The sequence below is a fragment of the Nocardia abscessus NBRC 100374 genome (genome assembly GCF_000308455.1).
GTDB lineage: Bacteria > Actinomycetota > Actinomycetes > Mycobacteriales > Mycobacteriaceae > Nocardia > Nocardia abscessus.
This window is the reverse complement of sequence record NZ_BAFP01000077.1, coordinates 1-57,069: the sequence shown is the minus strand read 5'-3', so window position 1 is coordinate 57,069 and position 57,069 is coordinate 1. Positions and strand designations below refer to the sequence as shown.

Here is a 57,069-nt window from a genome sequence, read left to right as displayed (position 1 = left end):
GGGCTCCTATACGAACGCAGATTGACATGGTCGACGTAGCGATCCACATCGGCCAGCGGCATACGGCATTTGGCCGGCAGTCGCCTCGCGGTGCCCATCACCGCCGCCGGCGGGAATGCCGGCCCGCCTATGGCCCCGTTGACCGACTGCCGGAATGAATATCGGTTGATTGACGAATGGAGTCCTCTCCGTCGCGTCGGGACTCTATTGGTGTGGTGAGGGCAGGAGTCGCAGGCGACACGCTGATCCCCTGCCCCCTCCATCCGTCGACAGGCTCTCAGCGGCTGCCGTCGTCATAGTCGCCGAGCCGACGGCGCATGATCTTCCCGGACGAGGTGACAGGCAACTGAGATACGAACTGCATCGCGCGCGGGACCTTGTATGCGGCCAGTTGGGCGCGGCAGTGCGCGATGAGTGCCTCCCGGCTAACCTCCGCGCCGGGTTTCACTACGACATAGGCCTTTGCCAATTCGCCCTTCATCGCGTCGGGTACGGCCGCCACGGCCGCGAGAGCGACCGCGGGATGCATGCACAGTACGCGTTCGATCTCCGCGGGATAGACGTTGAAACCAGCAGTCAGGATCATGTCCTTCTTGCGGTCGACGATGGTGAAGTACCCGTCCTCGTCCATCGTCGCGATATCGCCGGTGTGGAGCCAGCCGTCCGGTTCGATGGTGTCCGTCGTCGCAGCCGGGTTGCCGTAGTAGCCCTGCATCACGAGCGGCCCCTGGAACATCAGCTCGCCGCGCTCCCCCACGGGCATCTCTCTGCTCGCATCGTTTGGGTCGACGATCCGCATTGCGTTGCCGGGGAAAGGGATGCCGATGGTCCCGGGCTTGTTGGGGCCGACCACGGGATTGGCGCTGCTGACACCCGCCAGTTCGGTCATACCCCAGACCTCATGCACGGGGCAGCCCGTTCGCTCTGTGAACTCGACCGACTTGGCCGCCGGTAGGGTCTGGCCACCGACCCAGCAGCGCTTCAGGCTCGACAGGTTGTACTTGTCGAAGTCGGGGTGCGCCAGCAGATAGTAGTAGGCGGTCGGAACACCATCCATCAGTGTGGCGGCCTGCTCGCTGATAGCGCTCAGAACCGCCACCTCATTGAAGCGGGGAATCATGATCAAGCACGAGCCGGCCATCACCGAGGCGTTCAACACGCATGATCCATAGACGTGCGGCAGCGGCAGAGCGCTCACGATCCGGTCATGCGGACCCCTCGCTCCCATCGTCGCCGTCCCAGTCGCGGCGCCGATCACCGAACGATGACTCTGCATCGCTCCCTTGGGGCGACCCGTCGTCCCCGACGTGTAGCAGATCGCGGCGAGATCGCTGGGCTCCCGCGCCGCAGGAGCGAAATCGGGGCGGCCGCACGTGAGCCAGTCCGAGAACGCTACCGTGCCGGTGCTCGAGTCGCCCCACACGACGACCTGCGCAGTCTGGTCTGCTCGTGCCTCGAGCAGCGCCCGGCCTCGATCGGCCGACGCAACGACAACTCGCGCGCCGGCATCCTCGGTGATGAAGTTGACCTCCTCGGGGGTCAGCATGACGTTCGCGGGTATCACGGTGGCACCGGTCTTCGCGATCCCGTAGTAGGCGAAGATCCATTCGACACAGTTGTGTCCGTACAGCACAACTCGATCGCCCGCTGCGACGCCGGTGCTCGTGAGTCCGTTCGCCACACGATTCGACTCCCGCTCCAGGTCGACGAACGACACGGTCCGACCCTCGATAACGAACGCGGCGCGGGCTCCGAATCGCCGCGCGGCTATCGGAGCAATATCACCGATCGTGCGCGTCATTTGACTTCACCCTCCCGTACACCAACCATTTCATTCCTGCCGTTCCTCACTTGCGTCGCGACTGTCACCCTGATCGCGGCGCCACCAGCCAAGCCAGCGGCGCCGCGAGTAACTGGTGCCAGGGTTCGCCGGTTCGGTCGCACTTGACGGGCCGGCGACGTTTCCTACGCGGAAATGGCGACGTCCGCACGCAACCGGCCCATGAGGGTCTCCGCGTCGATAATCTCGGCGTATCCCTGCTTCAGTGTCTCGACCGTGACCCGATGCATCGTCTCGGCGGGCGTGCCGTCGATACCGTCGAAGGTGCAGTTCAGATCATCGACAAAGATGACCTTGTAGTCCCGATTGAAAGCATCAATCGTGGTAGTGAGGCAACAGAAGTTCGTGGCCATTCCTGTGACGATGATCGTGTCTCGACCCCGGAACGGCGGATTACTGAGAACCACGTCGAGCTTCGAGCCATAGAAGGAGCTGTACTTCCACTTCTGGATGTACACCTCGTATTCGCTGAAGGCCGCCGGGCGAAGCGCATCTACAACCTCGACTCCCGAGGTTCCCGGGATGCAACTGTTGCGCGTCTGATGCCAGTAGTCGTCGAGGCGGTCGTCCCCACCGCCGTGATCTCCACCCGAGAAATGCGACGCACTATGGGCGATCGGCACCTTATTCGCTCGGGCGAACTCGAGGAGCTCCTTCGTCTTGGGATACATATCGCGCCCGGCGTCGATCACCCATTCCTTGCCAGGCTCGAGGAAATCTTTGATCATGTCGACCACGATGATGATCGCGTCATCGACAAGTTTCTTGCTCATAGCGCCGCTGCTCCATTCCTCGGTGTTGATTTGGCCGTTCTCAGGATCGTTCCGTGACAACCGCATTGCCATACGTCAACTGACGGATTTGCTCTCCGCTGCCCGCGCGGTGACCGCCGCCAGATCCCAGCACGTTGTGCTGCCCGGCCAGGACATCGCCGCTGGGATCACCGAGCTGGCCGTGCCGTGCTGGCCCTTGATGAGCGGATCATCGCCCTGGATACCCAGATCACCAAGCTGTTCCGCGGCCATCGTGATGCCGCAAGCATCGAGTCGATGCCCGGTTTCGGGCCGATCCTCGGGTCGATGCTGCTGGCCGCTACCGGTGACCTGCGCGCATTCCCCAGCGCCGGCCATCTTGCAGCCGCTGCCGGACTGGTCCCGGTGCCGAATGATTCCAGCCGCCGAACCGGTACCCTGCACCGTCCTCGCCGCTACAGCCGACCGCTGCGGCACGCGTCTATCCGGCAGCGCAAACCACCAGCATGCGCGCCGGACGCAACCGTGACTACTTCCTGCACAAATGTGCACACGGACGAACACACACCCAAGCACTCATCACCTCACCCTGGCCCGCCGCCGAGTCGACGTGCTCTGGGGCATTCGGGCTTGTGACGCCTGGTTCGCGCTGACGGTCACCGGTTTCAAAGATCGGTCACATGACCTATGCCGCTCCAGGCAGGTCCGCTCCTACGGTGGACCTGGCCTGAACGAAGGAGAAACCAGATGTCAGATAGCGCGTAAAACATCAAATTGCGCCAAGTGACTATTGACGTCCAATTTCTTTCGGTTGTGTGGTTCTGGCCGCCTCACTGATCGGCGGGCATCGGATGATGGTGCCCGTCTGTGCGGCCTCGGTATCTGGCCGACGGGTTTCCAGAAAATTGAATATCGCTGTCACATCTACATAAAGCGGCAAATTTTGAGGACCGATCCAGCGCCTGTTAGGTCGGGTTTATTCCACTGTCAAGGTTTGTTCCGCTTTCCTGTGCGGAAGGAAATGCAAATGAACTATCGAAAACTTGCAGTGGCGGCAACGTCTGTTGTCGTGATGGCCTTGATGTGTGGAACTGCGGTCGCGCAGCCGGCTGTGGCTTCTGCGGCTGCGCCGGAAATCCATTACAACGCGGCGGTTCGTGACAAGTCGGTGGTGTTTTCCATCGATGCCGGGTCGCTGACGGTTCGCGACAAGCACCTCGAGATCCTCGATGATCAGGGAAACGAGGTTGCGGTCGTGCCATTGACCTATCGATTGGATAATTTCGATCACCCGATCGCGGCCGCGATCACTGATCGGACTGTGGTGTTGACTCCTGACGCGGATCCGGCCGTGGCTACTCCTGCTGCTGATGTCGCACGTGATGGCGTGGTGTCGGTTGACGGGGCGCTCGCGCAGGTCGCGGCGACGTACCCGAGCGCGGATGCGCGTTCGGCGGATGCGCTGGGCACTCTTGTGCAGCAGCTCACTGTCGGATCGATGTTGAGCGCGATGGTGGGAACAGTCGTGGGTGCCGGTATCGGCTGTGTGGCCGGGCTTGTGGTCGGTGCTGCCGCGACGACTCCTGTGGCGTGGTTGCTCGGGGTCGGGCCGATCGCCGGCTGCGTGGGGGGCGCGATACTGTTCGGCTCGATCGCCGCTATCGGGGGGACGTTGCTGATCGGTGGTCCGATTGCGGTCGGTGCGCTGTTCCAGTACTTCCAGACCCTGAACGCGCCGATCGTGCCGTCAGCCAAGCCCACTTCGTAGGCCGGATACCGCGGCATCCCGCAGGCTGTCGAACCGGGCCGAAAACAAGTCGTCCGTTCGGCAGCCTGATGGACGAGGGGCTCCTGATTTGTTCTGATACCCCCTCCGCGTTGCCTTGCGTCAGTGTCTATGCCGAATAAGCAGCATCGTCACGCCGGGGTCACCTACGGCGAGAACATCCTCGATGTCCGCCTCCGCGCCCATCTCGACGTCGGCCAGCGCCACCATGCAGACCTGCTCAGCACCGCCAGCTGATCAGCGCGCAACACCACCACCGGCCAATCCTGGAGGTTCTTCGCCATGACCAGCACCCTGACCGCGGACCCCCCGCTGGCACCGTCTCGTCGGCACCCCAAGTCAGTCGCCACCCCGGTGTGGTCGACTTCGATGAACTGCTCGCCTTCGACACGCCCCGCCTCAAGTCGATGCCCCAACAACCCTGAGACCACCGAAGAGGCCATCGAGCCTGTCGGTTGGCTGCGCACTGGACGGCGCGGAGGGTTACCTGCAAGATCGACCGCCAGGACTTTCCGGTCTCGCGATTCGATGATGCGACGGACGTGTGGGGGCACCGCAGGATGGTGGTCAGTGCCCGGCTCGGGCGGCGGGGATCGGAGTGTTCGTGGAGGGGAGGACACCGATGATGCGAGCTGTGGCAGTGACCCGGTTGGACGGACCGGGTGATCTTGTCCCGGTTTTCCGGCATTAGCGGAGAGGAGGAACTGGCCGACGGTAGTAGGACTGTTCGAATTCTAGAGGGGCGCGCCAGAGAACCGTCTCCACCGGAACCACGTCGCACCTGCGCGGACGCAACGACACCACAACCTCCATCGACATCGTGCCCGAAAGACCGATGTCAATCATGGCGGACACCCACCACCCCAACCGAAATCGCCAACAGTGTCCATTTGGGTCCAACGTCTCGAAACCATACGTGTTGAAGTCGTGGATTACCTGTCGCACATAGGATTTCGCCACCTGCATCAGCTTCGCGATCAAACCGACTGGCGGATGCTGCGCCAAGGCCCTCACCGCAACCGGCAGTATCACCGTTCACCCGTCGGTGATCAACCCACCACCTCGGCTACGGTTACAGCATCAACTCACCTGGACGCGGCACTAGAGCCGCGCGTCACTTCTGGGCGACGTCGTGGCGCGGTGTCGCCTGCCAGGGTGATGGGACCACTGGTTTGCCATGAGTATGGGACCGGGTTGCGTCCGGTCGCGGGGCCGTGTTGATGGTGGCCGACGACCGGGCTGCCGGTCAATCCGAGGGGCTGGGATCGGCCGGTTTGCCGCGGCGCGGCTTCTGCCGCTGCCGGTAGGACTCGCCCTCGACGACGAGTTCGTAGGCAGCTGATTGCAGCCGGTCCATCGCCGATTGGGCGAGCAATGGGTCGGCCATCATGGTCAGGATCTCCGGGGGTTCCCGGTTGCTGGTGATCACGGTCGAGGCTTTGCGGTGGCGTTCGACGATCAGCTCGTAGAAATCGTTGGTCTCGACCGCTTCGAGCCGATGCAGGGCCAGGTCGTCGAGGATGAGCAGGTCGACGCGGTGCAGTTTGCGCATTTCGTCTTCGTAGCTGCCGTCCAGGCGGGCTCCGCGTAGGCGTTTGAACAGTTTGTCGGCGCGTTCGGTGTGAACGGTGTAGTTGCGACGGACCGCGATGTGTCCTAATGCATTGGCCAGGAACGTCTTTCCGACCCCGACCGGTCCCATCACGAGGACGTTGTAGGCGTCGGCGAGAAACCGCAGCGAGGTCAGTTCGGCCCAGAGTTCCCGGTCGAAGCTGACCGCGGTGGACTCGTCCCAAGCCTGCAACTGCATCTGCGGGTCCAGATGGGCAGCCTTGGCGCGGCGCTGGGCAGAGTCGCGGTCGCGGCGGGTGACCTCGTCGGCGAACAGCATCTCCAGGAAGTCGTGGTGCGGCAGCCGGTTCGACCTGGCCAGGGCGAGTCGGTCGGGCAGGGCGTCCAAGAGTTGCCCGAGCTTGAGCCGACGCATCAGAGCTTTCAGTTCCGGGGAGATCTCGATCGGTTTGACCGCAGGTGTCGCGGCGGGGCGGCGGGTGCTCATGAGGGCCTCCGGACGGCGAAATCGGTTGCCGCGCGGACGAACCGGGATGGTGCCGGTGGCGGCAGCAGCGTCAGCTGCTGGCCGGGCGCAGCGCGGGTGAGCATGCGGTCGATGACACCGACGTCGACGACCTCGGCATCGAGGGCGCGGCGGCAGGCGTCCTCGACCGCGGCTGGGCCGTGGCGGCGCACCAGCCCGAGCAGTCGATAGACCTGCCGCATCTTGGTCCAGGGCAGCGGATGCTCCAACACGGCCGCGGCATAGACACCGATGTGTTCGCCGTGTCCGGATACCTTGCGCTGCAATGCATTCAAATCCCGCATCGCATAGACCGACACATCCGATGGCATGTCGGCAGGATCGGTGTGCCGGCGCCCGGGCGCGACGACAGGGTGAACCTTGATCAACTCCCCGCGCCAATACAGTTTCACCGTGGACGCATCGACGCGAGCGTCGAGCCGCCGACCGACGAGATCACCGGGAACGCTGTAAAGCGCCTTGGAAATTTGAACGTGCCGATCAGGTGCCACTTTGGGATGGGCCCAGGTCGGGATGTCGAACGGTTCATCGGACAGCGGCTTCAACTCCGGGGCTTCGTCGGCGGCGAACACCTCGGCCGGGCGCAACCGCGTGGTGCCGTGCACCCGCGTTCCCGCGACCTGCGTGCACCACCGCGCCGCGCGCTCACGGCAATCGGCCAGGTCTCGGAACTGTTCTCCAGCAAAGAAATTCGATCTGACATATGGGACGCAGCGTTCGACTCTGGGTTTGTCTCTCGGACTGCGGACCCTCGTCGGGTCGACGGCGAACCCGCGCGTTTGGGCGTATTCACGGAATGCGTCGTTGAGTTTCGGGTCGGTGGCATCGGCCTTGTCGACGATGGCCTTCATGTTGTCCGGAATAGCGACGGCGAACACCCCGCCGAAGAACACCCACGCGGCTTCGAATCCTGCGATCACGTCGTTCAACGTCTGCCGGTAGGTCGGCCAGACGAACATGTGCCGCGAATACACCGCGGTGAAGATCAAACCGTGGACCACCCGGCGTCGGCCGTCGCCGGCGTCGGTGAGCAAGCCCAGCCGACCGAAGTCGACCTGCACCTCCGCGCCAGGGTCGCAGTCGGCCACCCGCACCGTGGCCTTGCGCTGCCCGAACCCCAATTCCTTTGTCGCATAACGGTTCAACGTCCGATACGACACCACCACACCGCGCCGCCCCAGCAGGATATGAATCTTCGTCAGGGTCAGGCCCTCGTCCAGCCATGCCCGGATCTGCTCGGACTGCGCGGCCACCGTCGCCCACGCTTCGCTCTTGCCGTTCGGGCGGCCGCGGCGCACCCCGGCGATCACAGCCGCCAGCAACTCATCGCTCAGCTGCCCGGCATCACCCTCACGATCCAGGCCGCACGACCTCGCCATCTCCACATAGCGACGCACCGTCTTGCGGTCGGTGCCCGACAAGCGGGCCACCTCCCGCAACCCTCGACCCAGCAGCCATAGCCGCAGGATCTCCCTGATCTCGATCACCGATACCTCCCGGTAGCTCATTGGCCAATGCAACGACCGAGCGACCGGAAGCCCCCGAAGCCACGCCGGGTGGTCCCATAACTGGCAAAACCGCTAGTCAGGTGGTCCCATCAGTGGCAAACGGGGTGGTCCCATGCTCATGGCAAAACCGGTTTCGAAGTGGTCCCTTGCCCCTGGCAGCCGACACGCGGGAAGCGCCAGCAGATTCTGCGCCGCGGAACCTGGCGACCCAGGACTTCTGGCCGTAGCCGGACGCGAGTGCAGTGATCGGCGTGAACTCCACCGACAGGCACCCTATCTCCGCCTCACGGTTGAACAGGAGACTGCCGGAGGCCCATCCCCGACGGCACGGGCAGCATCTCGCGTGGACAGATCGCCACGTGGACGCCGACACAGTAAGCGGTCCGCCACAGCGCCTCGCCGTCGTCGGCGCAGGCCTGGGCCGAAACACCCGAGGGACATCTCTTCGACAAAAACCGCCGGTTGGGATCGCGCCGCGATGCTTACACCGCTCGGGCATGCCTGGCTCCGCGTCCGAGCGGGAACACGGTCGAGAGCAGGAGCGCGTCCCTGCCAAACGCGTCGCTACCCCTCGACGTGATTGTCGGGGTAGGCAGTGACGGCGAGAAAGCGGATGGGGAGGCGGACGAGTTGATTCGGACCGTGCGCGCCTTCCCCGTCCAAGAGCAGCGAATCACCTGGCCGCAGCGTATATTCCGAATCACCATGGCCATATACCATGACGCCCTCAAGCATGTACAGCAGCTCGGTGCCGGGGTGCTGGAACAACGGAAACGTCTCGCTGACCTCGGTCAATGTGACCAACACCGGCTCCAGGCGCTTGTGCTGTCCACGCAGCGCACCGAGCAGTTCGTAATGGTGGCCCACCCGCGTACCCCGGCCGACAATCATTGCGCCATGCCCGGCCTGCACGTACACCGCCTCACGAGCAGCGTCCGCGCCGCGGAACAACGACGTCACCGGCACGTCGAGTCCCGCCGCCAGACGCGCCAGCGTGGAAAGACTGCAGGAGGTCTGGGCATTCTCGATTTTCGACAGCATGGCCTTCGAGATGCCCACCTTGGCCGCCATGTCACCGATCGACAGCCCACTCGACAGCCGCAGGCTGTGCACTTGACGTCCGATGACCCGTTCCAAATCAAGGCCGGTCGGCGTATCGGGCGGTATCTCCCGCTGCCCAGGCCCGGGGTCACCCTTGTCACGGTGCTCGTGATCGCGGCCCACTCGTGTCATACCGCCAGCATAGGGAATGCTGTCTACCGTGAGGAAACAAGGGGCGTGGACGACGCCGGGTCAGTGCGCTACGCCCAGGTCCCTGACGTTGCCCGACCCGATATCGGCAGTGGTTACAGCTTCACGATCATGGTCTTGGTTGCGGTGAACGAGTCCAGTGCTTTGTGGTCCTTCACTCGGCCGTATCGCCGAGCCGGGGGGACAGTACGCCGACTCCGGCACCGAGGAACGCTCGCAACCGACTCGCCCGGTTGAACCTCGATAGTGCAGCTCGACTGGGAGGGCTTGCTGCGGGTAGGCGCGCCATGCCGCTGGGGGCGAAACGCTCGGTACGCAATCGACCTAGCGGATAGTCGGCCCGGTGATGTTCCACTGCGGTCAGCAGTCGCTCGGGGCCGAATCCGAGCCGGCAAATCGAAGAACTCGCACCTCTTTGCTGCACTGGCTCAGCTCGCCGAGGAACGGCATAGTCCTCCTCGACCTGCCGAGGCAGCCGACTCTCGGAGCGTCGCGGAGCGCAACTCAGCGTCCCACTGGCTCATGTATTTCGGCCCACATACGGGCGACGCCGTCCCAGCCGACATGATCGATTTCCGGGTATAACTCGAGCAGATTACCGCCTAGATCCAGGCCGTAGAATCGCGGCAGATTACCCGGCCCGCCAATGCCAGAATCGACTATCGGAACGTCGAGGTCCTCCGCCGATCCAGGTCTCGTGCGGCGATACCCACATCACCCGGTCGGGCCACACGTACCACCAGCTCTTGCTCCGTCCCGGCACCGCCGAACCGATCGCCGTTTCCTCGCGATTGTTCCGAAGTTTGGCATGACCGCGTAGCCTGCGCAGCCCGATCATAGTACTCACTAAAGGCTGGTACTGAGTCGATTACCGGTCAACGGTGTCCCATAATAGGACGCACGGGGGGCTTAGCTGATGCGGTCAGCCCCCGCGTAAACATTCATCGTGGAGTTGCGCAGGAATCCGATCAGTGTGAGTCCGGTGTCGGAAGCCAGCTCGATCGCGAGCGACGACGGTGCGGACACCGCGGCGAGGATGGGTATGCCGGCCATCACGGCCTTTTGAACCAGTTCGAACGAGGCCCGCCCACTGACCATCAGGGTCGCGCCGCGCAACGGAATCCGATCACGTTCGACGGCCCAACCGATGAGCTTGTCCACCGCGTTGTGCCGTCCGACATCTTCCCGCACGACCAGCACACCCTCATCGGCCGTGAACAGCCCCGCCGCATGGAGTCCCCCGGTGGTCTCGAAGACCTTCTGCGCCGCCCGCAACGCATCGGGCAGGCCGACGACCGTATTCGCGGGCACCACTATCGGATCGGATTCCGGTAGGTGCCGAGTGCGGAGCCGAATGGCATCGAGCGACGCCTTGCCGCATACCCCACAGGAGGATGTCGTGTAGAAGTTGCGCTCTATTCCGGCAGCGGGCAGCTCGACGCCTGGCGCGAGTTCGACGTCGAGGACGTTGTAGGTGTTGCGACCTTCATCGTCGAGATTGCCGCAGTACCGAATGGATACGATGGTGGACCTGTCGGCGATCGCCCCCTCGGTCAACAAGAACCCCTGTGCGAGTTCGAAATCCGCGCCGGGTGTCCGCATCGTGACCGCGAGCGGTTTCCCGTTGATCCGTATCTCCAGCGGCTCCTCGACGACCACGTTGTCCCATCGCGTCGAACGCCGGCCCTCCAAGAACCTGGTGATCGACTTGCGGGCGGTGACGCGTCCCATCAGGGACGTCGTTCCAGGCGTATCGGAATCGCCTTGGATACAGGGGTATTCGATTGGTCCGCCACGTGGTCGAGTGGGATCAGCGGGTTCGTCTCAGGATAGTAGGCCGCTACGTTTCCGGCGGGCGTCGAGTACGGCACCAACCGGAAGTTCTCGGCCCGACGTTCGCGCGACCCGCCGTCGGCCTCGGTCCAGTGCGACACGAGGTCCACCCGGTCCCCCGCCGCGAAGCCGAGTGCCGCGATGTCCTCAAGAGCGATGAAAAGTACCCGCCGGCCGCCTTTCACACCGCGGTAGCGGTCGTCGAGGCCATAGATGGTCGTGTTGTATTGGTCGTGTGATCGCATCGTCTGCAGAATGAGCCGACCAGGCGGCACCGGCACCCAACGCAGTTCGTTGACCACGAAGTTGGCCTTGCCGGTCGCGGTGTCGAATCGCCGTTCATCCCGCGGCGGATGCGGGAGTTCGAAACCGTCGGGTTGCCGGACGCGAGAGTTGAAGTTCGCGAATCCCGGAACGACCCGGGAAATACTATCGCGAATCCGGTCGTAATCCTTCATGAACTCACCCCACGGCACCGGATGTCCAGCGCCCAACAGCACCTGCGCGAGCCCGCACACGATGGCGACCTCGCTGCGCAGCTGCGGTCCGGCGGGCGGCAGACTACCCCGGGACAGATGCACCATCGACATCGAATCCTCCACCGACACTCTCTGCTTGCCGGTCTCCTGGATATCGGTGTCGGTACGCCCGAGCGAGGGCAGAATCAGCGCGGTGCGACCGTGTACGAGGTGGCTGCGACTGAGTTTGGTCGAGACCTGCACGGTCAGAGCACACGATCGCAACGCCGCCTCGGTCACCTCGGTATCGGACATTGCGGCGGCGAAGTTGCCGCCCATCCCCACAAAGACCGAGACCTTCCCGTCGCGCATCGCCCGGATCGAATCCACCGCGTCCAGGCCGTGCGCACGCGGGCTCTCGATACCGAACTCGGCGTCCAGCGCGGCCAGGAACCGCTCCGGCATCTTCTCCCAGACGCCCATCGTCCGATCTCCCTGGACGTTGGAATGCCCGCGCACCGGACAGACTCCAGCCCCACGCTTCCCGATCATCCCGCGCATCAGCAGCAGACTCACCGCGTCCTGAATGGTGGCAACGCCGTGCACATGCTGGGTGAGTCCCATCGCCCAGCAGATGATCGTGCGCTTCGAGTCGATCAACGCGCGCGCGGTGCCTTCGAGCTGCGCCGAGGTCAGACCGGTCGCCTCGACCACCTTCCGCAGGTCGAGCCCCCGGATGTGCGCGCGGTATTCCTCGAATCCCGCGCACGAACTATCAATGAAGGCGCGATCGAGGACCGTGCCGGGATTTCGGTCCTCCGCCTCCAGCAGCAATTTCGCCAAGCCTTGGAACAGCGCTTGGTCACCGCCGATCCGAATTTGCAGGAACTCGTCGGCGATCACCACCCCGTCACCGAGCACACCGTGCAGCCGCTGCGGATCCTTGAATCGGAGCAACCCCGCCTCGGGGAGCGGATTCACCGCGATGACTCTCGCGCCGTTCGCCTTCGACTTCTCCAACACCGACAGCATTCGCGGATGGTTCGTACCGGGGTTCTGGCCGACGACGAGGATCAAGTCAGCACTCTCGAGGTCGGTCACCGACACCGATCCCTTGCCGATCCCGATGGTCTGGGTCAGTGCGGTGCCCGAGGACTCGTGGCACATGTTCGAACAGTCCGGCAGGTTGTTGGTGCCGTATGAGCGCACGAGCAACTGATAGAGGAATGCCGCCTCATTCGAGGTGCGCCCGGAGGTGTAGAAGACCGCCTGATCCGGCGAGGGCAACGTCCGCAGTTTTCCCGCGATGAGTTCGAACGCGCCCTGCCAGTCGATCGGCTCGTAGTGGTTCGAGCCGGGCCAGCGCACCATCGGGTGAGTCAAGCGCCCCTGCTGACCGAGCCAGTAGTCGGTCTGCCGCAGCAGTTCGGATATCGGATGGGCGGCGAAGAACTCCGGTCCGACCCTGCGGGTGGTGGCTTCCTCCGCCACCGCCTTGGCTCCGTTCTCACAGAATTCGGCTTGTTTGCGGTGTCCCGGTGTTTCGGGCCATGCGCAGCCCGGGCAATCGAAACCGTCGGGCTGGTTCAGCTTCAGCAGTGTACGCGCGGTCCGAGTGGCCCCCATCTGCTCCATGCCACGACGTAACGACACCAGCACCGCGGGCACGCCCGCCGCGTAGGACTTCGCGGGGGTGACAACCAGGTGCCGCTCGTCGAACCTGTACCTATCGCCGTCGCGCTCGAATTCTTCCAAGTCCTCCATTGGCCTTCCTCAGGGTGACCGTTGGCTAGTCCAACGGCCTGGTGGATCGTTTTCCGCCGATAGCGCTCACCTAATGGGTGGATATTTTCGGAACCTTTGTATCGAATGTCGAACACCGATTAAGGCGATCGGAAGCAACCGACTATCACTCGACGCGGCTGTGGAGTAGGCCCACTCCCCCGGTGAGGGTCGCCGATACCGGCTCCAGCCACTTGCGCTGCCACGCCGCGCGACGAGCGGTTCGTAACGGCTGCCGCTCGTGGGTGCCACGTCGCATGTCCACAGCGCAATGCCCCGCCAGCACGATCCTCCGATCCGCGGATGCGGAGCCAGTCATCGGGACCCTCCTGTTCTCGGATCGATTGCAACCTACCGTTGGTGCGAGACTTGAGTTTCCTCAGATGAAACATAGCATCACCTTGGCGCAACCCGATAGGCGCAACCCGACATCGGGCATACCCCCACCAGGAAGCCTCCCGGTGTGGTGCCCCGAATCTCCAGAAGGAGCGCTCATGCTCGAAACCATCCGAACAGTGGCACGCCGGGATCGCCATTCCGCGCCTTGGCCCAACCGGCGCGGAATGACCAGCGAGATCGTGCGCGGAACACCCACACAAAGCGGAACGCCGAGTTGGCGCCTCAGCGTCGCTTCACTGCGTGAGGACGCGGATTTCTCTCCGCTGCGCGACGTCGACCGAGTCTTCACCGTTGTCGGAACCATCGGCGCCACACTTCATTTCGCGGATCACGATCATTGGGCCGCACCACTCGTGCCATGCGCGTTCGCGGGTGAGGACAGCCCATTCTGCGAGATCACCGCGCCGACGGAAGCCTTCAACGTGATGGTGGAGCGAACCGTCGCGACCGCATCCGTGACCTCCCTACGGGTGATCACGCGAGCCGACATCCACAGTCCTGTCGACTCGATAACGGCCGTCTTCGTGGCGGACGGTTCCGGGCGTCTCGACCGGACGAGACTCACCAGCGGCGATTGCATGATCTACCACGGCGGATCCGGCGCCTTCCGAGGATCGGCCCATTTGCTCATCGTCGAGATCGTCTCCACCGCAGGGCAATCGAGCATCGAACCCCTCGGAATCGCGACAGTGCCGCATTGACAGCCCGCGGGGCACGCGCGGCGATTGCCGAACGTACGAGAATGTGGCCGTCTTGTTTCTTGACATTCAACTTCGATTCATGTCAGCATACAGCAATTCTTGGGTCGAATGCTCAGCAGAGGATGGAAATGACCGAAACCACCAAGTTCCTGATCGTCGGCGGGGGTCTCGAAGGGCTGTCCATAGCGTGGTCGCTTGCCGACCGAGGCGAAACCCAGGTGCTGGTGGTCGAACGCGACACGCTCTGTTCGGGGATGACGGGCAAGTCCAGCGGCGTGGTGCGCTGCCATTACGGCACGCCTTCGCTGGCCGCGATGTCGTGGTACGGCGTGGCCGTCTTCGAGCAGGCGACCGAGATCTTCGGTGACGATATGGCCTTCCGCCAATGCGGTTACGTGGTCGGCGTCGGCGAGAACAACATCGATCCGCTGAAGGCGAATGTCGCCATGCAGCAGGAGCTGGGTGTCGAGGTCGAAATGATCGGACACGACAAGATGGCCGAATTGTGGCCTGGTCTGCGCCTAGACGACTTCGCCGCCTTCGCCTACGAAATGCGCGGCGGTCGCGGCGAGGCCTACATGACCGGAATGGCGTTCGCTGCGGCGGCACGAAAGGCGGGAGTGCAGATCCGCCAGAGCACACCGGTCACCGGCTTGCGACAGGGCCCGAGCGGCCAGGTCTACGGTGTGATTCTGGCCGACGGTACGCAAATCCACGCGGAGCACGTGATCCTCGCAGCGGGTCCGTGGACACCGAGCCTCGGTTCGACCGTCGGCCTCGATATCCCGGTACGCGCCCAGCGCGCCCAGCTGGTCCTGGTCGATCAGGGTGAACCGACTCCCGAAGTCCCGGTTCTCTCGGATCTCGCTGGGCTGCAATATATCTGCCGGGAACCGAACGGCGAACTGCTGGTCGGCAACAGCGACCACGCAGAGCCCGAATACATCGATCCGGACCGCTACATCAACCGGGCCGACGAAGCCACGATCGAGAAAGTCATCGACAAGCTGGACAACCGACTTCCCCACATGCCCGATCCTCGAGTCACCAGCAGCTACGTCGGCGCGTACGACGTGACGCCCGACTACAACCCGATTATCGGCCCCGCTCCGGTTCCTGGACTATTCCTGGCCACGGGATTCTCCGGACACGGCTTCAAGATCTCGCCCGCGGTCGGACGCATGGTGTCGGATCTGTTGCTCGACGGCCAAACCCAGCTGCCCAATGTCGACCCGGCCGATTTCCGATACGAACGCTTCGCGGAGGGCAAGCCCCTGCTCAGCCGGCACCGCTACGAGGGTGCCGGGGAAATGCGCTGATCCCGATACCAACCAGACCGCACCAGCAGGAGACCAGATGTCGATCGATACCACCACAGCACCGATACCCGCCACGCGATCCCTGACCGATCTGGCCCTGGCCAGCGATACGAAGTTCATCCTCGCCCTATTCGTCACATTGTCCGGAAAACCCTGTGCGAAACTCGTTCCGGTCGAGGCGGTCGGGCAACTGGAGCGTGATGGAGTCGGGTTTGCCGGGTACGCGGCCGGAATGATCGGCCAGGAGCCTCGCGATCCTGATCTGGTCGCGGTGCCGGATCCGCGCTCGTTCACCCCGATTCCCTTTGTCCGGCCAGGCCTGGCGATCGTGCACTGCTCGCCGCATGTCGAAGGTAAGCCGTGGCCATTCGCACCCCGAGTCATCCTCGAACGCACCCTCGCGCGGGCGGCCGAGCGTGGATACACCGTCAATGTCGGCGCCGAAGTCGAATACTTCCTGGTCAACCGCACTTCTTCCGGCGGTCTGACTACCGCCGACGCCGCGGATATCAGTGATCAGCCCTGTTACGACGCCCGCGACGTCACCCGGATGTACGACCACCTCACCGAGATCTCGCAGGCGATGAACAGTCTCGGCTGGGGCAATTACGCGAGCGACCACGAAGACGGCAACGGTCAGTTCGAGCAGAACTTCGACTACGCCGACGCCTTGACGACTGCCGACCGGGTGATCACGGCTCGCTATCTGCTGTCGATGATCGCTGAAAAGCGCGGCATGACGGCAACATTCATGCCGAAGCCGTTCACTGATCGCACCGGCTCGGGCATGCATATGCACCTGTCACTATGGGACGGCGACCGGGCCCTGTTTCCCGATCCGAACGACCCCAACGAACTCGGACTTTCACCGACCGCGTACTCGTTCATCGCGGGCATCCTCGAGCATGCCTGCGCACTGCAAGGCGTCATAGCCCCAACCGTAAACTCCTACAAGCGAATCGGCGCGACGGCGACCACCAGCGGCGCGACCTGGTCGCCCCGGTACGCCACCTACGGCGGCAACGACCGCACCCATTATCTGCGCGTGCCCGATAGCAACCGCGTCGAGTTGCGCGGGGCGGACGGCGCGGCCAACCCGTATCTCGCCGTGGCGGCCACACTTTCGGCCGGGCTCGCCGGAATCGACAGCGGCCTCGAACCGGGCCGCCCCGGCGATCGGCGCGAGGACACTCTCCCGATGACACTGGCACACGCGATGGACGCGTTCGAAGCCGACCCGGTGCTGACCGGCGCCCTCGACATCGCAGGACCAGGGGTCAGCGCCTACTTCGCCCAGCACAAGCGCGAAGAGTTCTTCGCCTGGCACAACACCGTCTCCGCGTGGGAGATCGACCACTACCTCACCGCGTTCTGACCCGATCGAAAGGAGTGCATCGTGTGCGGAATCGTCGGGCTTCACCTGCGTGACCCTGCCCTCTACCCGTCACTGGGCGTCTTACTCAGCGGCATGCTGGACCAAATGTGTGACCGAGGACCCGATTCGGCGGGTATCGCCGTCTACGGCGATCCGACCTGGTCGCCTGCCGGCCACGCGACCGTGTCGGTACTCGGCGCGTCGATGGCCGCCGAGGTTTGGGCTGGACTCCTCTCCACCACAGTGGGTGTGCCGATCACGGTGCATGATCTGACACCGACCACGGTGCTGCACGGCCCACTCGGCACCGATGAGCTCGTCGCGGCTATCCGGGCAAGTGACCCCACAGCGCGCGTTATCGGTTTCGGCTCCGATCTGACGGTCCTCAAGGGCATCGGGAATCCCACCGAGCTCGCGACCAGCTTCGGCTTGCCGCAGGCGCAGGGCTGGCAAGGTGTGGGCCACACCCGGATGGCCACCGAATCGGCGGTCACCGCGGCGGGCTCACACCCCTTCTCCGTGGGAACCGACCAGTGCCTGGTGCACAACGGGTCGTTCTCCAACCATATGAGCATCAAGCACCAGCTCGAACGCCACGGCACGGTCTTCGACAGTGAGAACGACACCGAGGTCGGTGCGCGTTTCGTGGCGCGACAGCTGGCCGGTGGCGCCGATCTCGAGAAGGCGCTGCTGCTACTGAACGAAACCTTCGACGGCTTCTACACGCTGCTGGTCTCGACCAGCGATTCGTTCGCCGTCGTCCGTGACTCCATCTCCTGCAAACCGGCCATCATCGCCGAGACCGAGCAGTGGGTCGCCATGGCATCGGAATACCGCGCGCTGGCCGAACTGCCCGGCATCGACCGGGCCCGCATCTTCGAACCCGAACCGGAAGAGGTGTACGTATGGCACCGACAGTGACCACCGATCAGGAGCCCGCCGTCACCTCGACCGTGCTCGACCTCGCGCAATCTGATGTGCGCGCGGCGAATACGCTACTCGCGTCCGCAGATGCGCCGGATGAACTGACGATTACCAATCCTCGCGGGGCACATGCACTCGCGTGCGGGCTCACCCGCGATGTCGAAGTGACGATCGACGGGCACGTCGGCTATTACTGCGCGGGCATGAACCAGATGGCCACGGTGACCATCAACGGTAGCGCGGGCGTCGGCGTCGCCGAGAATATGATGTCCGGCACCGTGCGGGTGCGTGGCGATGCCTCACAGTCGGCCGGAGCCACCGCGCACGGCGGGCTGCTCGTCATCGAGGGCAATGCCGGCGCGCGGTGCGGAATATCGATGAAGGGTGTCGATATCGTCGTCGGCGGCAACATCGGCCATATGAGCGCCTTCATGGGCCAGGCCGGACGGCTGGTGGTATGCGGCGATGCCGGCGAGGCGCTAGGGGACTCGCTGTACGAGGCTCGCATCTACGTACGCGGCACAGTTGCATCGCTCGGCGCCGACTGTGTCCGCAAACCCATGCGCGAGGAACATCTCATCGAACTCCGCGAGCTACTGCTCTCGGCCGGATTCGACGCGGACCCCACCGACTTCACCCGTTACGGCTCGGCACGCCAGCTGTACAACTTCCACGTCGACAACGCGACCGCGTACTAGGAGGCCACAGATGAGCACGCCGAATCCCGCACTACGCGAGTCCGCGACCTTCGACCGCCGGGTTATCGCCGAAATCCAGCGCGCCGCCGAAACCGGTATCTACGATATCCGTGGCTGGGGCGCCAAACGTCCACTACCGCACTTCGACGACCTGCTGTTCCTCGGCGCGTCCATGTCGCGCTACCCGCTCGAGGGTTACCGCGAACGCTGCGACACCGATATCGTGCTGGGTGATCGGCACGCAAAACACCCGCTGCACCTCGATATACCGATCACCATCGCGGGAATGAGTTTCGGTGCGCTGTCGGGCCGGGCGAAGGAAGCGCTCGGTCGCGGTGCCAGTGCGGTGGGCACTTCGACAACCACCGGTGACGGCGGTATGACGCCGGAGGAGCGCGGTCAGTCGAAGCACCTGGTCTACCAATACCTTCCGTCACGTTACGGAATGAACCCGGACGATCTCCGCAAGGCCGATGCCATCGAAATCGTCCTCGGTCAGGGCGCGAAGCCGGGCGGTGGCGGCATGCTACTGGGACAGAAGATCACCGACCGCGTCGCCGGAATGCGCACCCTGCCGCAGGGCGTCGACCAGCGATCGGCCTGCCGGCACCCGGACTGGACCGGGCCGGACGACCTCGCGATCAAGATCATCGAACTGCGTGAGATCACGCAGTGGGAGAAGCCGATCTACATCAAGGTCGGCGCCACCCGCACTTACTACGACGTCAAACTCGCGGTCAAGGCGGGCGCGGACGTAGTCGTCGTCGACGGTATGCAGGGCGGAACCGCGGCCACCCAGGACGTTTTCATCGAACACGTCGGCATCCCCACTCTCGCCGCCATCCCCCAGGCCGTACAGGCGCTGCAAGAAATGGATGTGCACCGCAAGGTGCAACTGATCGTTTCCGGCGGCATCCGCACTGGAGCGGACGTCGCGAAGGCGATGGCACTCGGTGCGGACGCCGTGGCCATCGGCACCGCTGCCCTGATCGCCCTGGGCGACAACAGCCCCCGTTACGCCGAGCAGTACGCCGAGCTCGGTTCGGCCGCAGGCTTCTACGACGATTTCCAAGAAGGCCGTGATCCTGCCGGAATCACGACGCAGGACTCGGAACTAGCGCAGCGCCTCGACCCTGTTGAAGGCGGGCGCAGGCTTGCCAACTATCTGCGAGTGCTCACCATGGAGGCGCAGACTCTGGCGCGGGCCTGCGGAAAATCGCATCTGCGCAATCTGGAGCCGGAAGACCTGGTCGCTCTGACATTGGAAGCCTCGGCCATGGCGCGAGTTCCGCTTGCAGGCACCAATTGGATTCCGGGATCACTCGCATGAGCGAAACACGCGATATCGCAGAGGTTTTCGATTCACTCTGGACGCCGATCCTGCATGTCGGCAGGCATGGAGGCACTAGCGGCTACCGACGTTACGCGTGGACCGATGCCGACCTCACCCTGAGGGAATGGTTCACCGGCTGCGCCGCAGACCGATCCATGGATGTCGAGGAAGACCGCAACGGCAATCTGTGGGCTTGGTGGCTGCCGCGCGGCTGGATCGGTGAACCGTTGGGCGCCTTCGTCACCGGATCGCATATGGATTCGGTGCCCGACGGCGGCGCCTACGACGGGCCCCTCGGGGTGGTGTCGGCGTTCGCCGCGGTGGATCTGCTGCGGGCACGAGGTATCGAACCTTCGATCCCCATCGCGGTGGTGGCATTCTCCGATGAGGAGGGAGCTCGATTCGGGGTCGCCTGTATCGGCTCGCAACTGACAACCGGCGCACTCGCACCGGATCGGGCGCTCAGCCTGCGCGACAGCGACGGCATCTCCCTGGCGGAAGCGCTCACCCGGGCGGGACGCAACCCCGAGCACCTCGGCGCCGACCCGGCCCTCGCCGATCGTGTAGGCGTTTTCGTCGAACTCCATATCGAACAGGGCCGTGCCCTCGATCTCATCGACCGGCCCCTGGCGATCGCGTCATCGATATGGCCGCACGGCCGTTGGGAATTCGAGTTCACCGGCGAAGCCAATCACGCCGGGGCGACCCGCCTGGTCGATCGGCACGACCCGATGCTGGCGTTCGCGTCGTCGGTCCAGGCTGCCCGCGAGGAAGCCACGAAACTCAATTCGGTGGCCACCTTCGGGAAGGTTCTGGTCGCACCGAACGGCACCAATGCGATCCCCTCGCAGGTGCGAGCCTGGCTCGACGCCCGCGCGGCGGACGAGGCCACCTTGCGCACCCTGGTCACCCGCATCGCCAACCAAGCCCGCAACTACGCGGAGGACGATGGGATCGGACTGGCGGTTCGTACCGAATCGACCAGTCCCATCGTAGATTTCCCGCTTGAACAGCGGACCAGGATCGTACGTGCCCTCGCACATCTCCGCGATATCCCGGTCCTGCCCACCGCGGCAGGTCACGATGCCGGGATCCTTTCCGAACACGTACCCACCGCAATGCTGTTCGTCCGCAATCCGACCGGCATCTCCCACTCCCCCGTCGAGTTCGCCGAATCCAACGACTGCCATGCCGGCGTCGCGGCACTCGCCGATGTCATGACGGAATGGGTGCGCCCACCAGCCTCGTCCAGAGCAACCACCCATTGAGCAGCACCATGTCCACGCCCATCCATATCACCGTCAGGCCTCGACTACGCCCGCGAGCTGCACGGCGCCGTGGGTTCCGTCCCAAAAGCGCGGCGCGGTTGATCCGCCGACGGATCGGCCGCGCCCGCCTTCGGCGGACCAGAGGTCACTGGCGGAGCTCCGACCGTATCCAGATCCATAATGATCGGCGGGACCTGTGCAATGTTGTGGTCGATCAAGTCGACGATCTTGCCGAGGTCGTCGTAGATGGCGCCCCAGATGCTTATCCGTTGTTCCTCACCGACCGCAAGGCCCGGCCCTCGGTGGCCACCAACGACCCCGACCCGGATACGGGACGGTCGCGGCTGTCCTACCGGCGTGCGGCCGAGTTGTTCGAGGCCCACACCAAGTCCTTCGACTGCGGCCCGTACACGCTGCACCAGCTACGGCATTCACGGCTCGCGCACGCCGCGGAGGAGGGGCATCGACGCCGGTGTTGATGAAGTTGTCCGGTCACAGCTCGGTGCGCAGCCTCGCGAAGTACGCCCGGGTGTCCGATGAGGGGCTGCGCCGTTATCAAGCCGACAGCGACCCGGCCGCGCGGCGGCGTCCGGGTCGCTGAGAGGCGTTCGATATCAGCAGCCATTCGGATAAGTCCGGGGTGCGTCTCGCTAGCTCGGGAGCACCTGCACACCGAGGGTGGTGGCGAGCACGATCGCTTGGTTCGGGTCGACGATCGCGCGGGTGACCGTGGTGTTCAAGGGGTCGAGGGCGGAGATGTCGCTGCCGCGTAGGTCGGCGCTGGTGAAGTCGGCTTTGCTGAGCCACGCACCGGAGAGATCGACATTACGGAAGGTGGCCTTTTGACAACGGGCGAACGTCAGGTCAGCTTCGCGCAAGCGGACGTCGTCGAAGGTGGTGTTGCGTAGGTCAGCGCCGGGTAGACCGATGAAGGACCAGTCGCCGCCGGTCACGGTGAGCAGGGTGAATGTGCATCGATCGAACATGCTGCCGGTGAGCTTGCAGGCGGTGAACTCGGTTTCGAAGAGCGTGCAGGCGGTGAAGGTGCAGTTCAGGAAGGCCGTGTTCGTGTGTGTGGATTGATTGAAACTTACATTGCGGAAGGCGCATTCGGTGAAAACCGTATTCCGCGTGACGGTTTCGCTCATATCGACATCGAGGAACTCGACGCGGGTGTGGTTGTCGCCGACTAGCTCACGCCTGTACCAGTCCGCGCCTCGGACGATGCTCTCGGTCGGTGCCGCGTGCTCACCCTCGCGGCGATCAGCCATGGAAGGTTCCCGCCCGGGTCATCGTGGGCGTCGAGGAAGCCGAGCCCATCGACAGACCGAACTGTCGGGATTCGCGCCTCACATCAGCGGCTCTCGATCGACCCGGACCACTGACAGCTCGCACGCGGCCGGACCGGCGAGCATGCGCAGCGCCGCATCCGAATTGCTGTCCGGCGCAGCGTGATAAACCACCAGCCGTTGGCCCGGCGCACTGTTCAGGGTGCATTGCGCCCAGGGAAACCACGCCCTGGCTGCGACGACGTGCGCCGAACAAGCTGGAAACCATATCGAAGAATTCTGACGGCCGAGAACCACTCATGTGTTCGTACCCCCGTGCATCGAATCTGCTCCGGCGACGGTGACAGCAGCGGAGTCGGCGCCGCACCCGAGACGCCCCAGCAGTGCGTCTTCCACCGTGCACAACGGGAATGAAGGGTCCTCCGCGGCAAGGGAGAGCCCGCCACGGATGGCGGCGATCAGCAAGATCTGGTCCCCTTCGGGGTCGGGAGAACCGATGTCGTGCAGCGCCTGCGCCACGGCCGCCAGGAGGTCGGCGGACTCGTCGTCAGCACCGGCCGCACGCAGCACCCGGCGCACCTGGGGATCGGCGAGCAGGGCCGCGGTCGCGCGGCCCTGCTCGACTTCCGCCGCGGTGGTGCCCAGCCCTCGGAGCGCGGAGCGGACCAGCAGTCGCAATCGAGCCTCCGGCCCGTCGTTTCGCTGTTCGGTCAGCGCTGCGCGGGTACGGTCGCGCCAGTGATCGGCGATGTCGATGAGCAGGCCGTTCTTGCTACCGAAGTAGTGCGAGGGGAGCCCGTCGGCTACGCCGGCCCTGGCGGCGATTTGGCGCAGGGTGGTGGCGTTGAAGCCTTGCTCGGCCATGAGCAGGATCGCGGCGGTGCGAATCCGGGTACGGGTGGCGGCCCGCGCTGTCGCCGCCGCCTCTGGCGTTCTGGGCATACGACCCTTCCTGCGCTTGAACGATGGTTCAACCCTATCCGATGCCTGAGCACTACCGACGTGTAGCTTGAACGACGGTTCAATTATGAGAGGTGAGGACATACATGAACGAGATCAACCGGTTCCGTATCGCGATCCCGCAGCACGACCTCGACGACTTGGCGACCCGACTCGCCACCACGCGTTGGCCCGAGGAATTGCCCGGCGTAGGCTGGGACTACGGGGTTCCGACGGCATACTTGCGCGAGTTGGCCGACTACTGGCGCACCTCCTACGACTAGCGGGCCGCAGAGACCGAACTCAACGCCCACCCCCAGTCCACCACCACCATCGACGGAACGAACGTGCACTTCCTGCATATTCGCTCGCCCGAGCCCTCGGCGATCCCGCTGATCCTCACCCATGGCTGGCCGGGATCGATCGTGGAATTCCTGGACCTCATCGGCCCGTTGACCGACCCCAGGGCACACGGCGCCGATCCTCGCGATGCTTTTCATGTCGTGATTCCCTCGCTCCCCGGCTTCGGATTCTCGGGTCCGACACCAGGGACGCAGTGGGATTACCGCCGCGTGGCCGGGGCATGGCTGGAACTGATGACCCGGCTGGGCTATGAGTGCTTCGGCGCCCAAGGCGGGGACTGGGGAGCGGGGATCTCCCGTGAGATGGGTGTCTTGGCCCCCGACAGCCTGCTGGGCATCCATCTCGCCGGCACCCCCACCTACCCGAGCGGTGATGCGGACGGACTCGATGATCTCGACGCCGCACGCCTGTTGACCTGGCAACGCCATCAGCAGGAGTCTTCCGGCTACATCGCCGTGCAAGCGACTCGCCCGCAGACCCTCGCCTACGGGCTCACCGATTCTCCGGTCGGCCAGCTCGCGTGGATTGTCGAGAAATTCCAGGAGTGGACCGACTCGACGGGGACACCGGACAGCGCGATCGATCGTGACCGGCTCTTGACCAACGTGATGATGTACTGGCTGACCGGCACCGCCGGATCCTCGGCCCGTCTGTACAAGGAATCCGCTCGCGTCTGGGCCGAGGTCGACGAGTCCGCCGTGCCGACCGGCATGGCGGTATTCGCCCACGACATCACCTTGCCCGTCCGTGCCTTCGTCGAGCGTTCGAACAACATCGTGCACTGGACCGAGTTCGAGCGTGGCGGCACTTCCCTGCCCTGGAGCAGCCCGGGCTGCTGACACAAGACATCCGAGCGTTCTTCGGCGCGCTCACTCACAGCTGAGTCGACGCTCCCAGGTCCCGCGCGTGCGCCCGGACCCGGGAGCGTCGTTCACCGAAACCGCGTGCGGTACAGGCGATGAACTCAGGTGGGTAGGAGGAGCACGTCCATCCACATTCACGCGATCGGTCGATACGTTTCGGAGATGACCTCGAAATCCCCGGTCCGACTGCGTGCCCTGGCGCCTGTACTGGCAGTGGTCGCCTGCGCGAACCCGACACCCACCGACCATGACAGAGCTGCGACCATCGGATCGTCGAACGTCTCCTACGTCGGCACATGGGCGACCGCCGACGACTATATCCGCCAACAACTGCGCGCCGATGGCCGCTACGACGAGGCCCGCGGCGACCGCACGAGTGCCTACACCGGCAGCTACATCGTCACCGGGACGAATATCGACTACGTCGATGACACCGGCTTCACCGCCGACGGCACCTTCGTCGACGCCGACACCCTCCGGCACGGTGGCTACACATTCCATCGGGAAAAGCTTTGAACACCGTCCGCTAGGCGGCTCTCCCCGGATGTGTCTGACGAGCGACTAGTTACATGTTTACTGCCATGGCTGTTTGTGGGCCATTTCCTGGCATCGGGCTTAATCTCTCCCGTCGGGTTGACGGCCGTCGTGAGACCAGCACGAACAATACGAAGAAGGTCAGGCAACCGTCGGCGACCGTGCCGAACAGCAGCAGGTGCCCCCGCTCACCGTCCCCGTTCAACTCCACAGGAAAGCTCTTCATCGGCAACCTCGACGCCCGTTGGGCACGATCGCAGGATTTCACGGGCACCTGCTGAGATAGCGGGCCGATGGCCGAGCATTCGACGTGACCGTCGCCGACCGGCGGTGCCCGGTCGGCTCCAGCAAGCCGCGACCGAGCCGTCAATGACGTCGCCGATGCCTACGTGGTCACCGTCGTACCGCGCAGTACGTTCACGGTCAGCGGTGCCAGCCCGACCAACATCGCCAACGAACCGATCACCATCCAGTTCTCGGTGCCTGCGAAAACGAGAATGAGCACGTTGCCGGCGATGATCGATCCGACCGACCAGCGAGGCACTACGTCAGCCCGAAACAGCGCGCATGCCAACACGATCAGACCCACGAACACAAGGATCGACAACGTCGTCGACACCATCAATACGCCCTGCACGGTCGTCAGGGCACGCACCATCGGCAAGACGTTGGGTGCCTGGTCCGCCGGCACATCAGCCAGCGCGGGGAAGGCCAGCCACGCACCCAACACTCCGATGAAATACACCGCGCCCACCGTGGTCAGCGCCGATCCGATCACCGCGTGCCATGGCGACGAACGGAACACGATGCTCGCCAGGTACAAAGCCGCCGCGATGAAGACGGGCATTGCCGCATACACGAAATAGTGTGGCAACAGCAGTGACCTGAACCCGCCGTCGGGACCCGTGATCGTCGCGACGAATTGTTCGGCCGACGACGACTTGCCGGAGCTGGTGTAGGGCGAGCTGAAGTCGAAGGTGAAGAAATCGCCGACGCTCAGGTAGTTGAGCGCCCAGCCGACCGCCACGCTCAGCGGAGCGAGCAGCAGCGACACACCTCCCACGATGCGCAGCGCGCGTCTCACCGCGGGCGCGTTCGGGCTTTCCATATCTTCCTCCTGCAAATCGAGTGGTTAAGACGGTTGCCCGCTATCGGACAGTTGTCTTGTAACGGAGTATCGTTTCGCGAAAGAATCCAGGTCAACCTACAAATCCGTCCTGCTGCGCACTACCGAACACTTGCGCGAAACTGTCCGACAATGGAGGTGCCGATGCGCGAAATTAAGACCGATCGGCGGTCGCAGCGCACCCGACGGCTGCTCGTGCAGGCCTTGGTCGACCTGATGCGCCGCAAGCCCTACCACTCGATCACCGTCGCAGAGATCGTCGACCGAGCCGACGTCGGCCGGTCCACCTTCTACGCGCATTTCACCGACAAGGACGACCTGCTCGTCGACGGGGTCCATCACCTGCTCGTCAGCCTCGAAACCGAGGCAGCGGAACCGACCCGCATCTACCCGACCCTTGGTCTGCTCCGCCACCTCGGCGCCCAAGCCGACCTCTATCGGGTGATGGCCAAAGACCGCGGCCTCATGCTGTTCCTCACCGCCCTGCAGGACGAGATAACCGAAACCCTCACTGCCCGACTCACCGCACGCGTCTCCACCGCCGCCCCTACCGTTGCCCCATCCCTGCTGGCCGCGATGGTCACCAGTATGCTGATCACCGCCATCCGAACCTGGATCGAAGGCGGGCTTGTCAGTTCCGCCGAAACCGTCGACCAGATGTTCCACACCCTTGCGGCCGCCGCGATCGAGGCGGGCATGCGCCCGATGAAAGGTTCGGCGATGTAAGACGGCATTAGTGGAGCCGTTCGTATGGCTATGAACAGACTGATCCATACCCGGTCGGCCGCACCAGCGCCCCCTTTGGCGGCAACATCCAGATCACCGCAGGATCGGCGGCGACCGGCCAGCATATGCCCATCGTGCTGCCTGAGGCGGCCGCCACATGTCGACTTCGAAGGTGAGATCGCGGTGGTGCTCGGTCACACCGTCAAGAACGTCGGAACGCACTCCGACGCATGGGCTTGTGCGGCCGGGCTGACGGTGCTCAACGATATCACTGCGCGTGATGTCCAACGGCTTGCCTACGCTGGGGATCTCGTCGCCTCCATCGGCGTCGCGAAGAGTTTCGATACCTTCAAACCCCTCGGGCCGTGTCTGGGTGACCGTCGACGAGTTCACCCAGCCGCTGGATCTTCGCAACCGCACCTGGGTGAACGGCGAGCTGCGGCAGGATGACCGGTCCGGCAACCTGCTCCACTCGATTCCCGAACTGATCTGCTACCTGTCGCGCTATCAGACGCTGGAGCCCGGTGACGTCTTCGCCACCGGGAGGCCCCGCGGTGCAGGGCAATTCACCGAGAGCTTCCTGCGCGCCGGCGACGTGGCTCAGGTCGAGGTCGAACAGATCGGCACCCTCGTGAACATGGTCGCCATGGCCTGAGAAGGCCACAGCTCTACCGACATGTATCTCAACGAGCGACGAGATAGGCCTGCCAGCCAGGTCCCGCCTCGTCGCTCCTCCACGATCGCACCAGCACACCGGCTTGCTCGAACAGTGTTGTAGACAGATTCTCTGGATCGGCCCATATCCATTCGGGGAATACCTCGGGCTCGCCGGGACCAGCGGGGATTCCACCGCTTCGCGCATGCACCCCCGAACACCACACCACCCTGACGTTGTCCATCCACCGCGACCACAAAGGTGGTCACCTTGGTCAGATCGGCCAGCCCGGATTCCTCGAGGGTCTCACGGACAGAGCATCCTCGGCACTCTCGCCGTACTCCGAGATGGCCGCCCGGCAGGCACCACCTCGGTGGTTCGGTCGGCTTGGTGCGGCGTCCGAGCAGGATATGCCCGTCGGACCGTTCGACGATCACTCCCACTCCGACCACCGGGAGGCCTTCCCGAACTCCCATGCGTTCTCCTCGTTCTCAACGGCTTCCGTTCCGAAGCGAACTCCACATGGAGCTATGCCGGGCCTATCGGGCGCTTTGCCGGCCGATATTCCCCCAACCGATGTGCGACCTCGGCTCGGTAGCGCGCAATATTGTCCAGTTTGATCGATTCGTAGCCTCGCACCATATCCGGAAGGGCGGCGATCTCCACTGCCAGGGAATGATTTTCGGGTCGTAGATCTGCCAGGAGTCGCTCGAGCAGCGCTCGGTATTCCACGATGAGGGCACGCTCCTGTCTGCGGACGCCAGCCGCGCCGAAGGGGTCGAGCCGAGTGCCGCGGAGCCGGCGCATGCTCAACAGAACCCGATAGACCGGGCGGAACCATGGTCCGAGTTCCAGTTTGCTCTTCATACCCAACGCCCGCAGGATCGGCGGGTGCAGCCGGTAGGACACCCGCGCACCCGGGCCGAATTCGGCGGCGACCGCTGCGTGCATCGCCGGGTCGAGCGACAGCCTCGCCACCTCGTACTCGTCCTTGTAGGCCATGAGCTTGTAGAGGTGGCGCGCAACAGATTCCGTCAGCGCCGTCGCACCGATGACCGACCGGGATTCCACGCTCCGGACATGCTCAACGAACTCGACGTACTGTTCGGCATAGGCGATGCTCTGGTACTCGACGAGATCCGGCACCCGGACAGTGAGCAACCGCGCCAATTCCGTGTCCGCATCGCCCGCCGCGACAACGACAAGCTCACGAATTCTGCTCGGGAGAGGTCGATTCCGATCCACCGCGCCATGCTGTCCCGCCACCACCTCCGCGAACGCCGACGGATCCGCCACCGCCATACGGCCGCACCGGAATGCCGCGATATTCGCGGCGACTTCGACACCGTTCAGGGTGATCGCGTCCTCGATGACGGACGGGGCCAGCGGCAGGGCTCCGGTCTGCACGGCCGCACCGACGAGCAGTAGGTTGGCGTATTGGTCGGCTCCGAACAACACGGTTGCCGCCCGGCGAGCATCGAGGAAGACCGCGTCCCGGGTCGCCGAACGCAACTTGCTCTCGACTGGCCCCCGTGCGGGAAATTCCACGGTGGGGTCGGTCACCATCTGCCCCGTCGGGACTTCACTGGTTGAGATGACGGCCGTGGTGCGTTCCGGGTGCGTCGCAACGAGATATCTATCGTCTGCGGCAACGAGGAGATCGCAGCCGAGGTAGAGGTCGCACTCCTCGTCGACGGCCTTGCTCGCTTGCTCCAGTGGCACGGACGTGATCTTGATGTCCGATACAACCGCACCACCCTTCTGCGCGAGCCCGGTCTGGTCGAGCGCACGCACCTGCAGCCCCGACAGAGCAGCCGCAGTGCTGAGTAGCTGCGCCACAGTCACCACGCCGGTTCCGCCGACCCCAGTGATCCGCGTGGTGTGTGTACCTTCGAAACCGATGCGGGGCTGCGGAATCGTGGTGACATCGATGGAAGGAACCACGGCTCCACGTGGCTTCTTTCCCACCGGAATGACGGTCAGAAACGACGGACAGTCCCCGGCCAGACACGAGAAGTCTTTGTTGCACGAGGACTGATCGATCTTGGTCTTGCGCCCGAACTCGGTGGAGACTGGTTGTACAGAAAGGCAATTCGACTTCTGGCCGCAATCACCGCATCCCTCGCATACCCGCTCGTTGATCATCACATGCTGCGCAGGTTCGGGCGCCAGCCCGCGCTTGCGTTTACGGCGTAGCTCCGTGGCGCACTCCTGATCGTGGATGAGGAGGGTGGCGCCCTTGGTCGTTGCCAGCACCTCCTGTGCCTCGATCAACCTGTCACGCGACCATACCTGGACTCCTCTGGGCAGTTTCGTCTTGCGATATCGACCCACGTCGTCGGCGGTGATGATGATCCGGGCGATGCCTTCGGCGGTCATCGCCTCGCAGATAGCAGGGATCGACATCGCGCCGACTGCTTGCTGGCCCCCGGTCATCGCCACCGCGGAGTTGTAGAGCAGTTTGTAGGTGATGTCGACGCCCGCGGCAATGGCGGCCCGGATCGCCAGGCTCCCGGAGTGGTGAAAGGTACCGTCGCCGAGGTTCTGGATGAGGTGGTCGCGTTCGAGGAACGGCGCCATACCGATCCATTGCGCACCTTCACCACCCATTTGCGTCATTCCGGCAACATCGCCGACATGAGCGGCATCCATCATCGTGACCATCGAGTGGCAGCCGATTCCGGCGCCTACGGTCGCTCCGGCGGGGACCTTGGTCGAAATGTTGTGTGGGCAACCAGAACAGAAGTATGGGGTGCGGGTCACCAAGGGTAGAGAAATCGGCCCACGTCGAGGTCGGGCGCGTGCGAGCCACGCGTCGACACTGGCGAAACCGCCGATTCGGGACATTCGCGATGCCAGTCCGGCAGCGACGACGTCCGGATCCAGCTCGCCGTCGAGCGGGAAGAGAGTAGTGCCACCTGGCATGCGCTTGCCGGTTACTGCCGGCGCACCATCGAGCCCATACAGCAGGTCCTTGACCGCTGTCTCGATGAATGGCCGCTTCTCCTCGACCACGATGATCTCGGTCAAACCGTCGGCGAAGGTCTCGATGATCGACGGTTCGAGCGGATGGATCATCCCGAGTTGCAGCAGCCGGAGATCGGACCTCGCGAGTTCCTCCTCGTCGAACCCGAGTGTGCGCAGCGCTTGGCGGACATCGAGAAACGTCTTGCCGGCGGCGATGATTCCCACACGATCTCCGGTGCCATGACACGTCATGCGGTTCAGGTCGTTGATCGCCGCGTAGCGCCGGGCGAGTTCGAGACGAGCACCGTCTCGGCTGCGTTCCAGTGCGCCGAGGGTCGGCGGGACCATATGTGCGGTCACCTCGTGCCGGTACTCGCTGCCGTCCACGACGAGATCGGGCAGCACGGGCTGGACTCGATCGGCATCCAGTACAACGGTGCCGGACCCGTCCGCGACATTCGTGACCACCTTCATGGCTACCCATAGCCCGCACGCCCGCGACAGCGCGATCCCGTGCAGACCAAACTCCAGAGCCTGCTGTGGATCTGCCGGATAGAGGATCGGCAGCCCGAGATCGGCGAGCAGCAATTCCGAGGCTCCGGGCACGGAGGAAGATTTCGCTGCCGGATCGTCGCCGACGAGTGCCAGCACCCCGCCTACCGCGTGGGTTCCCATAATGTTGCTGTGGCGGATAGCATCGGACGCGCGATCCAGACCCGGCGATTTTCCGTACCAGATTGCGCTGATGCCGTCGACTCGCTTGTCGGGCTGCATCGCCGCAAGCTGTGTCCCCTGCACCGCTGTCGCGGCGAGCTCTTCGTTCACGCCCGGCCGGAACACGATGTCGTGGTCTGCGAGCAGCGTTGCGTTCCTCGCCAGCTCGGTGTCATAGCCGGCCAGCGGTGAGCCTTCGTAGCCGGAGATGAAGCAGGCGGTATGGCGCCCGGCGCGTTCGTCTGCCCGTCGCACATCCAGCGGCAGCCGGACGAGCGCTTGAATTCCTGTGAGGTGGACCGTACCGCGTTCCGCGACATAGCGACCCGAGGGAGACAATGGTGCTTCTCGATCGATCACAGTGCACTCGTCCTCACCAGCGCCACATCGAGCGCGCGCGCCAGGTCGTCGTCCGGATGCACCGATGCCTCTGCCGAATACCAGGCCACATGCCCATCAGGACGCACCAGAACCGCACCGGCAGCGGAGAGTCCGCAGGTGGCCGCGCCTTCGAATTCGAAATCCCGCCCAGCCACAAATGCTCGAGCGGGCACCGCCCCAGCCACCTCGGCCAAGGCGTGGGCCCAGCCGATCCCATCGCATCCGGCGATAAGAGTGAACCCGGGCTGCACCAAATCCAGCGTCGAAATTCGGGTGCCCTCTTTGATTATCCAACCGTGCGGCAGTCGACCGCCGGGCACCGCGTGGGTGATCGGGTCCACCGACAGGTCCGATTCATTCCGCGCCGCATAGGTATAGCCGATCTCGAGCTCGAGATGGTCGAAGTGCGGACGCTGTTCGGGCACTGCCGCGCCCAGACGAACCCGCTCGGCCGCAGCCACGGCCGGATCCGAACTTTCAAGGCGCGCAGCTACTTCGATCGTATTGGGCCCGATCCCGGCGTCGGCCATCTTGACCGCGTTGGCGATACTGCTCTGCGCGTTAGCCAGGGCAACCGGACGACGCTCGGCGCAATAGGTGTCGAGGAGGCCTTCAGGGGCCCAGCCATTGAGCACCGCCGCCAGCTTCCAACTGAGATTGTCCGCGTCGACAAGTCCGGTGTTCATCCCCAGACCGCCGGTGGGCGGGAACTGGTGCGCCGAATCGCCGGCCAGGAACACGCGGCCCTTCCGGTATTGCGTGGCCGTGCTCGCTCCCAGCACCCAACTGCCTACCGACCGAACTTCCACCTCGAGCTCGGGAGCGCCGACAGCGGCCCTGATCAGCTCGACACAGCGTTTCGGAGTGTAGTCGGCAACCGTTTCCAAAGCGGGGTCGTAGCCGATGTTGAAGGTCCAGCGATTCGCGCCCATACGGATGATCACGCCGGGACAGCCGGTATTGAGCACCCAGAACAACAGTGCGGGATCCGTGTCCGTCCACCGCGTCAGATCGGCGTGAAAGTACACATTGATCTGCCTGCCGAACTCGGGGATACCCTCGACCTTGATACCCAGCGCCCGGCGGATCGATCCGGCGGCGCCCTCCGCGATCACGAGATAGTCCGCCCGGAGTTGCTCGGTGCCACCGCCTGTTCCGACCGAGATGGTCACCGCATCACCGTGATCGTCGACCTCGGTCACCCGAGCGCCGAATCGAACGGTGGCCACGCCCTGGTCCCGCACCGCGTCGAGCAATCGCTGCTGTACACGGTCCTGCGCACACGAGGAGATGGTTACCGGTGAGGAATCCAATCGCCGGGAAAGTTGCTCCGGCGGCGAGTCCGCGAGGTCGATACGACCGAATTCCTCGCCCGCTACGGTGTGCTTCCAGACAAAGCTCAGTCCGCAGGTCAGATCGACCGCATCAGAGACGATCCCGTCGATGACACCCCAATTGCGAAGCAGCTCCATGGATCTGGTATTGACGACGTGCGCTCGCGGATGTGGATTGATGCCGTCGAACTGTTCGTACACCACACTGCGAACCCCATGCATACCGAGGACATACGCGGTGGCCAATCCAACCGGTCCCGCCCCGACGATGACGACCGGAATTTGTTCTTCGAGATTCACGGCCGCTTCACCAGTTCCGCGACCGGTTCGCCCGATTCGAACCGGGAGATCAGCTCTTCGGGATCGAAGTCGACTCCAATGGGATTGGTGACGAACGCATCGGACTCGAGGAATGCCTGTATCTCGGCTTCGGTTGCGAAACTGTCGATCTGCAGTTCGATCTGGTTGCCGTCCGGGTCCTGGTAGTACATCGACATCGTCGGTCCATGGTTCACGCACCAGAAAGGTTCGAGTGCATCGGTTTTCAGCCGACGATAGGTGCCGAGCAGGCCGCCGAGCGATTCATAGGTGAAGGCGACGTGGTGCAGGCCCGTGTGCACATCGTCCGGCCGCTCTGAGGCGCCGGTCGCAATGAAGGCGACGCGGTGATGCTCGTCGTCGTAGGTCATGAAGGCCAGCATGTTGTTGGCGAAAGCGACGCGGCCCTCGAGGACGCGCACGTACCAGTCGGTCATTTCCTGAAGCCGGCCAGTTCGCAAGACAACGTGCGCGAGTTTGACTGGTGACGCCATCGTTGGCACCTCCGAGTAGTGAGATCAAATCTCTTGACTGTGACTCAAGACAGTGTAGGCGTCCTCATGATTGCCAGTCAAGAGATCGGGCGATATCGATTCCACAGGAGGTCGATCGAAGACGAAAAGAAGTCCACGCTCAGAGGAAACCCCGTGCGCTACAGGCGATCTCGGCGCACGCAAGCCGTCAGCGGCGCACCTTCACAGCCGCCGTGGCCACCAACGAGTCGGTGAGCAGGTCGATCAGGTCGCCGGTCGGCCGATCCAGGCGGCGCATACTGACGAGAGCTCCCTCGAAGAGCACATGCGCGATGTCGGCGATCAACTCCACATCCGCACCCTTGGGTAGGCGATTGGCGATTACCGCGAACAGCCGCTGCTCCAGCCAACGCTGAATCTCGTCATATGCGGCACGAACGGACTCGGATTCCCCCATCCGTTCATAGGCCTCGCGATGCAGCGCCCGATAGGGCTGGACGGCATCCAACAGCCCGACCAACTCGTCGCGCGGATTGCCGGCGATCTGAGGATCCGCCTCGATTCGATCGCGGGCCGTCGCGAATATTGATGTGACCGCTGCGGCGAACAGGTCATCCTTGGTCGGGAAGTACCAGTGGACCGCCGAGGAGGCGAGCCCCGCGGCGCGCCCGACCGCGGCCACACTCGTCCCCCGATAGCCGTTTGCCGCGAAGAGTTCCACCGCGTGTTCGATAACGGCCGCCTCGCGCTCCGCCTTCGGGATCTGCTGTCGGTTCCTGGGCATAGCGCGAGCTTACTGCGCCGGCAGCCACCTCTTGACCGCGAGTCGAGTACGCTCTTAACTATCAATCAAGAGCGGCGCTACGGCCGCCTTGGATCGCGGAGGTTCCGAAATGCGTCTCTACGCCACCACCGTCGGCATCGCCAGGGAGGACCGCCCCGGACTGCTTTCCGTGTTAGACCTGCCCTATCGGGATATCGGCGAGCTACTCGCGGGCCCGGGTCTCGAGCGCGCCCGCAACGCCGCCACGCGCCTCGAGCTGCCGTTGGCCGACGCAAGTTTGCGGGCGCCGGTGGCCCGTCCGGGCAAAGTGGTCATCGTCGGGTTGAACTACCCCAGCCATGCCGAGGAAGCCCTTGCGGCGTTCGCCGCACTCGGACGCACCGACATCGACCTGCCGACAGAACCGAGTATGCAGGTAACAGCAGGTTCTTCGGTGGCCGATCCCGGAGGGTTGATCCTCCTGCCCCCGGTTGCCGCCGACGAAGTCGACTATGAGGGCGAAGTCGCCGTCGTGATCGGCCGTGCCGCGACCAGTGTGAGTGCCGAGCAGGCGTGGGCGCACGTCGGCGGCCTCACCATTGCCAACGATGTCTCGGCACGCGATATCCAGCGGCGTGCGATGCTGGGCGACGCGGTGGCGTCGATCGGCGTAGCCAAGAGCTTCGATACCTTCACCCCACTGGGCCCGTGCCTGGTCACCGCGGACGAGTTCACCCTCGAGCCCGATCTCTCGATCCGGACCCGCGTGAATGGTGAACTGCGCCAGGAGGATCGCACCAGCAGCTTCATCCATACGATCCCGGAGCTGATCGCGCATCTGTCGAGATACCAGACGCTGCATCCAGGTGATGTGATCTGCACCGGCACACCGCGCGGCGCCGGGGTGTTCTCCGGCCAATTCCTCCGGCCGGGAGACCTGGTGGAGATCGAGGTGGAAGGCATCGGCGTGCTGACCAGTCTGGTGGCATCGGCATGAGCGTTGATCTCGAGCGCTCCGCCGCGACGGTCATTTCCGAAAAACGCTTGCCCACAACGACGTACGAACTGCTCGTCCGGTCGACCCGAGCCCACCCGGAGCGCCCGGCTCTGCACCTTCTGCCCGGCGGCGCCCGCTGGGATGAGCCCGTGACTTGGACCTACCGCGAGTTGACAGAACGAGTCACCCGAGCAGCGAATCTCTACGTCGCCCTCGGGCTCGAGCCCGGCGGCGTCGTCGGATTCCTGCTGCCCAGCACCGGTGCGACGTATGCCGCGCTGCTCGGCGCGCAGGCAGTAGGCATCGCAAACCCGGTCAATCCCATGCTCGCCACCGCGCACATCATCGAGATCATGCGCCTCACCGGCGTGCGTATTCTTCTCGCACCCGCACCGGAACTCGATGCCGACGGCTGGCAGAAGGCGTGTTCTGTCGCGGAGGCGCTGCCCGAATTGCGGGCGCTCATCTCCGTCGGCGGCAGCGCTCGTGCCGCACCGCGCACCTGGGTCGGTGATTTCGAGCAGCTGACCGCTGCCCGGCCGGCCGATCGACTGACCGGCGAATATCAATGCGGCCCTCGGGATATCGCGGCCTATTTCCACACCGGCGGCACCACAGGCATACCGAAGGTCGCACCGCACACTCATGCTGGAGAGGTCTACGTCGCCTGGGCTCTCGGTGAGCACGAGGCGTTCGGCGGCAATACCGTCGTGCTGAGTGGTCTGCCCCTGTTCCACGTCAACGCGATTCTGGTGTCCACGCTGACGCCGCTGCTTCGCGGTGGCGCCATCGTGTCCCTGGGCGCACTCGGTTACCGCGACCGCGATGCCATGGCCGACTTCTGGCGCATCGTGCAGCAATATCAGGTCACCACCTTCTCCGCAGTGCCGACGGTCTACGCGGCGCTCCCCCCGGTACCGGCGGACTCCGACGTGTCGAGCCTGCGGGCCGGAATCGTCGGGGCCGCACCACTGCCCGCCAGGGTGCGCGCCGACTTCGAGCAAGCCACCGGAGTGCCGATGGTCGAGGGTTACGGGCTTACCGAAGGTACCTGCGTGAACACCTTTTCCCCCATCACCGGCGCGCGCACCGGATCGGTTGGGCCGGCCCTGCCCTATCAAGAAGTCAAAGCGGTCCGGCTTGCGAGCGACCAACTGTCGTTCGACGACTGCGAGACCGGAGAAATCGGAGTGCTGGCGATCAAGGGACCCAGCGTATTTCCCGGATATCTCCGCCCCAGCGCGACCGGGCCGCGACCAGATCCGGACGGAGTGATCCTCGACGGATGGCTGATCACCGGCGATCTCGGCTGGGTGGATGCCGAAGGCTTCGTCTACCTCACCGGCCGCGAAAAGGATCTGATCATCCGCGGTGGCCACAACATCGATCCCCACCAGGTCGAAGACGCCCTGCTCGCGCACCCGGATGTGGCTGCAGCGGCGGTGGTTTCGCGGCCTGATTCGCATTCCGGCGAAGTACCGGCCGCCTACCTGGTCTTGCGGCCCGGAGCAAATCCGGATACCGACGAGCTCCGCCAGTGGGCGATCCAGCATGCCCCCGAGCCCGCTGCCACCCCGAAGTACCTCCACATCGTCGCCTCGATCCCGCTGACCGCGGTTGGCAAGGTGAACAAGGTGGCGCTGCGGCACGACTCGGTCGATCGCGTCGTCCAGCACGAATTGCAAGCCGGTGCGCTGCACGCCCACATCTTCGTGAAAGATCGAAACGGCCGGGCACACGCCGATATCCACCTGCCCGCCGACCTGCCCGAAAAACATGTTCGGGCGCTTGTAACCCGCTTGGACGCCTATTCGTTCTCCTACGAACTCCATAGCGCACAACGCGCCATCCCACCGGGAGCAGCCGGGTGACCGCCGCTGTGGTGACGATGTCGCATTCACCGCTCATCGGCAGAAGTGACCCGAATCCAGCTGCTGTGCACCGGATTTACAGCGCACTGGGACAGGCTCGCGACTTCGTGGCCGATTTCGCGCCCGAGCTCGTCGTACTGTATGTACCGGACCACTACAACGCCTTCTTCCACAAGACGATGCCCCAGTTCTGCCTCGGCGTCGATGCCTATTCGGTCGGCGATTTCGGATCCCGGCCCGGGCCCCTGCTCGTCGATACCGTCGCGGCCGAGCTGCTGGCCCAAGGCGTGCTGGACCGTGGGATTGATCCGGCGATCTCCGCGCGAATGCCTGTCGACCACGGATTCGTCCAGCCAACGAAGATCTTGTTCGGCGGGATCGATCGGATGCTGGTAGTGCCGGTGTTCATCAACGGCGTCGCCGCGCCATTCGGGCTTCCACACCGAATCCGATCGCTCGGACTAGCTCTCGGCCAGGCCGCCCGCGAGTTGCAGAAGCAGGTGCTCTTCGTCGGATCGGGAGGTTTGTCGAACGATTTACCCATGCCTTCCATCATGTCCGCAACACAGCGCGTGGCGGAGCCCCTCATCGAAGGGCACCCCACCCCCGAGCAGCGCGCTCGTATCGAACATCGAGTGCTGGTGACCGGCGTGAACTATAGAGCAGGCGCGCGGTCGCCGATCCCGATCAACCCTCACTGGGACAACCATGTCCTCGACGTCTTCGAACACGGCACCTCGACGAGGTCGACCGCTGGAGCGCGGCCTGGATGGGTGAAGAGGGCGGCGGCTCCGCGCACGAGGTCCGCACCTGGATCGCGGCTTACGCCTCGCTCTCTGCAACCGGCAGCTATCACACGACAACACGGTTCTATGAACCAGTGCCGGAATGGGTTGTCGGCTTCTCGGTTGCCACCGCCCTCGGCTCGGAGGCTGCTCGATGATCGGTGACAGCGACGACAATACCTACCTGACCGATTTCCGCACCCGGCTGCAACTGCCCGGAATCATTGACGTCCATACGCATTTCATGCCCGAGCAGGTCATGGCCAAGGTGTGGGCATACTTCGATTCGGCTCCGCTGGTCGGCCAGGAGTGGCCGATCGCCTACCGCGACGATGAACGGCTACGTTTGAAGACACTGCGCGGCTTCGGTGTTCGCGCGTTCACCTCACTGGTGTATCCGCACAAGCCGGATATGGCGGCGTGGCTCAACGAATGGACCGCCGATTTCGCCGAACGCACCCCTGACTGCCTGCACACGGCGACCTTCTATCCCGAACATTACGCCGACAGTTATGTGGAGGCGGCGATCGAGCGGGGTGCCCGGGTGTTCAAGGTGCACGTGCAGGTCGGCGACTTCCATCCCGGTGATCCGTTGTTGAATCCGGTGTGGGGCATACTCGAGGACACGGGGATACCGGTGCTGATCCACTGCGGCTCCGGACCCGTGCCCGGCCAGTACACCGGACCGGAGCCCATTGCCGGTCTGCTGCAACGCTATCCGCGCCTACAGCTGATCATCGCGCATATGGGCACACCCGAGTACTCCGAATTCCTGAATCTCGCCGAGGAATACCCAGGTGTGCACCTGGACACGACAATGGTGTGGACCGATTTCATCGAGGCTACCGCACCCTTTCCGACCGCTGAGCACGGCAGGCTGCGCTCGTTGAGTGACCGTATTCTGTTCGGTAGCGACTTTCCGAATATCCCTTACTCCTATGGGCATTCGATCAGTGCGCTCGAGCGCCTGGAGCTGGGTGACTCGTGGCTGCGACAGGTCTGCTACCGAAATGCCGCACGGCTCTTCGAAATCGCGTAACACTCACACCGATGCGACGGTGAACCTGGTTCGCCGGTGCGCTGGCCGCTCGGCCTCGTCGAGCAGCGCTACCGCGAATTCCGCCCGCAGGGCGGTGTCAGGGGTCGTCCACGCCGACAACTACTGCACCGGATGGCGCATGATCAACGTCCAGATCACGACCGACGCCGCCAGTGTCGTGGCTTTGGCGGCGAACCTCGATGACGACGGCACCGTCCCTGTGGTGTTCTCGGGTCGGCGCGAACCCTTCGTCGAAGACTTCAGTCTGGAGAACTACCGGGGCAGGATCGGGCAATTGCACACCCGGGTCGACTGGGGCTGGTCGCAAGTCGATGAAGCGATGCGTTGCGTGGTCAATCACTACCAGGAGTCGGGGGCAGCTGATCCTGCGTTCCGGGTGGAGCGGGATACGCCACCGCGCGCGACACGCGTGAATTGCGGTAGCAGGCACCCGAGCGGCCGGGGGTCCTACCATCTGCGCCGTCACGGATTCGGATCCGATTTTCGTGACAGCGTTGAGGACAAGCTACGCATCCGGAGGCCCGCTCGGAACCCTCACTCGACCGGCGGGCCTGCCGATGTGTCCGCCGATGCGACACTCCCGTGATCCACATTCACACGGTCATGGCCAGGCCCGCCCAACCTCGCAATCACAACTTTCACCAGGGCGGGCCAGCATGCTGAACCGTCGACTTATCTGGTGGCAGCGGTTTCGTGGTCGGGGTCAGCTGCCCCGTAGCGTGCCGTAGGAGACCGGGCGGGTTGACTCGTGAACCGTCTGTCGCCCTTGCGGGTTGACTTGCCCATGATGTGTCCACCTGCTCGGTCTCCGTTCACGGTCTGACTCGACAGAGGTGTGACGACAAGCTGCTGTGAGAGGTTCTTGAAGTCGACATGTCGGCCGTGGATTCCCTTGTTGCCATGACATTCATTCCTTTTGCAGCACAAGAACTTTCGCCGACAGGTACCGCGTCTGGCTGCGCGGCGCACCACCCTGTACCAGCTGCTGTGCGCAGTCGTACTGGCATTGGGCCGCTGCCCGAGCCCGGCTGACCGTTGTCGCTACCTCCGAGAACCGGCGGCGGACGCCTGCCGGTCCGACGTCGCGCGATGGATGAACCGAGCCAGTGTCGTGCCCAATGCGTCCTCGTCCAGTCCGAGCGAGAAGATCTCGGACAGGTGAGTGTGATCGGGCACGGTCACGAACAAGGGGACCGCATCACGTGCTTCGCGCATCGCGCCGATGAGCACCGCCGCCTGCTGATGAAAGTGCGGAACATCGAATTCGGCAGCGCCGAACAGCATCGGCACGTCTGATGCGACCAGGCCGGACAGCGCAGACTGCTCTACATGCTTTTCCGGATCGTCTCCGTAGTAGGCATGCAGCAATGCGTTCTGTTCAGCTGTGGGCGGGTCGTAGATCCCGGACAGCATGACCGCGCCGGCGATATCCGCTGGATCTGTTCCCGCGTGGCCCGCGACGAATGAGGAGACGTGGGCGCCACCTGCTGAATGACCTATGAGCACGATCTTGTCCGGGTCTCCCCCGAAGTCACCGGCGTGTTCGCGGGTCCACGCGATCGCGGAGGCGATGTCCTCTGCCGCAGCCGGCCATTTGTTCTGCGGGGCCAGCCGGTAGGTCATGGTCACCGCAACCATGCCGTGGCGAACCGCCCACCCTCCCACATTGTCGTAGTAGGGCAGTGCCGGATCGGACTTGTCTCCGCTGACGAAACCGCCGCCATGCACGAATAGCACTACGGGCCTGCTCGAGCCCGCCTCACGGGCTGTGTGGAGGTCGAGCCGGTTTCGCGGGTCAGGGCCGTAGACCAGATCTCGCTCGATCTCGGGCGCCCGGTAGTCATTCGCTTCATGCAATGGCGCAAACAGCTCCATCAGCGCTCGAGTCAATTCGGGGGTTACCTCCCGATCGGCACTACGAAGGTTGTCGATCACCTCAGCGGGCAGGTTGCTCATGGTGTGTGGTCTCCTTTGATGCTTTCGACGACCTGCCGGGCAGGAATCGCCGTGAAATTTGGATCCCGATGGGATTCAGGGGCCATTGGCGTCGGTTCCATCCATTACTGGATTCGCATGTTCGCCAGGTCAAAGTCGAGTGCTACCCACCTCTCCGGTCTCACGCACCGTGCTGTCAGCACCATTGCCATGTTGACCGTCGCAGCCTGTGCGGAGTTCTCGCGTAGGTTGCCCACGCTTGGCGTGGGGCGAGCTGCCGGAGGATGAGGCGATATCACCGGACGCCAGCGCCGGATAATCGGTATACCCGTGTTCGTCGCCACCGTAGTACGTAGCCCGGTCCGGGGTGTTGAGTGGGCCGCCTACCTCCAGCCGGGCTGGTAGATCGGGGTTGGCGAGGAAGAGGGCGCCGAAGGACAACAGGTCGGCGGAACCGTCTTCGATCAATCCCAGATCGTCCGGTCCGGTCGAACGACCGGGCGTCCAAGGATTGAGTAGAAACGGCCCTCGAAACGATGCGCGCAGCAGCGAAGTCAACGCGGGATCACCACGGTCCGAGACATGGAGATAGGCCAGCCCCAGCGGATTGACCGCCTCGACGAGCTTCTCGTATGTCTCTTCGGGGTCGACCTCCACGATGTCGTTGTTCGGGTTGGTCGGCGAGATGCGCAAGCCGACTCGATTCGCGCCGATCGCATTGGCGATCGCCGTTGCGACCTCGATGGTCATTCGTATGCGACCGGCGACCGACCCGCCCCATCCGTCCGTCCTGCGGTTGCTGTTCGGCGCCAGGAACTGGTGCAACAACTGGCCGTTGCCGCCGTGCACCTCGACACCGTCGAACCCGGCGTCCACGGCGTTTCGACCGGCGGTGGCGAAGTCCTGCACGGTCTGAAGGATTTCCGGTTCAGTCAGTTGTACCGGGGTGACGGTGTCACGCATCCGCCCGCCGGCGAACACTTGGCCCGCGGCCCGCACGGCCGATGGGCCAACTGGGGCTGAACCAGGCGGCAGGATGCTGGGATGGCTGATCCGCCCAGCGTGCATGAGCTGCGCGAATATCACCCCTCCTCTTTCATGGACGGCGTCGGTGACCGTTCGCCAAGCCGCGACCTGCTCCTCTGTATGCAGGCCCGGGGTGTTCGGGGTGCCCTGACCAACGGCTGAGGGCTGGACACCCTCCGTGATGATCAATCCGGCACTTGCACGCTGCGCGTAGTAGGTCGCCATAGCCGCTGTGGGGGTGGCCCCGGGCCCGTAGGCCCGGTTGCGGGTCATCGGCGCCATTACGATGCGGTTACGTAGGAACCGGGAACCGACCCGGATCGAGTCGAATGCCGTGACCATAACGCTCACTCTCGTTACTTCGATGGGATATCAGAGCTGGGTTTTTGCGGTTGCGGGAGCAGTGAAGCGCGCGCCGGAGTGCGTACGTGCCGAAGGCGAGCCAGCTGGCACCCATATCACAGCTTCACAAATTCGTATATTAAATATAGTTAATAACGGCAAAGTTGGCCACACCACGGCAACTGCCGTCCCTGCTGAGTGGATCAGGCCTCAGATCTGGGTTCGTTCACCCGCGGCGAGATCTCGGATGTAGTCACGCAGAGTTCGCGGTTTACGTCCGAGAATGGTTTCGAGTACCAAGCCGTTACCGCGAAGCCCGTGGTCGTCGTAGGAGCGAAATACCTCGGCGAACAAGGCGAGTTGCGTTGCGTTGAAACGGTTCGAGGCGACCGTTGCCCAGGCGTCGTAGCTTAATTCGGTGGCGCGTACCGGGCTCCCCAGGACTTCGCTGATCACGGCGACGACGTCGTGTCGGTCAAGAATCTCGCCGCTGCACAGCTCGAAGGTTCCGTTGTTCAAGCGATCCTCGGTGAGGGCGAGCGCGGCGACCTCAGCGACGTCGCGGTAGTCCACGCGCGCTACCCGCGCGGTGCTCGAGTAGGGCTCGGCGAGTTCGCCACGTTCGAGTACGCCGGGCCACGCGCCACCGATGTTCTGATAGAGCGTAACAGGCTGCAGGATTGTGAATTCCATGCCGGACCGGAACAGAGCGTCCTCGACGGGCCGTTTGGAGACGTGGTTCTCCAGCCGGTCAGACGGGTGGGCCACCCCGGAGAACACGATCTTCCTGACGCCGGCGCGCTGAGCGGCCGTCACGACGTTCAGGCCGAGCTGCGCTTCGTCCGCCACGAAAGCAGGCCCCAAGTGAAAGACGGCATCCACGCCAGCCATAGCCTGATCAAGGCTGCTGGAATCCCGGAGGTCACCCAGCACGACCTCGTCGGCACCGTTCTTTCTCGCCGTAGCTCCTTTCTCCTCGCTACGGACGAAACCTCGCACAATCGCGCCGCGCGAAGCGAGCTCGGGCACAAGAAGCCCCGCAACTCGGCCAGCGGCCCCGACCACCAGAACAGTCGGCCTCGGTTCTATCGTCATCTCAGTCTCCAGTTCGTTCCGGGTTCAGGGCTCGAGCAGAAAGTCTCGAACGAGGCGGATGAAGTCGGATCGCCGCTCGATCATCGACCAATGCCCGCATTGCCCGAGCGCCGCGAGATCGGAATTCCCGAGCAGCTCGAACAATCGGTAGGAGTTGGCAAGCGGAATAACCTGATCGTCACGTCCGTGGACAATGAGGGTGCGGTGTGTAATCAGGCGCAGTTCGTCATCGTCGAGCGCGAGTTCCTCGATCCACCTCTGCCTCGGTGCCGGGAACATGGCCGAGAAAGCTTCTTGTACCCCCGGCTGGATACTTGCCTCGTAACGCACTCGCGCGAGGTCGTCGGTCACGAGCTCGCGGGAGTGGGCAAAGACGTCGAGAACGGCACGCATGTTCTCCACGGACGGCTCGTAGCCCCAAACACGCTCGAGCCCAGGAGTGATCGGGAAGGAAACACCCATACTTCCCATCAGCACGAGCTTCCCGACTCGGTCAGGACAGCGTTGCGCCACCCGAAGCGCGATCGCTCCACCGAAGCTGTTGCCGACCAGGTGCGCGGTGGGGATATTCAACCGGTCCATCAGACCGAGGACCTGGTCGACCCACAGGTCAGGGCCGAGGTGCGTTTCGGCAGGTCGGTCGGAGTAGCCGAATCCGGCCATGTCCGGCGCAACGATCTGGAAGTCGGCCGCAAACTCGGGGATGACCAACCGCCAGTTGGCGTAAGCGGTGACACCCGGGCCCGAACCGTGGACGAGCAACACCCACTCTCCTGTAGTACCCGATGTCAGATAGTTGGTGCGGATCCCGCCGACGTTTGCGTTGTGGCCGATCTCGGGTCGTTGTGTTCGAGTCATTCTGGTCCTCGTCCTTGGACTGGGCGGATAGAGCGCGCGTCGATCCGGGATGACGTCCCTTCCCACAGAGAAATCGATGATCGGCGGCAGTTCGGCTGCGTCGATGATCGAGTTCCAGGCGGTCATGGAACAACAGGACTTGCAGGTGTGCCGCGGAGAAGGTCCGCGGCGGCGGATACGGGCTCTACATCGGCGAACACGGTGTCGAGCACTCGAAGACTGGCGCTGTGCAAGTCATCGAAATAGCCAGCGACGGCCTCGCGCGCAATCACCACTCGCAGGTCACGGAAAAACGCGTCTCGTGCCGTGGACTCGATACAGAAATCGGTTCGAACCCCGGCAAGTACCAGCGTGTCGACGCCCCATTCGGCCAGCAGCGACTCGAAACGCGTGCGATGAAATGCACTGAACCGCGTCTTGACGACCTCGCGATCGCGCGGGTCCGCATCGAGGGTGTCCAGCAATCTGCTACCCCACTCCCCTGACCGCAGCCCGGCGTGGCGAAGGAAGGGGCTGCGCTCGGCGAGAAGCCCGACATCGCTGTCGCTCGACCACTCCATGCGGACCCATACGATCGGTCGACCCGCATCACGTGCCGCCGCAACGAGCCCGTTGATCTGTGCCACGAGCTCCTCGAGCTCCGCGATACAAAGCCCGGCAGCTGCGAACACCCCATCCGGATGGCAGTAGTCGTTCTGCATGTCGATCACCACGAGTGCTGTCGACGGGCCCCGCCCCAGGGTCACCATTGCTGTCACCTGCCTGCGACCAGATCGGAGTGCGACGCTGCGGCCCGAGCCGCTCGCTCGACGTCCTCGCTCGCTATGGCCTCCACGATTTCGCGGTGCACTCGTACGCCATCCTCATGGCCGCGCTCCGGGACATCGGCAACTACGGATTGCAACCGACTCTCCACGAAATCGAGAAGCGAGAGGTAGGTGTGTCGGAGCACCCGGTTCGGGGTGATCTCGACCATCCGGCGGTGCAGTGCCCAGTTGAGCCGCAGGTACTCCTTCCATTCGAGCTCCGGCGCACCCATCGCCTCGGCGAGCTCACGCAGTTCCTCGAGGTCCCGCGCGCTGCGGTGCCGAGTTGCCTCGACGATGACGAGCGGGTCGAGGCAGTTGCGGACCGCGAGACTGTCCGCCACAGACACCGTCTCGCCACTGAGCTCGAGCATCTTTCGCCCCAAACGCACGAACAGGCTGGGCGCGGCCACGAAGATGCCACCGTTCGCGCCGGGTCGGACGGTGACGGCACCGCGGGCGCTGAGTAACCTGACCGCCTCGCTGAGCGTCGCCGGAGCAACACCGAACTCCGAGCGAAGGCTCTCCCTCGTACCCAGCCGATGCCCGATCGGCAGCATCTGCGCAGTGATGCGCGCCTCGAGACTGTGGGCGATCTCCTCGGCACGTGATGTTCGTGGAGCGAGCAACGGTTCAGAGTCGTTCATCGAAACTCCTATCCAAGGGATCCCGGACCGCCGGGGCGGACTCCAGGGTTGCCGAATCAGGAGCGCGGACGGCAGCGGGCAGTCGCAACAATCGATTCGCGTTGCCGCCGAGCACGGCCCTTCGGTCGTTTTCGGACAGGCCGAGGGCATCCACCGTCTCAACGGGGTGCCGATCGGCAAGGTCGAACGGGAAATCGGTACCGAGCAGCACTCGGTCCGCTCCGACATCGGCCACCAATCGCCGTAACGTCACGTGGTCGAACACCGCCGTGTCGTAATAGAGGTCACGAAGGTAGCGGGTGGGTGGCGCGGCCGACATCCGTGCAACACTCTTGCGTTTCCATCCCAGGTCCAGACGAGGTGCCACTCCCCGCAGACATCCGCCTCCGTGCGCCAAGCACAGCACTAGACGGTGACGGTCGAGGACACCACCGAATACGAGCCGGGCCGTGGCGAGGGCAGTTTCCGCCGGATACCCGAGCAGTTGCATCAGGTGATAGTCCGCAAGTCGCGCGGGTGCCGACGCTGTACTGGGGTGGAGCAGAACGAAACACTGGCGCCGTGCCAGCTCACCCCAGAGCTCCTCGTTGATCCGGTCATCGAGCTCCCGGCCCCCACCGAACGTGCCCGCTGTGACCCCCACGAACCCGAGCTCATCCTGGCACCGCGCCAACTCCTCCGTAGCCTGAGGCAACCCGACGGGGACAGTCCCCATGCCGAGCAGTGCCCCGCCGGACGCCGCGACGTGCTCTGCGATCGCGTCGTTGGTACGCCGAACGACATCCATAACGAGCTGGTCGTTTCGGCACTCCGACCCGAATACGAACGGTGGGGCCGATACCGCCTGGCTGGTCACTCCTACTGCGGCCATCGAATCGAGCCGGGCTGAGAGGTCGTACTGTTGCACAGGCAGTGGTACCGCTGCCCGCTCAGGCAGCCCGCTGATCATGGGTTCGATGCTCACGACGCCTGACGAGATACCGGCCAGGTCGGCAAGATCGCGGCGCGAAAGCCACTCGAGCAGCGGTAACGGGAGGATGTGGGCGTGCACGTCGATGACGGACACATCGGACTCCCCATGACGGTCGCCGTCGGTCACGAGCGGTCCTCGTGGTCCCACTCGTCGCCGAGAAGGGACCGAAGAAGCGCCATGGCCGGCGCGGACGACCCAGCCTCCTCCCCAGTGCCGTACACAATGCGCGCCAGCTGTGACAGCAGGTATGGGTGGAGTCCCATCTCGTGCAGTGCGCGAAAGTCTCGCTCGCGGATCGCAGTGCGTTCGGCATCTGAGAGGTCGTAAGCGGCCAGCACCGTCTCTTCGCCGAGCTCGAATCGCTCGCGCAACTCCCGATCCCACTTGAGATCCTGTACCAAATCGTTGGCCCGCAGTCTCGGGTCGAACTTGTCCAGTGGCATGTCGTTCACCGCCTCACGCTCGCATCGCCGGAGCGAGGTCCCATTTCACGGCGCCGACGCCGCATCGCCATTGGTCGAAGGCCACGTAGCCCAGCGACTGACACGGGCGCTCGCCGATCGCGCCCATGACCACCAGCCACGACAGCAATTCAGCCGTGCCGCCGGACCCAGCCTGCTCCATTCGCTCGAACGTCGCCTCGGCAAGCACTTTCTCGTGGTCGCCCTCCTCGAGCAGATCGAGCCACCATCGGTCGAATTTCTCATCGATCTCCAGGTAACGGGGCCCGCCTGGTTCATGGCTCAGCCCACCAGAACCGAGCAGCCCGATCCGAAGGCCTTCCGGGAGTGCTTTCCCGATTGCAGCGCCGAGCGCCTGCCCAAATGTGTAGCACGCCAGACCATCCGCCACCGGCGGCACAGTGCAGTTCTGCAGAATCGGAACGACGGCAGGCCCGTCGGACGTGAGCCCAGTCATGGTAAGTGGCACAGACAGGTTGTCGTCGAACCGGAGGTTGTCCTTTGCGCCCCGCAGGCGCAGTCCGGTGTGCGCAGTGGCTGCCAGCAACGCCTCTGCCACATCGGGGGCACCACGAAGCTCATAGTCCTCCACCCGCAGCCACGGCTTGAACCATTCATCGGGCCCGCGATGCTGCTCGGCAAGCCCGAACGTAAAGTCCGGGTAGTCGTACAGACGAGCATTCGCAACGTGGTCATTGCCGATGACCAACAGCACGTCCGTCTCCGAGTCGAGCACCGCCTTCCGCATCTCCCCATACGCCAGCCGAACGGTCCGCTGATCGTCAGGGTCGGCCTTGCCGAACCACCCGGTCAAGCCGGGCGTATGACTCGCAGCCATAGCAACGCTGATCTCTGCCATGTCGCCGCACTCCTTAATCATCCAGTCGCCTCACGAGACTTCCATCTCGATATATTGAATATAGTAGTTTGCGGGTACCGCCGCAACCTATCCGCCAGCGGGTTCGATTACGGTCCGGCGCGCCCGGATCTCAGCGCGGGACGGTTTCCGGGTTTGCGGCGAGGTCGAGAGTGATGTCGACGATGAGGTCTTCCTGACCACCGACCAGGCCGCGGCGGCCGACCTCGAGCAGGATGCTGCGCACGTCCAGGCCGTACCGCTGCGAAGCCGCTTCGGCGTGGCGGAGGAACGACGAGTACACGCCGGCGCGGCCGAGGGTCAGTGTTTCGCGGTCGACACGGACGGGCCGATCCTGCAGAGGCCGGACCAGATCGTCCGCGGCATCCTGGAGTGCGAACAGGTCGGCGTTGTGCTTCCACCCGTGCAGATCGGCCACCGCGACGAACGGTTCGATCGGGCAATTCCCGGCCCCGGCCCCGTGGCCCGCCAGCGAGGCATCGATACGGGTGACGCCCTCTTCCACGGCAACGACGGAGTTGGCCACCGATAACGACAGGTTCTCGTGGGCATGGATACCGATCTCGGTCGACTCGTCCAGCACTTCCCGATAGGCCCGGATGCGCTGGCGCACACCGTCCATGGTCAAGCGCCCACCGGAATCGGTGACATACACGCAGTGCGCGCCGTAGGACTCCATGAGCTTCGCCTGGTCCGCAAGTTCGGCCGGGGTGGCCATATGGCTCATCATGAGGAAGCCGGACACGTCCATGCCGAGGTCACGGGCGGTCGCGATGTGTTGCGCGGAGACGTCGGCCTCGGTGCAGTGAGTGGCGATGCGGACCGACCGAACGCCCAGCCCGTAGGCATTTTCGAGCTCCTTGATGGTGCCGATACCGGGCAGCAGCAAGGTGGTCAAGCGTGCGTGGGTGAGGTTCGCCGCCGCGGCCTCGATCCATTCCCAGTCGGTGTTGCTGCCGGGCCCATAGTTCAGCGACCCGCCGGCAAGGCCGTCTCCGTGGGCGACTTCGATCCCGTCGACGCCCGCGGCGTCGAGTGCGGCGACGATGCGGCCGACGTCGTCGGGGGTTATGCGATGGCGGACGGCGTGCATGCCATCACGGAGGGTGACATCTTGAAGGAACAGTTGTGTAGTCATCGGGTCGCTCCCGGGGAGGCCGCCGGTGCGGCGATCGTGTCGGCGATGCTTTCCGCGTAACGCACCGCGGCCGACGTCATGATGTCGAGGTTTCCGGCGTAGGCCGGCAGGTAGTGTGCGGCTCCTTCGATTTCCAGGAACACCGACACCTGGTGGGTGGGTGCCGCCGATTCGCCGGTAGTGAGGGTGCCGACAGGCTGGTCGTCCGGCACGGCGGTGATCTGAACGTCTTGTTTGAGTCGGTATCCGGGCACGTAGGTGGCGACGTCGCCGACCATGGCCCGGATCGAGGCGCGGATGGCCTCGTGGACGGAGGGGTCGGGAGTGGAGATCAGGCACAGGACCGTGTCGCGCATGATCAGCGGTGGCTCGGCCGGATTGAGGATGATGATCGCTTTGCCACGGGCCGCACCACCGACGGTCTCGATGGCGTGGGCAGTGGTTTCGGTGAATTCGTCGATATTGGCGCGGGTTCCAGGGCCCGCCGACTTCGAGGCAATGGAGGCGACGATTTCGGCGTAGGCGACCGGTGTCACGCGGGAGACCGCCGCCACGATCGGGATGGTGGCCTGCCCGCCGCAGGTCACCATGTTGACGTTGGCGACGTCACGGTGTGCGTCGAGGTTGACCGCAGGGACGACGAAGGGGCCGAGTGCGGCGGGGGTGAGGTCGATCAGCCGTTTGCCGAGTGGCTCGAGTACGGCGGCGTTGGCGGCGTGCGCCTTGGCGGAGGTAGCGTCGAAGACGACATCGATCTGCCCGAAGTTCGGCAGCGCCACCAGGCCCTGTACACCCTCGGATGTGGTGGGAACGCCGAGTCCGCGGGCACGGGCCAGACCGTCGGAGTCGGGATGGATCCCCACCATCGCACCCATACACAGCTTGCGAGAATGGCGGACCACCTTGATCATCAGGTCGGTGCCGATGTTGCCCGATCCGATCACCGCCACCGTGACGGCGCCGTTGTTGTCGTTCATGGGTGTCACTCCTGGATGAAGGTTGTGGTGACCGACCCAAGGTCGGTGATCTCGGCCCGGACCGTGCCGGCGGTGTCGATCGTGGCCATCGGGCCCAACGCGCCCGACAAGATGACCTGCCCGGCGCGCAGCGGTTGGCCGAAGTCGCGGGCAGTGTGCGCAAGCCAGGTCAGCGCGCGAAGCGGGTCACCCAGGCAAGCCGCGCCGGTCCCGGTCGACACGGTGCAGTCGTCGATCGCCATCTGCATCTGCACCGAGACCGGGGTAAAGGAGTCGAGGCTACGGCGCTCGGTCCCGAGAACGAACAGTCCGCTCGAGCCATTGTCGGCGACGGTGTCGGCGAAGGTGATGTCCCACCCGGCAATACGGCTGTCGACAATCTCGAGCGCAGCGACCGCGTAGTCGACGGCAGCACCGATCTGGCCGCCGTCGAGAGCGCCGTCGACCAGATCGTGGGCGAGCACGAAGGCGATCTCCGCTTCGACTCTCGGCTGCAGCAGCCGGCTCAACGGAATCGGGACACTTTGCTCGTAACGCATGTCGTCGAGCAGCACGCCGAAGTCCGGCTGGTCGACGCCGAGTTGCTGCTGCACCGCTGCGGAGGTCAGTCCGATCTTGCGACCGACGACGGCCGCGCCTGCGGCGACCCGGCCTGCGATGATCCTCTCCTGGACGGCGTACGCGGCCACCACGTCGTCGGTGCCGATCAGATCGCGCACCGGCGCACAGGGGGTCCGGGTTCGGGCGGCCGTGATCAACCGCTCTGCAGCGGCCACACGGTCGGTGTCGGTCGTGGCGGGCGTGCTGGCGCCCGGTTGTCTACTCATCTGGCTTCCCCAGGGGTTGGTCGATCGTGGGTAAGGCATAAGGAAATTGGTGAAGAATGTGCGCCCACCCTCGCCGCGGCAGCTGCCACCCGCCTAGCATCGCGTTCCACTGAGTCGAACACGACCCGATATCGTGAAGGAAGAACCCAGGTCAGGGATCGGAGGTGGCGTCCATGGCGCCCGAACAGCGAGTCGACCGCACGACGGTGCTCGGCAAAGTCGTGGCAACGTTGAACGCGTTCGGGATCGAGGACTCGACCCTGTCGCTAGCCGAGTTGACGCAGCGCACCGCCATCCCCAAAGGGGCGCTGCACCGGGTGCTGGCCGACATGGTGGCGGTACGCGTGTTGGAGCGAGTCCGGCACGAATACCGGCTCGGCGGATATCTGTTCGAGCTGGGCATGCGAGCCTCGGTCGAGCGGAGCCTGCTCGAAGTCGCGATCCCGTTCCTGGAAGACCTTTACGTGCGCACGCAGGAGACCGTGCATCTGGGCGTTCTCGACGGACCGGAGGTGCTGTACCTGTCGAAGATCAGCGGCCACCGGCAAGCAACCGCACCGTCGAGAATCGGCGGCCGCATGCCGGTGCACTGCACCGCGATCGGCAAAGTGCTCCTGGCCCACGCTGACAACGCATTACGCACCCAGGTGCTGTCCGGCCCCCTCCCCCGCTACACCGCCCGCACCATGACCCTCCCCGGCCCACTGCGCACCCAGCTCGACATCACCACCGAAGGCGTCGGCTACGAATACGAGGAATCGGCCACCGGCATCGCCTGCGTCGCCGTGCCCGTCCACGACGGCGACGGCATCGTCGCCGCGATCAGCGTCACTGGCCCGACACACCGATTCCGCCCCGACAACCACACCGCGTCCGTCCGCGCCGCCGCCGAAGGAATCGGAAACACCCTTGGTCGCCGAAACCGCATGCTTCTCGAACAGTATTCAGGCAAAACGTCGGAGCCGGCCCACGTAACCGACAGGGATGCGAAGCCCAACCGATGAGTTGTCACCCGCGCGCCGGACTCCGGCCGTCAACGCTTACGGCTACCGGGCATCGGCGTGGGTGCCGATGCGTCGCTGACCGCTCGCATCCGGCCGCCGCATGCACGCGGATCACCATCGAAGCCGGGGCCCGTGGCACAGTCGGTGCGCCGGGCACCTGCTTCGATGGCGGTACTACTCCGCCGCTCCGACGAGTATTCCGGCAGGCAGGATTCGGCATCGTGCGGTCGTGCAGCCGGTCGGCGCCGGATCGGTCGCCGGACAGCGCTCTGCGACGTCTGAACGGTAGCCGTGGCGGAATGGCCACTAAGGGCCGGGAGTTGGTCGGCCCGGACCGCCATGGAGACTGGCCGCCCCGCCGTGCTGTCGTCACGGTGCACGGTATCGGCGTCAACTTCTGCCGCTTCGCCGAGGTCGCGGACTTCGAGACATTGGTTATCGGCATGGAATTGCCGCCAGTGGAGGCCCGGCGGTTCGAGGCGCTCGGCCCCTCAGTGATACGTGCGTGACCGTGCCCGGAACCCGAACATATTGCAGTGCTCGGCGGCACCGGCCGGAAACCGATTGCCGGTTACCGTTCGTCTCGAGGTCCACGCCGTTGTGAACCGCCGTCGGCGTCGTTGCCGGGCAGCGAGGGTGTCGAGCACCCGCACCCCAAGACGGACGAATTCCCGGTACCGGGCTCTATTCGATCTACCAGTGCATTCCTATCTCCTTGCGGTGACTACGCATGTCGGATCGCGTCTTGCTGTTCAGAGGACTGGGTCGGTGCCCTCCTCTCCCTTGTCATCCGCCCCTGTTATCCGATTCGGCCTCTGCGAATTACGCTTGTCCCCAACGGCAGCTGGAGATGTCGTGCGCTTATTTCATTCACCAATTCGGCGTAGCCCTCACGTGCTTCGCCGAGGTGAAACCATGCCTGGTGCCGCAGTACGGCGTCCGCCGAATGCACTACCGCCCACCACGTCTCGACGTAGGTGTTTGCGATGTGGCTGATCACCTCACCGAGCGAATGTGTGTGTTTGCGTGCGCATTTCGTGGGCGGGATGTTGCGCTCCGCCCACGCATCGATCTTGCCGACGACCTTATCGATCAGTGCATGAATGTGCTCACAATCGAAGCTGCGTGGCCGCAGCCCCTGGCCCAGCCGCAGCGGTAGTAGTTGGGCGTGCAGTTCACCAGGTTCGCGCGCCCACAGATCTCGCCGCCACACGGTGGCTTGCGGCTGGCCACGATCGCCTCCAGGGTCAACCGAATTCGTGGTCAGCCCGCGACCACACGGGGTTCGGCCACCGCTTTGAGGCCCTCGACGCCGAACTCCAGCCCGTATCCTGAGTTCTTCACACCGCCGAACGGGATGTTCGGATGTACCGCGCCATGCGCGTTGATCCAGACCGTGCCCGCCCGTAACCGCGCGGCCACCGCGCGCGCCACCGCTCGGTCGCTCGACCACACCGAGGCGCCCAGCCCAGCGTCCAGACCGTTTGCGCTTGCGATCGCATCCTCGATGTTCGCGTACTTGATGACCGGCAATACCGGGCCGAACTGTTCCTCGTCGACCAGTGCGACACCGTCTCCGAGATCGGCGATGATGGTGGCGGCAAAGAAGTTCGGACCCAGTTCAGGAACGGGCTCGCCACCGACGACGACCCGTCCGCCCCGGTCCTTGGCATCGTCGACGAGGCGTTTGACGATGTCGAACTGTTTGGAGTTCTGTAAGGGTCCGAGAACATTGCCTTCGTCGAGTCCGTAACCCATCGGCATACGCTCGGCCACGGCGGCGAGTGCGTCGATAACCTCGTCATAGATCGATTCGTGTACATAGAGACGCTTGAGTGCCGCGCAGGTCTGGCCGGTGTTGATGAACGCGCCCCAGAACAAGTCCTCGGCGATCGTCTCCGGATCGGCGTCGGGCAGCACGATACCGGCGTCGTTGCCGCCGAGTTCCAGGGTGAGGCGGGCAAGATTGGCGCCCGAAGCCGCGACGATTCTGCGTCCGGTCACCGTCGATCCGGTGAACATCACTTTGCCGATATCCCCGTGCGCGGCCAGCCGGGCACCGACTTCTCGATCGCTCGATACGATCGGGACCAGCACGTCGGGCGGCAGCACAGCATTCAGCACGTCCACCAGGGCGAGCACGCTCAACGGTGTGTACTCGCTCGGTTTGACGACGACAGTGTTCCCCATCCGCAGCGAGGGCGCGATTTGCCAGATGGCAATCATCAGCGGCCAGTTCCATGGGCCGATCGCCGCGACTACACCGATAGCGCGGTAGGTCAGCTCGGCATGGTCGGTGCCATCCTCGATGAGGATCTCCGTCTCGAGGGTTATCGTCGCCGCCGCGCGCAACCAGGTAGCGCAAGCGCCCACCTCGAAGCGCGCATTGGGCCCGTCGAGCGGCTTTCCCTGCTCGCGAGAAAGCAAGCGTGCGAGCGCTTCGGCATGTGCGTCGACGGCGTCCGCCACCTCGAGCAGCGATTGGGCGCGCGCTTCGTGGCCGAGTTCCTCCCAGGCCGGCTGTGCGGCCTTCGCTCGGGCCACGGCGGCCGCCACGTCGGCAACGGCGTGTTCCGGGGCGTATCCGATCGTTTCTCGGGTAGCCGCGTCCGGAATGGCACGACCAGTTTCTGGTGTTGCCTGCACACGCGCAAGCAGGCTCTCTTCAACGGACTGGATGTCGGGCATCGGGTCTCCTTACGGGTTCTCCCCCTCCAGTAGCTGAGGGACAACCAGGAGAATGCCGTGCGTCACACCTAAGGAATATGACGACCGAGCACACGCATACGACGAGAGTGCACCATCGTCCCGCCGCCGCAGCTGTCCGATCCTGAATTCCGCGTTCTACTATCGAGCACATGCCCGACAAGGCAGGACCCTCGACCGGATCACAGACCCTGAGCCGCGGCATCTGACTGCTCGAGATTCTCGCCGCAGCCGGTCGGAGCCTGACCATCGATGAGCTGGCGGGTTCTCTCGGTGTCCATCGTTCGGTCGCCTACCGGCTGCTGCGCACGCTCGAGGACCACGGTCTGACCGCCCGCGAAGGCTCGGGCCGCGTCGTGCTGGGCGCCGGGCTGGCGGCCCTGGCAGCCGGTGTCTCGCGCGACCTGCAGCACGCCGCGCTGCCCGAACTGAGGGTGGTGGCAAACGAGTTGGGGATGACCTCACTGCTGGCTGTCACGCTCGACGGAGACGAAGCCGTCACTCTCTCCAGCGCGGCACCGCAGCACAGTGTCGCCGTGGCGTACCGGCCGGGACATCGCCATCCGCTCACCCGCGGCGCACCCGGGAAGGCGATCCTGCTCGGCCTTCCCGAGAGCACCTGGCCGGAGGGGCTGCGCGCGGAGCTCGAGCGAAGTCGCGCACGCGGCTTCACCGTTATACGGCCCGATTCACCTCTCACACAAGGAGCGGTGAGACAGCCCAATTCGTAGTGGTCCCAACTCCGCAACCAACCCGCCTCGGACTGCGCATCGACCGGACGAGTGATGTGCTCCGCTCAGTTGCTCGATGATCACGCCGGCGACATCGTCGAGCACGCCGCGAGATTCGAGGGCGAGGTCGGTCTCGCAACGACTTTGCAAGCCCGAAGTAATCGTATACGATATAAGATATGAAAGTAGAGCGAGGTGATTCGGTTTCCGTGCAGAGTGCAGACCCGCCGGTCACCTCACCGCCGACGGTGCCGGGCAAGATCATCGCGGTCGACCTCAGCTATGAGTCACGAGCCGTGCAGCGCGGGCGCCGCGCCGTCGTACTTCTTGAAGCCCTCCAGCTCCCTGGCGGCGTCGGGTTCGGCCATCGAGCGACCCGCCGGAACCGAACTGCTCGCCTACGAGGGAGAGGTCGCCCTGGTCATCGGCGCCGCGGCGCGCAATGTCTCGATCGAGGACGCCTGGTCCCATGTCGCCTGGGTGACCGCCGCGAACGACTGGGGACTCTACGACCTGCGCGACAACGACAAGGGCGCCAATGTGCGCAACAAGGGGCGCGACGGCTACACACCGGTCGGCCCTCACCTCATCGCCGCCCGGCACGTCGATCCGGCGGCGCTGCGGGTGCGCACCTGGCACAACGGACTGCTGGTGCAGAATGACACCACGGCGGCGATGATCTTCCCGCTCACACAGTTGGTGGCCGACCTGTCGCAGCATCTGACGTTGGAGACCGGCGACGTCATCCTTACCGGCACCCCCGCCGGATCCTCGGTCGCGCAGACGTGGTCGAGGTCGAGGTCGATGCGCCCGATGTGGCGGGTGTTCCCTCGACCGGGCGGCTCGTGACGCGAGTGACCACAGGTTCCCGAACCTTCGACCCCACGCTCGGGTCGATGCCCTCGGTCGACGACCGGCAGCGCGAGGAGGCATGGGGATCCCGTACTGCCGCAGGCCATGGAACACACCGTTCATGCTGGAGAGCTGGAAACTGGCTCCCGCGTTGGCCACCGGCAACACCGTGGTCCTCAAACCCGCGGAACTCACGCCCCTGTCGGCGTCGCTGTGGGCGGGCATCTTCGAGGAAGCCGGGCTGCCCGCCGGCGTGTTCAACCTCGTCAACGGACTGGGCCAAGACGCCGGCGACGCCCTCGTGAAACACCCGGAGGTCCCGCTCATCTCA

Annotated in this window: 56 protein-coding genes and 3 pseudogenes; 29 read left to right on the top strand and 30 right to left on the bottom strand. The window is 64.4% G+C overall.

Annotation, left to right across the window (positions count from 1 at the left end):
- Positions 1–277: 277 nt before the first annotated feature.
- The 3 genes from ON19_RS15025 to ON19_RS43775 all read right to left on the bottom strand — a co-directional run bounded on the left by ON19_RS15025 (position 278) and on the right by ON19_RS43775 (position 2,970).
- Entirely contained in the window at positions 278–1,801 is a 1,524-nt protein-coding gene (locus ON19_RS15025) for an AMP-binding protein (RefSeq protein WP_043691856.1), read from the bottom strand.
- 164 nt (positions 1,802–1,965) lie between these two features.
- The gene (locus tag ON19_RS38925) at positions 1,966–2,613 is read right to left on the bottom strand and encodes a cysteine hydrolase family protein (RefSeq protein WP_157229711.1); all 648 of its coding nucleotides are present in this window, start codon (positions 2,611–2,613) and stop codon (positions 1,966–1,968) included.
- 75 nt (positions 2,614–2,688) lie between these two features.
- The gene (locus ON19_RS43775; protein WP_227955060.1) at positions 2,689–2,970 is read right to left on the bottom strand and encodes a hypothetical protein; all 282 of its coding nucleotides are present in this window, start codon (positions 2,968–2,970) and stop codon (positions 2,689–2,691) included.
- On the opposite strand from ON19_RS43775, the gene ON19_RS44685 reads away from it, so the two are divergent.
- From ON19_RS44685 to ON19_RS43770, 3 genes are all read left to right on the top strand, one after another.
- Entirely contained in the window at positions 2,890–3,228 is a 339-nt protein-coding gene (locus tag ON19_RS44685) for a transposase (protein ID WP_227955035.1), read from the top strand. The two genes, ON19_RS43775 and ON19_RS44685, sit on opposite strands and share 81 nt — an antisense overlap.
- Positions 3,229–3,619: 391 nt before the next feature.
- Complete coding sequence (locus tag ON19_RS15010) at positions 3,620–4,360, top strand: DUF8020 domain-containing protein (protein ID WP_157229710.1); 741 nt, start codon at positions 3,620–3,622, stop codon at positions 4,358–4,360.
- Between the two features lie 129 nt (positions 4,361–4,489).
- On the top strand, positions 4,490–4,615 hold the full coding sequence (locus ON19_RS43770; RefSeq protein WP_255218388.1) for a hypothetical protein: 126 nt from the start codon (positions 4,490–4,492) through the stop codon (positions 4,613–4,615).
- A gap of 450 nt (positions 4,616–5,065) precedes the next feature.
- Here ON19_RS43770 and ON19_RS44970 read toward each other — a convergent pair whose 3' ends face one another.
- From ON19_RS44970 to ON19_RS14970, 6 genes are all read right to left on the bottom strand, one after another.
- Positions 5,066–5,392: a helix-turn-helix domain-containing protein gene (locus tag ON19_RS44970; RefSeq protein ID WP_043691841.1), complete on the bottom strand. Its 327-nt coding sequence runs from the start codon at positions 5,390–5,392 to the stop codon at positions 5,066–5,068.
- 232 nt (positions 5,393–5,624) lie between these two features.
- Complete coding sequence (locus ON19_RS14995; protein WP_043691837.1) at positions 5,625–6,437, bottom strand: ATP-binding protein; 813 nt, start codon at positions 6,435–6,437, stop codon at positions 5,625–5,627.
- The gene (gene istA, locus ON19_RS14990) at positions 6,434–7,984 is read right to left on the bottom strand and encodes an IS21 family transposase (RefSeq protein ID WP_043691834.1); all 1,551 of its coding nucleotides are present in this window, start codon (positions 7,982–7,984) and stop codon (positions 6,434–6,436) included. The genes ON19_RS14995 and istA overlap by 4 nt, the downstream gene beginning before the upstream one ends.
- 564 nt (positions 7,985–8,548) lie before the next feature.
- Positions 8,549–9,217 carry a helix-turn-helix domain-containing protein gene (locus ON19_RS14985; protein WP_043691831.1) on the bottom strand — a complete coding sequence of 223 codons (669 nt, stop codon included), beginning with the start codon at positions 9,215–9,217 and terminating at the stop codon, positions 8,549–8,551.
- 927 nt (positions 9,218–10,144) lie between these two features.
- Positions 10,145–10,966 carry a formate dehydrogenase accessory sulfurtransferase FdhD gene (gene fdhD, locus ON19_RS14975; RefSeq protein WP_043691823.1) on the bottom strand — a complete coding sequence of 274 codons (822 nt, stop codon included), beginning with the start codon at positions 10,964–10,966 and terminating at the stop codon, positions 10,145–10,147.
- Positions 10,966–13,290 (bottom strand): FdhF/YdeP family oxidoreductase, encoded by a 2,325-nt coding sequence (locus ON19_RS14970; RefSeq protein WP_043691819.1) that lies wholly within the window; start codon positions 13,288–13,290, stop codon positions 10,966–10,968. Before ON19_RS14970 ends, fdhD begins: the two co-directional genes overlap by 1 nt.
- 275 nt (positions 13,291–13,565) lie before the next feature.
- Here ON19_RS14970 and ON19_RS40245 point away from each other — a divergent pair, with 275 nt between their 5' ends.
- The 9 genes from ON19_RS40245 to ON19_RS43760 all read left to right on the top strand — a co-directional run bounded on the left by ON19_RS40245 (position 13,566) and on the right by ON19_RS43760 (position 21,926).
- Positions 13,566–14,408 carry a HutD family protein gene (locus ON19_RS40245; RefSeq protein ID WP_083899386.1) on the top strand — a complete coding sequence of 281 codons (843 nt, stop codon included), beginning with the start codon at positions 13,566–13,568 and terminating at the stop codon, positions 14,406–14,408.
- Positions 14,409–14,536: 128 nt separating this feature from the next.
- Complete coding sequence (locus ON19_RS14960; protein ID WP_043691947.1) at positions 14,537–15,727, top strand: NAD(P)/FAD-dependent oxidoreductase; 1,191 nt, start codon at positions 14,537–14,539, stop codon at positions 15,725–15,727.
- A 37-nt stretch (positions 15,728–15,764) separates the two neighbouring features.
- Positions 15,765–17,102 carry a type III glutamate--ammonia ligase gene (gene glnT / locus ON19_RS14955; RefSeq protein WP_043691816.1) on the top strand — a complete coding sequence of 446 codons (1,338 nt, stop codon included), beginning with the start codon at positions 15,765–15,767 and terminating at the stop codon, positions 17,100–17,102.
- A gap of 21 nt (positions 17,103–17,123) precedes the next feature.
- Positions 17,124–18,023, top strand: a complete 900-nt coding sequence (locus ON19_RS14950) for a class II glutamine amidotransferase (RefSeq protein WP_043691813.1) — start codon at positions 17,124–17,126, stop codon at positions 18,021–18,023.
- Positions 18,008–18,724 carry a GltB/FmdC/FwdC-like GXGXG domain-containing protein gene (locus ON19_RS14945; RefSeq protein ID WP_043691810.1) on the top strand — a complete coding sequence of 239 codons (717 nt, stop codon included), beginning with the start codon at positions 18,008–18,010 and terminating at the stop codon, positions 18,722–18,724. Before ON19_RS14950 ends, ON19_RS14945 begins: the two co-directional genes overlap by 16 nt.
- 10 nt (positions 18,725–18,734) lie before the next feature.
- On the top strand, positions 18,735–20,054 hold the full coding sequence (locus tag ON19_RS14940) for an FMN-binding glutamate synthase family protein (RefSeq protein WP_043691806.1): 1,320 nt from the start codon (positions 18,735–18,737) through the stop codon (positions 20,052–20,054).
- Positions 20,051–21,325 (top strand): allantoate amidohydrolase, encoded by a 1,275-nt coding sequence (locus tag ON19_RS14935; RefSeq protein WP_043691803.1) that lies wholly within the window; start codon positions 20,051–20,053, stop codon positions 21,323–21,325. The genes ON19_RS14940 and ON19_RS14935 overlap by 4 nt, the downstream gene beginning before the upstream one ends.
- A 206-nt stretch (positions 21,326–21,531) precedes the next feature.
- Positions 21,532–21,804, top strand: a complete 273-nt coding sequence (locus ON19_RS43765; protein WP_227954848.1) for a hypothetical protein — start codon at positions 21,532–21,534, stop codon at positions 21,802–21,804.
- Positions 21,804–21,926: a hypothetical protein gene (locus tag ON19_RS43760; RefSeq protein WP_255218387.1), complete on the top strand. Its 123-nt coding sequence runs from the start codon at positions 21,804–21,806 to the stop codon at positions 21,924–21,926. Before ON19_RS43765 ends, ON19_RS43760 begins: the two co-directional genes overlap by 1 nt.
- A 49-nt stretch (positions 21,927–21,975) precedes the next feature.
- Here the strand turns inward: ON19_RS43760 and ON19_RS14925 are convergent, their stop codons facing one another.
- Complete coding sequence (locus ON19_RS14925; protein ID WP_043691799.1) at positions 21,976–22,596, bottom strand: pentapeptide repeat-containing protein; 621 nt, start codon at positions 22,594–22,596, stop codon at positions 21,976–21,978.
- A gap of 315 nt (positions 22,597–22,911) precedes the next feature.
- Positions 22,912–23,556, bottom strand: coding sequence for a TetR/AcrR family transcriptional regulator (locus tag ON19_RS38920; RefSeq protein ID WP_051168892.1), 645 nt, complete (start codon positions 23,554–23,556; stop codon positions 22,912–22,914).
- A 104-nt stretch (positions 23,557–23,660) separates the two neighbouring features.
- Between ON19_RS38920 and ON19_RS44520 the strand changes: the two are divergent.
- The 3 genes and pseudogenes from ON19_RS44520 to ON19_RS14905 form a co-directional block, all read left to right on the top strand.
- Positions 23,661–23,927, top strand: a pseudogene (locus ON19_RS44520) (epoxide hydrolase N-terminal domain-containing protein); the annotation flags it as partial.
- A complete protein-coding gene (locus ON19_RS14910; RefSeq protein ID WP_306307045.1) occupies positions 23,901–24,755 on the top strand; it encodes an alpha/beta fold hydrolase in 855 nt (284 codons plus the stop codon). The pseudogene ON19_RS44520 and the gene ON19_RS14910, both read left to right, overlap by 27 nt.
- A gap of 186 nt (positions 24,756–24,941) precedes the next feature.
- Positions 24,942–25,295, top strand: coding sequence for an Atu4866 domain-containing protein (locus ON19_RS14905; RefSeq protein WP_051168891.1), 354 nt, complete (start codon positions 24,942–24,944; stop codon positions 25,293–25,295).
- A 403-nt stretch (positions 25,296–25,698) separates the two neighbouring features.
- Here the strand turns inward: ON19_RS14905 and ON19_RS14900 are convergent, their stop codons facing one another.
- Positions 25,699–26,421, bottom strand: coding sequence for a hypothetical protein (locus ON19_RS14900; RefSeq protein ID WP_043691792.1), 723 nt, complete (start codon positions 26,419–26,421; stop codon positions 25,699–25,701).
- A 150-nt stretch (positions 26,422–26,571) separates the two neighbouring features.
- Here ON19_RS14900 and ON19_RS41345 point away from each other — a divergent pair, with 150 nt between their 5' ends.
- From ON19_RS41345 to ON19_RS43750, 3 genes are read left to right on the top strand one after another with little or no spacing between them, the layout of a single operon-like run.
- Positions 26,572–27,165 carry a TetR/AcrR family transcriptional regulator gene (locus tag ON19_RS41345; protein WP_051168890.1) on the top strand — a complete coding sequence of 198 codons (594 nt, stop codon included), beginning with the start codon at positions 26,572–26,574 and terminating at the stop codon, positions 27,163–27,165.
- A gap of 24 nt (positions 27,166–27,189) precedes the next feature.
- Entirely contained in the window at positions 27,190–27,615 is a 426-nt protein-coding gene (locus ON19_RS43755; protein ID WP_306307044.1) for a fumarylacetoacetate hydrolase family protein, read from the top strand.
- On the top strand, positions 27,539–27,820 hold the full coding sequence (locus ON19_RS43750) for a fumarylacetoacetate hydrolase family protein (protein ID WP_051168889.1): 282 nt from the start codon (positions 27,539–27,541) through the stop codon (positions 27,818–27,820). Before ON19_RS43755 ends, ON19_RS43750 begins: the two co-directional genes overlap by 77 nt.
- Here ON19_RS43750 and ON19_RS44680 read toward each other — a convergent pair.
- From ON19_RS44680 to ON19_RS14870, 5 genes are all read right to left on the bottom strand, one after another.
- Entirely contained in the window at positions 27,766–28,296 is a 531-nt protein-coding gene (locus ON19_RS44680) for an NUDIX domain-containing protein (RefSeq protein WP_083899384.1), read from the bottom strand. The genes ON19_RS43750 and ON19_RS44680 overlap by 55 nt on opposite strands.
- A gap of 52 nt (positions 28,297–28,348) precedes the next feature.
- Positions 28,349–31,861: an indolepyruvate ferredoxin oxidoreductase family protein gene (locus tag ON19_RS14885; RefSeq protein WP_227954849.1), complete on the bottom strand. Its 3,513-nt coding sequence runs from the start codon at positions 31,859–31,861 to the stop codon at positions 28,349–28,351.
- Positions 31,858–33,516: an FAD-dependent monooxygenase gene (locus ON19_RS14880; RefSeq protein ID WP_043691789.1), complete on the bottom strand. Its 1,659-nt coding sequence runs from the start codon at positions 33,514–33,516 to the stop codon at positions 31,858–31,860. Before ON19_RS14880 ends, ON19_RS14885 begins: the two co-directional genes overlap by 4 nt.
- Positions 33,513–34,028, bottom strand: coding sequence for a VOC family protein (locus ON19_RS14875; RefSeq protein WP_043691786.1), 516 nt, complete (start codon positions 34,026–34,028; stop codon positions 33,513–33,515). Before ON19_RS14875 ends, ON19_RS14880 begins: the two co-directional genes overlap by 4 nt.
- 187 nt (positions 34,029–34,215) lie before the next feature.
- Positions 34,216–34,728 carry a TetR/AcrR family transcriptional regulator gene (locus ON19_RS14870; RefSeq protein WP_043691933.1) on the bottom strand — a complete coding sequence of 171 codons (513 nt, stop codon included), beginning with the start codon at positions 34,726–34,728 and terminating at the stop codon, positions 34,216–34,218.
- Positions 34,729–34,900: 172 nt separating this feature from the next.
- Here ON19_RS14870 and ON19_RS14865 point away from each other — a divergent pair, with 172 nt between their 5' ends.
- From ON19_RS14865 to ON19_RS43300, 5 genes are all read left to right on the top strand, one after another.
- Entirely contained in the window at positions 34,901–35,767 is an 867-nt protein-coding gene (locus ON19_RS14865) for a fumarylacetoacetate hydrolase family protein (protein ID WP_043691782.1), read from the top strand.
- On the top strand, positions 35,764–37,638 hold the full coding sequence (locus ON19_RS14860) for an acyl-CoA synthetase (RefSeq protein ID WP_051168888.1): 1,875 nt from the start codon (positions 35,764–35,766) through the stop codon (positions 37,636–37,638). The genes ON19_RS14865 and ON19_RS14860 overlap by 4 nt, the downstream gene beginning before the upstream one ends.
- Entirely contained in the window at positions 37,635–38,588 is a 954-nt protein-coding gene (locus tag ON19_RS14855) for a 3-carboxyethylcatechol 2,3-dioxygenase (RefSeq protein WP_483243685.1), read from the top strand. Before ON19_RS14860 ends, ON19_RS14855 begins: the two co-directional genes overlap by 4 nt.
- Complete coding sequence (locus ON19_RS14850; protein ID WP_051168887.1) at positions 38,578–39,462, top strand: amidohydrolase family protein; 885 nt, start codon at positions 38,578–38,580, stop codon at positions 39,460–39,462. The genes ON19_RS14855 and ON19_RS14850 overlap by 11 nt, the downstream gene beginning before the upstream one ends.
- A gap of 139 nt (positions 39,463–39,601) precedes the next feature.
- Positions 39,602–40,069 (top strand): vWA domain-containing protein, encoded by a 468-nt coding sequence (locus ON19_RS43300; protein WP_218006419.1) that lies wholly within the window; start codon positions 39,602–39,604, stop codon positions 40,067–40,069.
- Between the two features lie 455 nt (positions 40,070–40,524).
- Here the strand turns inward: ON19_RS43300 and ON19_RS14840 are convergent, their stop codons facing one another.
- The 12 genes from ON19_RS14840 to ON19_RS14785 form a co-directional block, all read right to left on the bottom strand.
- Positions 40,525–41,439 carry an alpha/beta hydrolase gene (locus tag ON19_RS14840; protein ID WP_051168885.1) on the bottom strand — a complete coding sequence of 305 codons (915 nt, stop codon included), beginning with the start codon at positions 41,437–41,439 and terminating at the stop codon, positions 40,525–40,527.
- A gap of 129 nt (positions 41,440–41,568) precedes the next feature.
- On the bottom strand, positions 41,569–42,786 hold the full coding sequence (locus ON19_RS39740) for an alkene reductase (RefSeq protein WP_083899382.1): 1,218 nt from the start codon (positions 42,784–42,786) through the stop codon (positions 41,569–41,571).
- A 210-nt stretch (positions 42,787–42,996) separates the two neighbouring features.
- Complete coding sequence (locus ON19_RS14830; RefSeq protein ID WP_043691778.1) at positions 42,997–43,881, bottom strand: NmrA family NAD(P)-binding protein; 885 nt, start codon at positions 43,879–43,881, stop codon at positions 42,997–42,999.
- A gap of 24 nt (positions 43,882–43,905) precedes the next feature.
- Complete coding sequence (locus tag ON19_RS14825; protein ID WP_043691917.1) at positions 43,906–44,739, bottom strand: alpha/beta fold hydrolase; 834 nt, start codon at positions 44,737–44,739, stop codon at positions 43,906–43,908.
- 122 nt (positions 44,740–44,861) lie between these two features.
- Positions 44,862–45,488: a cysteine hydrolase family protein gene (locus ON19_RS14820; protein WP_043691774.1), complete on the bottom strand. Its 627-nt coding sequence runs from the start codon at positions 45,486–45,488 to the stop codon at positions 44,862–44,864.
- A gap of 5 nt (positions 45,489–45,493) precedes the next feature.
- Positions 45,494–46,192: a FadR/GntR family transcriptional regulator gene (locus ON19_RS14815; protein WP_043691770.1), complete on the bottom strand. Its 699-nt coding sequence runs from the start codon at positions 46,190–46,192 to the stop codon at positions 45,494–45,496.
- The gene (locus tag ON19_RS14810) at positions 46,179–47,291 is read right to left on the bottom strand and encodes an amidohydrolase family protein (RefSeq protein WP_063709432.1); all 1,113 of its coding nucleotides are present in this window, start codon (positions 47,289–47,291) and stop codon (positions 46,179–46,181) included. The genes ON19_RS14815 and ON19_RS14810 overlap by 14 nt, the downstream gene beginning before the upstream one ends.
- Positions 47,288–47,608 (bottom strand): extradiol ring-cleavage dioxygenase, encoded by a 321-nt coding sequence (locus tag ON19_RS14805; protein ID WP_043691766.1) that lies wholly within the window; start codon positions 47,606–47,608, stop codon positions 47,288–47,290. The genes ON19_RS14810 and ON19_RS14805 overlap by 4 nt, the downstream gene beginning before the upstream one ends.
- Before the next feature lie 13 nt (positions 47,609–47,621).
- Positions 47,622–48,485, bottom strand: coding sequence for a DODA-type extradiol aromatic ring-opening family dioxygenase (locus ON19_RS14800; protein ID WP_043691911.1), 864 nt, complete (start codon positions 48,483–48,485; stop codon positions 47,622–47,624).
- Between the two features lie 130 nt (positions 48,486–48,615).
- The gene (dmpG, locus tag ON19_RS14795; RefSeq protein ID WP_043691764.1) at positions 48,616–49,641 is read right to left on the bottom strand and encodes a 4-hydroxy-2-oxovalerate aldolase; all 1,026 of its coding nucleotides are present in this window, start codon (positions 49,639–49,641) and stop codon (positions 48,616–48,618) included.
- Complete coding sequence (locus ON19_RS14790) at positions 49,638–50,618, bottom strand: acetaldehyde dehydrogenase (acetylating) (protein ID WP_043691762.1); 981 nt, start codon at positions 50,616–50,618, stop codon at positions 49,638–49,640. Before ON19_RS14790 ends, dmpG begins: the two co-directional genes overlap by 4 nt.
- 5 nt (positions 50,619–50,623) lie before the next feature.
- Positions 50,624–51,445 (bottom strand): 2-keto-4-pentenoate hydratase, encoded by an 822-nt coding sequence (locus tag ON19_RS14785; protein ID WP_043691759.1) that lies wholly within the window; start codon positions 51,443–51,445, stop codon positions 50,624–50,626.
- A gap of 173 nt (positions 51,446–51,618) precedes the next feature.
- On the opposite strand from ON19_RS14785, the gene ON19_RS14780 reads away from it, so the two are divergent.
- Both ON19_RS14780 and ON19_RS14775 read left to right on the top strand, forming a co-directional pair.
- Positions 51,619–52,449 (top strand): IclR family transcriptional regulator, encoded by an 831-nt coding sequence (locus tag ON19_RS14780; RefSeq protein WP_083899381.1) that lies wholly within the window; start codon positions 51,619–51,621, stop codon positions 52,447–52,449.
- 299 nt (positions 52,450–52,748) lie between these two features.
- The gene (locus ON19_RS14775; protein ID WP_043691756.1) at positions 52,749–52,958 is read left to right on the top strand and encodes a hypothetical protein; all 210 of its coding nucleotides are present in this window, start codon (positions 52,749–52,751) and stop codon (positions 52,956–52,958) included.
- A 754-nt stretch (positions 52,959–53,712) separates the two neighbouring features.
- Here ON19_RS14775 and ON19_RS14765 read toward each other — a convergent pair.
- Positions 53,713–55,137 (bottom strand): aldehyde dehydrogenase family protein, encoded by a 1,425-nt coding sequence (locus ON19_RS14765; protein WP_043691749.1) that lies wholly within the window; start codon positions 55,135–55,137, stop codon positions 53,713–53,715.
- 227 nt (positions 55,138–55,364) lie between these two features.
- Between ON19_RS14765 and ON19_RS44675 the strand changes: the two are divergent.
- The 4 genes and pseudogenes from ON19_RS44675 to ON19_RS40215 all read left to right on the top strand — a co-directional run.
- A pseudogene (locus ON19_RS44675) lies at positions 55,365–55,481 on the top strand (helix-turn-helix domain-containing protein); the annotation flags it as partial.
- Positions 55,482–55,511: 30 nt separating this feature from the next.
- Entirely contained in the window at positions 55,512–55,886 is a 375-nt protein-coding gene (locus ON19_RS40220) for an IclR family transcriptional regulator domain-containing protein (protein WP_051168884.1), read from the top strand.
- 179 nt (positions 55,887–56,065) lie between these two features.
- Positions 56,066–56,842, top strand: a pseudogene (locus ON19_RS14755) (fumarylacetoacetate hydrolase family protein); the annotation flags it as partial.
- The coding region (locus tag ON19_RS40215; protein ID WP_280925714.1) for an aldehyde dehydrogenase family protein at positions 56,818–57,069 on the top strand (252 nt) is incomplete at its 3' end. The pseudogene ON19_RS14755 and the gene ON19_RS40215, both read left to right, overlap by 25 nt.

Coding starts and splice junctions, on each gene's coding strand:
- ON19_RS14780 (WP_083899381.1), top strand. CDS start 51,619: ATGGCGCCCGAACAGCGAGTCGACCGCACGACGGTGCTCGGCAAAGTC.
- ON19_RS44685 (WP_227955035.1), top strand. CDS start 2,890: ATGCCCGGTTTCGGGCCGATCCTCGGGTCGATGCTGCTGGCCGCTACC.
- istA (WP_043691834.1), bottom strand. CDS start 7,984: ATGAGCTACCGGGAGGTATCGGTGATCGAGATCAGGGAGATCCTGCGG.
- ON19_RS38925 (WP_157229711.1), bottom strand. CDS start 2,613: ATGAGCAAGAAACTTGTCGATGACGCGATCATCATCGTGGTCGACATG.
- ON19_RS14875 (WP_043691786.1), bottom strand. CDS start 34,028: ATGGCGTCACCAGTCAAACTCGCGCACGTTGTCTTGCGAACTGGCCGG.
- ON19_RS43300 (WP_218006419.1), top strand. CDS start 39,602: ATGATCAACGTCCAGATCACGACCGACGCCGCCAGTGTCGTGGCTTTG.
- ON19_RS44680 (WP_083899384.1), bottom strand. CDS start 28,296: ATGGGAGTTCGGGAAGGCCTCCCGGTGGTCGGAGTGGGAGTGATCGTC.
- ON19_RS14905 (WP_051168891.1), top strand. CDS start 24,942: ATGACCTCGAAATCCCCGGTCCGACTGCGTGCCCTGGCGCCTGTACTG.
- ON19_RS14940 (WP_043691806.1), top strand. CDS start 18,735: ATGAGCACGCCGAATCCCGCACTACGCGAGTCCGCGACCTTCGACCGC.
- ON19_RS40245 (WP_083899386.1), top strand. CDS start 13,566: ATGTCCACAGCGCAATGCCCCGCCAGCACGATCCTCCGATCCGCGGAT.
- ON19_RS14840 (WP_051168885.1), bottom strand. CDS start 41,439: ATGAGCAACCTGCCCGCTGAGGTGATCGACAACCTTCGTAGTGCCGAT.
- ON19_RS14800 (WP_043691911.1), bottom strand. CDS start 48,485: ATGGCAGAGATCAGCGTTGCTATGGCTGCGAGTCATACGCCCGGCTTG.
- ON19_RS43775 (WP_227955060.1), bottom strand. CDS start 2,970: ATGGCCGGCGCTGGGGAATGCGCGCAGGTCACCGGTAGCGGCCAGCAG.
- ON19_RS38920 (WP_051168892.1), bottom strand. CDS start 23,556: ATGCCCAGAACGCCAGAGGCGGCGGCGACAGCGCGGGCCGCCACCCGT.
- ON19_RS14865 (WP_043691782.1), top strand. CDS start 34,901: ATGCGTCTCTACGCCACCACCGTCGGCATCGCCAGGGAGGACCGCCCC.
- ON19_RS14805 (WP_043691766.1), bottom strand. CDS start 47,608: ATGCCACTGGACAAGTTCGACCCGAGACTGCGGGCCAACGATTTGGTA.
- ON19_RS14945 (WP_043691810.1), top strand. CDS start 18,008: ATGGCACCGACAGTGACCACCGATCAGGAGCCCGCCGTCACCTCGACC.
- fdhD (WP_043691823.1), bottom strand. CDS start 10,966: ATGGGACGCGTCACCGCCCGCAAGTCGATCACCAGGTTCTTGGAGGGC.
- ON19_RS15025 (WP_043691856.1), bottom strand. CDS start 1,801: ATGACGCGCACGATCGGTGATATTGCTCCGATAGCCGCGCGGCGATTC.
- ON19_RS14815 (WP_043691770.1), bottom strand. CDS start 46,192: ATGAACGACTCTGAACCGTTGCTCGCTCCACGAACATCACGTGCCGAG.
- ON19_RS14765 (WP_043691749.1), bottom strand. CDS start 55,137: ATGCCCGACATCCAGTCCGTTGAAGAGAGCCTGCTTGCGCGTGTGCAG.
- ON19_RS43760 (WP_255218387.1), top strand. CDS start 21,804: ATGAAGTTGTCCGGTCACAGCTCGGTGCGCAGCCTCGCGAAGTACGCC.
- ON19_RS43770 (WP_255218388.1), top strand. CDS start 4,490: ATGCCGAATAAGCAGCATCGTCACGCCGGGGTCACCTACGGCGAGAAC.
- glnT (WP_043691816.1), top strand. CDS start 15,765: ATGTCGATCGATACCACCACAGCACCGATACCCGCCACGCGATCCCTG.
- ON19_RS14995 (WP_043691837.1), bottom strand. CDS start 6,437: ATGAGCACCCGCCGCCCCGCCGCGACACCTGCGGTCAAACCGATCGAG.
- ON19_RS14900 (WP_043691792.1), bottom strand. CDS start 26,421: ATGGAAAGCCCGAACGCGCCCGCGGTGAGACGCGCGCTGCGCATCGTG.
- ON19_RS14825 (WP_043691917.1), bottom strand. CDS start 44,739: ATGACTCGAACACAACGACCCGAGATCGGCCACAACGCAAACGTCGGC.
- ON19_RS14790 (WP_043691762.1), bottom strand. CDS start 50,618: ATGAACGACAACAACGGCGCCGTCACGGTGGCGGTGATCGGATCGGGC.
- ON19_RS14830 (WP_043691778.1), bottom strand. CDS start 43,881: ATGACGATAGAACCGAGGCCGACTGTTCTGGTGGTCGGGGCCGCTGGC.
- ON19_RS15010 (WP_157229710.1), top strand. CDS start 3,620: ATGAACTATCGAAAACTTGCAGTGGCGGCAACGTCTGTTGTCGTGATG.
- ON19_RS43755 (WP_306307044.1), top strand. CDS start 27,190: ATGGCTATGAACAGACTGATCCATACCCGGTCGGCCGCACCAGCGCCC.
- ON19_RS41345 (WP_051168890.1), top strand. CDS start 26,572: ATGGAGGTGCCGATGCGCGAAATTAAGACCGATCGGCGGTCGCAGCGC.
- dmpG (WP_043691764.1), bottom strand. CDS start 49,641: ATGACTACACAACTGTTCCTTCAAGATGTCACCCTCCGTGATGGCATG.
- ON19_RS14850 (WP_051168887.1), top strand. CDS start 38,578: ATGATCGGTGACAGCGACGACAATACCTACCTGACCGATTTCCGCACC.
- ON19_RS14970 (WP_043691819.1), bottom strand. CDS start 13,290: ATGGAGGACTTGGAAGAATTCGAGCGCGACGGCGATAGGTACAGGTTC.
- ON19_RS14860 (WP_051168888.1), top strand. CDS start 35,764: ATGAGCGTTGATCTCGAGCGCTCCGCCGCGACGGTCATTTCCGAAAAA.
- ON19_RS14820 (WP_043691774.1), bottom strand. CDS start 45,488: ATGGTGACCCTGGGGCGGGGCCCGTCGACAGCACTCGTGGTGATCGAC.
- ON19_RS14775 (WP_043691756.1), top strand. CDS start 52,749: ATGGCCACTAAGGGCCGGGAGTTGGTCGGCCCGGACCGCCATGGAGAC.
- ON19_RS14985 (WP_043691831.1), bottom strand. CDS start 9,217: ATGACACGAGTGGGCCGCGATCACGAGCACCGTGACAAGGGTGACCCC.
- ON19_RS14925 (WP_043691799.1), bottom strand. CDS start 22,596: ATGGCTGATCGCCGCGAGGGTGAGCACGCGGCACCGACCGAGAGCATC.
- ON19_RS14935 (WP_043691803.1), top strand. CDS start 20,051: ATGAGCGAAACACGCGATATCGCAGAGGTTTTCGATTCACTCTGGACG.
- ON19_RS14785 (WP_043691759.1), bottom strand. CDS start 51,445: ATGAGTAGACAACCGGGCGCCAGCACGCCCGCCACGACCGACACCGAC.
- ON19_RS39740 (WP_083899382.1), bottom strand. CDS start 42,786: ATGGTCACGGCATTCGACTCGATCCGGGTCGGTTCCCGGTTCCTACGT.
- ON19_RS14960 (WP_043691947.1), top strand. CDS start 14,537: ATGACCGAAACCACCAAGTTCCTGATCGTCGGCGGGGGTCTCGAAGGG.